The 57,671-nt window shown below is 66.7% G+C and carries 49 protein-coding genes and 4 pseudogenes (1 of these 53 running past the window's edge); 27 read left to right on the top strand and 26 right to left on the bottom strand.

From position 1 onward, the window contains the following. The 15 genes from IU450_RS36875 to fabD form a co-directional block, all read left to right on the top strand. Positions 1 to 1,154: the 3' portion of an acyl-CoA dehydrogenase family protein gene (locus IU450_RS36875; protein ID WP_195154348.1), read on the top strand. 25 nt of this gene lie to the left of the window's left edge; 1,154 of the gene's 1,179 nt are visible here — the last part of the coding sequence; its start codon lies off the left edge, out of view; it ends in the stop codon at positions 1,152 to 1,154. 40 nt (positions 1,155 to 1,194) lie between these two features. After that, complete coding sequence (locus tag IU450_RS36870) at positions 1,195 to 2,961, top strand: acetyl/propionyl/methylcrotonyl-CoA carboxylase subunit alpha (protein ID WP_195154347.1); 1,767 nt, start codon at positions 1,195 to 1,197, stop codon at positions 2,959 to 2,961. Positions 2,962 to 2,981: 20 nt separating this feature from the next. Beyond that, on the top strand, positions 2,982 to 4,436 hold the full coding sequence (locus tag IU450_RS36865) for an FAD-dependent monooxygenase (protein ID WP_195154346.1): 1,455 nt from the start codon (positions 2,982 to 2,984) through the stop codon (positions 4,434 to 4,436). Between the two features lie 23 nt (positions 4,437 to 4,459). After that, positions 4,460 to 4,786 (top strand): TcmI family type II polyketide cyclase, encoded by a 327-nt coding sequence (locus IU450_RS36860; protein ID WP_195154345.1) that lies wholly within the window; start codon positions 4,460 to 4,462, stop codon positions 4,784 to 4,786. Beyond that, the gene (locus IU450_RS36855) at positions 4,783 to 6,060 is read left to right on the top strand and encodes a beta-ketoacyl-[acyl-carrier-protein] synthase family protein (RefSeq protein ID WP_195154344.1); all 1,278 of its coding nucleotides are present in this window, start codon (positions 4,783 to 4,785) and stop codon (positions 6,058 to 6,060) included. Before IU450_RS36860 ends, IU450_RS36855 begins: the two co-directional genes overlap by 4 nt. Then, complete coding sequence (locus IU450_RS36850) at positions 6,057 to 7,283, top strand: ketosynthase chain-length factor (protein WP_195154343.1); 1,227 nt, start codon at positions 6,057 to 6,059, stop codon at positions 7,281 to 7,283. The genes IU450_RS36855 and IU450_RS36850 overlap by 4 nt, the downstream gene beginning before the upstream one ends. An 11-nt stretch (positions 7,284 to 7,294) precedes the next feature. Then, positions 7,295 to 7,558 carry an acyl carrier protein gene (locus IU450_RS36845; RefSeq protein ID WP_324197960.1) on the top strand — a complete coding sequence of 88 codons (264 nt, stop codon included), beginning with the start codon at positions 7,295 to 7,297 and terminating at the stop codon, positions 7,556 to 7,558. A gap of 27 nt (positions 7,559 to 7,585) precedes the next feature. Beyond that, positions 7,586 to 8,368 (top strand): 3-oxoacyl-ACP reductase FabG, encoded by a 783-nt coding sequence (gene fabG / locus IU450_RS36840; RefSeq protein WP_195154341.1) that lies wholly within the window; start codon positions 7,586 to 7,588, stop codon positions 8,366 to 8,368. A gap of 28 nt (positions 8,369 to 8,396) precedes the next feature. After that, positions 8,397 to 9,341, top strand: a complete 945-nt coding sequence (locus tag IU450_RS36835; protein ID WP_195154340.1) for an aromatase/cyclase — start codon at positions 8,397 to 8,399, stop codon at positions 9,339 to 9,341. Next, complete coding sequence (locus IU450_RS36830) at positions 9,322 to 11,277, top strand: SDR family oxidoreductase (RefSeq protein WP_195154339.1); 1,956 nt, start codon at positions 9,322 to 9,324, stop codon at positions 11,275 to 11,277. The genes IU450_RS36835 and IU450_RS36830 overlap by 20 nt, the downstream gene beginning before the upstream one ends. 30 nt (positions 11,278 to 11,307) lie before the next feature. Further along, entirely contained in the window at positions 11,308 to 12,879 is a 1,572-nt protein-coding gene (locus tag IU450_RS36825; RefSeq protein WP_195154338.1) for an acyl-CoA carboxylase subunit beta, read from the top strand. Next, complete coding sequence (locus IU450_RS36820; RefSeq protein ID WP_195154337.1) at positions 12,876 to 13,073, top strand: acyl-CoA carboxylase epsilon subunit; 198 nt, start codon at positions 12,876 to 12,878, stop codon at positions 13,071 to 13,073. The genes IU450_RS36825 and IU450_RS36820 overlap by 4 nt, the downstream gene beginning before the upstream one ends. A gap of 61 nt (positions 13,074 to 13,134) precedes the next feature. Next, a complete protein-coding gene (locus IU450_RS36815; protein ID WP_195154336.1) occupies positions 13,135 to 14,139 on the top strand; it encodes an LLM class flavin-dependent oxidoreductase in 1,005 nt (334 codons plus the stop codon). Beyond that, positions 14,132 to 15,367, top strand: coding sequence for an MFS transporter (locus IU450_RS36810; protein WP_324197959.1), 1,236 nt, complete (start codon positions 14,132 to 14,134; stop codon positions 15,365 to 15,367). The genes IU450_RS36815 and IU450_RS36810 overlap by 8 nt, the downstream gene beginning before the upstream one ends. A 28-nt stretch (positions 15,368 to 15,395) precedes the next feature. Further along, entirely contained in the window at positions 15,396 to 16,340 is a 945-nt protein-coding gene (fabD, locus tag IU450_RS36805) for an ACP S-malonyltransferase (protein ID WP_195154335.1), read from the top strand. 104 nt (positions 16,341 to 16,444) lie between these two features. Here the strand turns inward: fabD and IU450_RS36800 are convergent, their stop codons facing one another. The 7 genes from IU450_RS36800 to IU450_RS36770 form a co-directional block, all read right to left on the bottom strand. Then, positions 16,445 to 16,663, bottom strand: coding sequence for a nuclear transport factor 2 family protein (locus IU450_RS36800; protein WP_195154358.1), 219 nt, complete (start codon positions 16,661 to 16,663; stop codon positions 16,445 to 16,447). Positions 16,664 to 16,677: 14 nt separating this feature from the next. Continuing rightward, positions 16,678 to 17,634: a PDR/VanB family oxidoreductase gene (locus IU450_RS41145; protein WP_195154334.1), complete on the bottom strand. Its 957-nt coding sequence runs from the start codon at positions 17,632 to 17,634 to the stop codon at positions 16,678 to 16,680. 5 nt (positions 17,635 to 17,639) lie between these two features. Then, positions 17,640 to 18,932 (bottom strand): Rieske 2Fe-2S domain-containing protein, encoded by a 1,293-nt coding sequence (locus IU450_RS36790; RefSeq protein WP_195154333.1) that lies wholly within the window; start codon positions 18,930 to 18,932, stop codon positions 17,640 to 17,642. Between the two features lie 15 nt (positions 18,933 to 18,947). Further along, complete coding sequence (locus tag IU450_RS36785; protein ID WP_195154332.1) at positions 18,948 to 19,835, bottom strand: TIGR03621 family F420-dependent LLM class oxidoreductase; 888 nt, start codon at positions 19,833 to 19,835, stop codon at positions 18,948 to 18,950. Between the two features lie 72 nt (positions 19,836 to 19,907). Next, on the bottom strand, positions 19,908 to 20,333 hold the full coding sequence (locus IU450_RS36780) for a MarR family winged helix-turn-helix transcriptional regulator (RefSeq protein WP_195154331.1): 426 nt from the start codon (positions 20,331 to 20,333) through the stop codon (positions 19,908 to 19,910). Positions 20,334 to 20,360: 27 nt separating this feature from the next. Next, positions 20,361 to 20,852 (bottom strand): nuclear transport factor 2 family protein, encoded by a 492-nt coding sequence (locus IU450_RS36775; RefSeq protein WP_195154330.1) that lies wholly within the window; start codon positions 20,850 to 20,852, stop codon positions 20,361 to 20,363. Between the two features lie 598 nt (positions 20,853 to 21,450). Beyond that, positions 21,451 to 21,933 (bottom strand): nuclear transport factor 2 family protein, encoded by a 483-nt coding sequence (locus tag IU450_RS36770; protein WP_195154329.1) that lies wholly within the window; start codon positions 21,931 to 21,933, stop codon positions 21,451 to 21,453. 288 nt (positions 21,934 to 22,221) lie between these two features. On the opposite strand from IU450_RS36770, the gene IU450_RS36765 reads away from it, so the two are divergent. Genes IU450_RS36765 through IU450_RS36750 form a run of 4 tightly spaced genes read left to right on the top strand, consistent with a single transcriptional unit; the run spans position 22,222 to position 27,352 of the window. After that, positions 22,222 to 23,844: an ABC transporter substrate-binding protein gene (locus tag IU450_RS36765; protein WP_195154328.1), complete on the top strand. Its 1,623-nt coding sequence runs from the start codon at positions 22,222 to 22,224 to the stop codon at positions 23,842 to 23,844. Positions 23,845 to 23,850: 6 nt separating this feature from the next. Then, complete coding sequence (locus IU450_RS36760; protein ID WP_195154327.1) at positions 23,851 to 24,804, top strand: ABC transporter permease; 954 nt, start codon at positions 23,851 to 23,853, stop codon at positions 24,802 to 24,804. Further along, positions 24,801 to 25,712 carry an ABC transporter permease gene (locus IU450_RS36755; RefSeq protein WP_195154326.1) on the top strand — a complete coding sequence of 304 codons (912 nt, stop codon included), beginning with the start codon at positions 24,801 to 24,803 and terminating at the stop codon, positions 25,710 to 25,712. The genes IU450_RS36760 and IU450_RS36755 overlap by 4 nt, the downstream gene beginning before the upstream one ends. An 11-nt stretch (positions 25,713 to 25,723) precedes the next feature. Continuing rightward, positions 25,724 to 27,352: a dipeptide ABC transporter ATP-binding protein gene (locus tag IU450_RS36750; RefSeq protein ID WP_228835643.1), complete on the top strand. Its 1,629-nt coding sequence runs from the start codon at positions 25,724 to 25,726 to the stop codon at positions 27,350 to 27,352. Between the two features lie 17 nt (positions 27,353 to 27,369). Here the strand turns inward: IU450_RS36750 and IU450_RS36745 are convergent, their stop codons facing one another. Together IU450_RS36745 and IU450_RS36740 are read right to left on the bottom strand one after the other, a co-directional pair. Beyond that, positions 27,370 to 28,212, bottom strand: a complete 843-nt coding sequence (locus tag IU450_RS36745; RefSeq protein WP_195154324.1) for an LLM class flavin-dependent oxidoreductase — start codon at positions 28,210 to 28,212, stop codon at positions 27,370 to 27,372. Further along, entirely contained in the window at positions 28,209 to 28,865 is a 657-nt protein-coding gene (locus tag IU450_RS36740) for a TetR/AcrR family transcriptional regulator (RefSeq protein WP_324197958.1), read from the bottom strand. The genes IU450_RS36745 and IU450_RS36740 overlap by 4 nt, the downstream gene beginning before the upstream one ends. 140 nt (positions 28,866 to 29,005) lie before the next feature. Here IU450_RS36740 and IU450_RS36735 point away from each other — a divergent pair, with 140 nt between their 5' ends. From IU450_RS36735 to rox, 3 genes are all read left to right on the top strand, one after another. Further along, a complete protein-coding gene (locus tag IU450_RS36735; RefSeq protein ID WP_195154322.1) occupies positions 29,006 to 30,460 on the top strand; it encodes a DHA2 family efflux MFS transporter permease subunit in 1,455 nt (484 codons plus the stop codon). After that, positions 30,457 to 31,137, top strand: a complete 681-nt coding sequence (locus tag IU450_RS36730) for a helix-turn-helix domain-containing protein (RefSeq protein WP_195154321.1) — start codon at positions 30,457 to 30,459, stop codon at positions 31,135 to 31,137. Before IU450_RS36735 ends, IU450_RS36730 begins: the two co-directional genes overlap by 4 nt. A 588-nt stretch (positions 31,138 to 31,725) precedes the next feature. Next, positions 31,726 to 33,153, top strand: a complete 1,428-nt coding sequence (rox, locus tag IU450_RS36725; RefSeq protein ID WP_195154320.1) for a rifampin monooxygenase — start codon at positions 31,726 to 31,728, stop codon at positions 33,151 to 33,153. Between the two features lie 125 nt (positions 33,154 to 33,278). Here the strand turns inward: rox and IU450_RS36720 are convergent, their stop codons facing one another. Both IU450_RS36720 and IU450_RS36715 read right to left on the bottom strand, forming a co-directional pair. Then, entirely contained in the window at positions 33,279 to 34,040 is a 762-nt protein-coding gene (locus IU450_RS36720) for an enoyl-CoA hydratase (protein ID WP_195154319.1), read from the bottom strand. A gap of 49 nt (positions 34,041 to 34,089) precedes the next feature. After that, positions 34,090 to 35,127, bottom strand: coding sequence for an isopenicillin N synthase family dioxygenase (locus IU450_RS36715; protein ID WP_324197957.1), 1,038 nt, complete (start codon positions 35,125 to 35,127; stop codon positions 34,090 to 34,092). Between the two features lie 173 nt (positions 35,128 to 35,300). Here IU450_RS36715 and IU450_RS36710 point away from each other — a divergent pair, with 173 nt between their 5' ends. Beyond that, on the top strand, positions 35,301 to 36,383 hold the full coding sequence (locus IU450_RS36710; RefSeq protein ID WP_228835642.1) for an ABC transporter substrate-binding protein: 1,083 nt from the start codon (positions 35,301 to 35,303) through the stop codon (positions 36,381 to 36,383). A 72-nt stretch (positions 36,384 to 36,455) separates the two neighbouring features. Here IU450_RS36710 and IU450_RS36705 read toward each other — a convergent pair whose 3' ends face one another. From IU450_RS36705 to IU450_RS36685, 5 genes and pseudogenes are all read right to left on the bottom strand, one after another. Continuing rightward, positions 36,456 to 37,685: an MFS transporter gene (locus IU450_RS36705; protein ID WP_195154318.1), complete on the bottom strand. Its 1,230-nt coding sequence runs from the start codon at positions 37,683 to 37,685 to the stop codon at positions 36,456 to 36,458. A 347-nt stretch (positions 37,686 to 38,032) separates the two neighbouring features. Further along, positions 38,033 to 39,019, bottom strand: coding sequence for a glycine betaine ABC transporter substrate-binding protein (locus IU450_RS36700; protein ID WP_195154317.1), 987 nt, complete (start codon positions 39,017 to 39,019; stop codon positions 38,033 to 38,035). Then, on the bottom strand, positions 39,016 to 39,753 hold the full coding sequence (locus IU450_RS36695; protein WP_195154316.1) for an ABC transporter permease: 738 nt from the start codon (positions 39,751 to 39,753) through the stop codon (positions 39,016 to 39,018). The genes IU450_RS36700 and IU450_RS36695 overlap by 4 nt, the downstream gene beginning before the upstream one ends. After that, a pseudogene (locus tag IU450_RS36690) lies at positions 39,750 to 40,142 on the bottom strand (ABC transporter); the annotation flags it as partial. The gene IU450_RS36695 and the pseudogene IU450_RS36690, both read right to left, overlap by 4 nt. A gap of 52 nt (positions 40,143 to 40,194) precedes the next feature. Next, entirely contained in the window at positions 40,195 to 41,277 is a 1,083-nt protein-coding gene (locus IU450_RS36685; protein WP_195154315.1) for a tyrosine-type recombinase/integrase, read from the bottom strand. Between the two features lie 2,423 nt (positions 41,278 to 43,700). Here IU450_RS36685 and IU450_RS36680 point away from each other — a divergent pair. Together IU450_RS36680 and IU450_RS36675 are read left to right on the top strand one after the other, a co-directional pair. Then, entirely contained in the window at positions 43,701 to 44,180 is a 480-nt protein-coding gene (locus IU450_RS36680) for a hypothetical protein (RefSeq protein ID WP_195154314.1), read from the top strand. Positions 44,181 to 44,247: 67 nt separating this feature from the next. Further along, positions 44,248 to 44,775 carry a hypothetical protein gene (locus IU450_RS36675; RefSeq protein ID WP_195154313.1) on the top strand — a complete coding sequence of 176 codons (528 nt, stop codon included), beginning with the start codon at positions 44,248 to 44,250 and terminating at the stop codon, positions 44,773 to 44,775. Between the two features lie 39 nt (positions 44,776 to 44,814). Here IU450_RS36675 and IU450_RS36670 read toward each other — a convergent pair whose 3' ends face one another. After that, positions 44,815 to 47,568 (bottom strand): DEAD/DEAH box helicase, encoded by a 2,754-nt coding sequence (locus IU450_RS36670; RefSeq protein WP_195154312.1) that lies wholly within the window; start codon positions 47,566 to 47,568, stop codon positions 44,815 to 44,817. A 494-nt stretch (positions 47,569 to 48,062) separates the two neighbouring features. Here IU450_RS36670 and IU450_RS40785 point away from each other — a divergent pair, with 494 nt between their 5' ends. Together IU450_RS40785 and IU450_RS36665 are read left to right on the top strand one after the other, a co-directional pair. After that, positions 48,063 to 48,185 (top strand): hypothetical protein, encoded by a 123-nt coding sequence (locus IU450_RS40785; RefSeq protein WP_267470684.1) that lies wholly within the window; start codon positions 48,063 to 48,065, stop codon positions 48,183 to 48,185. A gap of 262 nt (positions 48,186 to 48,447) precedes the next feature. Continuing rightward, a complete protein-coding gene (locus IU450_RS36665; protein ID WP_195154311.1) occupies positions 48,448 to 48,669 on the top strand; it encodes a hypothetical protein in 222 nt (73 codons plus the stop codon). A gap of 288 nt (positions 48,670 to 48,957) precedes the next feature. Here the strand turns inward: IU450_RS36665 and IU450_RS36660 are convergent, their stop codons facing one another. From IU450_RS36660 to IU450_RS36625, 9 genes and pseudogenes are all read right to left on the bottom strand, one after another. After that, complete coding sequence (locus tag IU450_RS36660; protein ID WP_195154310.1) at positions 48,958 to 50,205, bottom strand: glycosyltransferase family 87 protein; 1,248 nt, start codon at positions 50,203 to 50,205, stop codon at positions 48,958 to 48,960. Positions 50,206 to 50,634: 429 nt separating this feature from the next. Further along, positions 50,635 to 51,258, bottom strand: a pseudogene (locus IU450_RS36655) (IS5 family transposase); the annotation flags it as partial. Continuing rightward, positions 51,240 to 51,431 (bottom strand): transposase, encoded by a 192-nt coding sequence (locus IU450_RS41515; protein ID WP_416382939.1) that lies wholly within the window; start codon positions 51,429 to 51,431, stop codon positions 51,240 to 51,242. The gene IU450_RS41515 and the pseudogene IU450_RS36655, both read right to left, overlap by 19 nt. A 578-nt stretch (positions 51,432 to 52,009) precedes the next feature. Next, a complete protein-coding gene (locus IU450_RS36650; RefSeq protein WP_195154309.1) occupies positions 52,010 to 52,237 on the bottom strand; it encodes a ferredoxin in 228 nt (75 codons plus the stop codon). A 3-nt stretch (positions 52,238 to 52,240) separates the two neighbouring features. Beyond that, complete coding sequence (locus IU450_RS36645; RefSeq protein WP_195154308.1) at positions 52,241 to 53,452, bottom strand: cytochrome P450; 1,212 nt, start codon at positions 53,450 to 53,452, stop codon at positions 52,241 to 52,243. Positions 53,453 to 53,947: 495 nt separating this feature from the next. After that, positions 53,948 to 54,157: pseudogene (locus IU450_RS36640) on the bottom strand (IS3 family transposase); the annotation flags it as partial. A 49-nt stretch (positions 54,158 to 54,206) separates the two neighbouring features. Continuing rightward, on the bottom strand, positions 54,207 to 56,132 hold the full coding sequence (locus IU450_RS36635; RefSeq protein WP_195154307.1) for a tyrosine-type recombinase/integrase: 1,926 nt from the start codon (positions 56,130 to 56,132) through the stop codon (positions 54,207 to 54,209). Beyond that, positions 56,098 to 57,189, bottom strand: a complete 1,092-nt coding sequence (locus IU450_RS36630; RefSeq protein WP_195154306.1) for a tyrosine-type recombinase/integrase — start codon at positions 57,187 to 57,189, stop codon at positions 56,098 to 56,100. Before IU450_RS36630 ends, IU450_RS36635 begins: the two co-directional genes overlap by 35 nt. A 107-nt stretch (positions 57,190 to 57,296) precedes the next feature. Further along, positions 57,297 to 57,542: pseudogene (locus IU450_RS36625) on the bottom strand (transposase); the annotation flags it as partial. Positions 57,543 to 57,671 lie beyond the last annotated feature (129 nt).

The raw sequence follows: 57,671 nt of genomic DNA, 5'->3' as shown, positions 1-57,671 counted from the left end.
CGGAACTCGTCGAACACGCGGCGAAATTGGCGCCCCTGTTGCGTTCGCGGGCCCAGTGGATCGATGAGAACCGCCGTCTGCCCGACGACGTCATCGCCGCGATCGAGGAATCCTCGCTGCTGCGTATGCAGGTTCCCGCCCAATACGGCGGATACGAATCGAATGTCCGCGATTTCGTCGAGGTGCTGACGGAGATCGCCCGCGGCAACACCTCGGTCGCGTTCTGCCTCTCGATCTACGCCTCGCTGACCTGGATGACCGCGCTGTGGCCCGACGAGGCACTCGACGAGGTCTTCGCGACGCCGAACGTGCGAATCACCGGCACCACCGCCGCCACGGGCACCGCGGCCAGGGTCGAGGGCGGATGGGTCCTGAACGGCAAGTGGCGCTTCAACAGTGGCGTGCTGCACGCGCACTGGAAGATCACCGTGGCGCTGCCCTCGGACCCCGGCGCCGCGCCGGTGCCGATCTTCGCCCTGGTGCCCCTCGCCGACCTGGAGATCGTCGACGACTGGCACACCTTCGGTCTGGAGGGATCGGGCAGCGTCTCGACGGTCGCCGAGAACGTCTTCGTGCCCGACCACCGGGTCATCACCGGTGAGGACTTCTACCGGAACCGGTCCAAGTCCGTGGTGAACGCGCGCAAGCCGCAGTACGCGGTGCCGGTGCTGGTGACGACCACCGCGATCCAGACCGGTCAGCTGGTCGGCGCGGCCCGCGCGGCGCTGTCGGGATTCCTCGAGCGGCTGCCCGGACGCCCGATCACCTACACCGACTACACCAGTCAGCGCGACGCCCCGGTCACCCACCTGCAGGTCGGGGAAGCGGCGCTGCTGATCGAGGACGCGCAGACGCGGGCGCGCCACTTCGCCGACGTGGTCGACGCGAAGGCCGCGGCGAACGAGCCGTGGACCGAGCGGGAACGGGTGTGGTCGCGGGTGCAGATCGGGTGGGTCGCGCGCCAGGCCAAGCAGGCGGTGGAGATCCTCGCCCAGGCCAGCGGGGGCTCCTCGATCTTCCGGGACGTGCCGATCGCCCGGTTGCAGCGCGACGTCCACGCCACGTCGCTGCACGCCATGATCACCCCGAGCGTGAATATCGAGCTGTACGGCCGCACGCTGGTCGGCCTTCCGCCCAACACCGTCTACCTGTGACCGAGCGCAGCACCGAGACGAGACGGAAGGGAATCGAGTCGTGCACAAGGTACTCATAGCCAATCGGGGCGAGATCGCGGTGCGGGTCGTGCGCGCCTGCCACGACGAAGGCTTGACGAGTGTGGCGGTCTACGCCGAGCCCGATCGGGACGCACCGCACGTGCGGCTGGCGGACGAGGCGTACGCACTCGGCGGGGACACCCCGGCGGCCAGCTATCTCGACGCGGGAAAACTGCTGCGTGCCGCCGCCGAGTCCGGAGCCGACGCCGTTCATCCCGGCTACGGATTCCTCTCCGAGGACGCGGATTTCGCACAGGCGGTCGTCGACGCGGGCTTGACCTGGATCGGGCCGCCGTCCGCGGCGATCCGCGAGCTGGGGGACAAGGTGTCGGCCCGCCGGATCGCCCAGGCGGTCGGCGCCCCACTGGTCGCGGGCACTCCGGAGCCGATCGCGGGCGCGGCCGAGGCGGTCGCGTTCGCGGATCGGTACGGGCTGCCGATCGCGATCAAGGCCGCCTACGGCGGCGGAGGGCGTGGGCTGCGGGTGGCGCGCGACCGCGCGGAGATTCCCGAACTCTTCGACGCGGCGGTGCGTGAGGCCGTGACCGCGTTCGGCCGCGGCGAATGCTTCGTCGAGCGTTACCTCGATCAGCCCCGGCACGTGGAAACGCAATGCCTGGCAGACGCTTTCGGTCATGTCGTGGTGGTGTCGACCCGCGACTGCTCGCTGCAGCGGCGGCACCAGAAGCTGGTCGAGGAGGCGCCCGCGCCGTTCCTGAGCGACGCGCAGCGCGCGGAGCTCTACCGGGCGTCGAAGGCGATCCTCGCGCGCAGCGGCTATGTCGGCGCCGGGACCTGTGAATTCCTGATCGGTCGCGACGGAACCCTGTCGTTCCTCGAGGTGAACACCCGCTTGCAGGTCGAACATCCGGTGAGCGAAGAGGTGACGGGCATCGATCTGGTGCGCGAGATGTTCCGGATCGCGCGCGGTGAACCGCTGGGTTACGACGACCCGCCCTCGCGCGGGCACTCGCTGGAGTTCCGGATCAACGCCGAAGACCCCGGACGCGGATTCCTGCCCGCCCCCGGCACCGTGCGGGCGGTGGCCGCGCCGTCGGGCCCCGGCGTCCGCCTCGACACCGGGGTGGAGCCGGGCACCGTGATCGGTCCCGCCTGGGATTCGTTGCTGGCCAAGCTGATCGTCACCGGGGCCACACGAGAGCAGGCGCTGGCGCGGGCTCGGCGGGCGCTGAGCGAGTTCGCCGTGGAGGGTGTGGCCACGACGCTGCCGTTCCATCGGGCGGTGACCGCGGACCCCTCCTTCATCAACGAGCCGTTCGCGGTGCACACCCGGTGGATCGAGACCGAGTTCGACAACCGCATTCCCCCGCAGGACAGCACGGGCGAGGCGGCGGCGCCGGAATCCGAGCGGGAGACGGTGGTGGTGGAGATCAGCGGCCGCCGGCTCGAGGTGTCGCTGCCCGTGCTGCCCCAGGCCGCCGCAGGGCCCGTCGCGCCGCGCCGGATCGGCCGCGGCGCACGCGGCGGCGGTGCGGCACGCCGCCCCGCGGAGGCCGACGCGCTGGTCGCCCCGATGCAGGGCACTGTCGTGAAAATCGCTGTGGCGGAGGGTGATCGAGTGGAGGCGGGCGATCTGGTCGCCGTGCTCGAGGCCATGAAGATGGAGCAGCCCCTCACCGCGCACCGGGCGGGAGTCGTGCGCGAACTCACCGCCACGGTCGGCGCGACGGTGCACACCGGCGCGACGCTGTGCCGGCTCGACGACTCCGGAAGTTACGCGGCATGAACGGCATTCAGGAGGCAAGCATGGACACAGCGGTCGTCGTGGCAGGCGCGGGACCGACCGGCCTGACGCTGGCCGGGGAACTGCGGCTGGCCGGTGTGGACGTGATCGTCCTGGACCGGCTGCCCGCCCGCACCGGCGAGTCCCGCGGCATCGGTTTGACCCTGCGCACCACCGAGGTGTTCGACCAGCGCGGGCTGCTGCGCCGGTTCGGTGCGCTGGAAACCGGCTCGGCAGGCCATTTCGGCGGCATTCCCCTCGATCTCGGGGTACTGGGCGCGCCGCTGGAAGCCGCGCGCACGGTGCCGCAGTCGACCACCGAGGCCGTCCTGGAGAGCTGGGCGTGGGAGCTGGGCGCCGACATCCGGCGTGGTCACGAGGTCATCGGGCTCGACAGCGACGACGACGGCGTCACCGTGCACCTCGCCGGCCGCGCGCCGCTGCGGGCGCGGTACCTGGTCGGCTGCGACGGCGGCCGCAGTGTCGTGCGCAAGGCAGCGGGATTCGACTTTCCCGGCACCCCGGCCACCACCGAACTGCTGCTCGCCGATCTGCGCGGGGTGGACCTCGCGCCGCGGATGATCGGACAGCAGGTCGCGGGCGGCATGGTGATGAGCGCCCGGCTGCCCGACGGGGCGTACCGGATCATCGTCGGCGAACGGGGCGCCACACCTCAGCGGCGCAGCGGCCCGCCGACTTTCGCGGAGATCGCCGACGTCTGGAAGCGGCTGACCGACGAGGACATCTCGCACGCGGAGCCGATCTGGGTGAGCGCGTTCGGCGACGCGGCGCGGCTGGTCACCGAGTACCGGCGCGGTCGCGTCCTGCTCGCGGGTGACGCCGCGCACGTGCACTTGCCCGCGGGCGGGCAGGGCATGAACACCGGCATCCAGGACGCGGTGAACCTCGGCTGGAAACTGGCGGCGGTGATCCGCGGCACCGCACCCCACACGCTGCTCGACAGTTATCACACCGAACGGCACGAGGTGGGCAGGCGGCTGCTCGACAACACCAGGGCGCAGAGCCTTTTCATTCTCGGCGGCGAGGAGGTCGCGCCGCTGCGCGAGGTGCTGCGCGAACTCGTCGCCTACCCGGAGGTGGAACGCCATCTCGCCGCCCGCGTCACCGGTCTGGACATCCGCTACGAGGTGGGCGGCGGCACGCATCCGCTGCTGGGCGCGCGGCTGCCGCGCCACGCGCTCCTGCGCGGCGGGCGCGCCACGCACACCGCCGAACTACTGCGGTCCGGCAGGGGCGTGCTGCTCGACCTCGGCGACAACCCGGTCCTGCGGCGGCGAGCGGCGCCCTGGACCGACCGCATCGACGTGGTCACCGCGACCGCGACCGAACCGGTCGAGACGTCGGCGCGCACCACCGCGCTGCTGGTGCGTCCGGACGGCCACGTCGCCTGGATCGCGCCGGGCAGCCACCACGACCTGCCGACCGCCCTGGACCGCTGGTTCGGGCCCGCTCGATGAACACCGGAGAGAAAGAGAAGTCAATGTTCAGCACACTGATCGTGGCGCGCATGGACCTCGCGTCCGCAGGCGATGTCGCCGGACTGTTCCAGGAATTCGACACCACCGAGATGCCGCACCGGATGGGCACCCGGCGCCGTCAGCTGTTCCACTACCGGGGTCTCTACTTCCACCTGCAGGACTTCGACACCGACGACGGCGGCGACCGCATCGAGGACGCCAAGACCGATTCCCGGTTCGTCCGGATCAGCGAGGATCTGAAGCCGTTCATCGAGGCCTATGACCCGAAGACCTGGCGGTCCCCGGCGGACGCGATGGCCGAGCGCTTCTACGCCTGGAGCGCGCGATGAGCGCCGGGGAGCGGCGCGTGGTGATCACCGGCGTCGGAGTGACCGCGCCCGGCGGCGTCGGCACCAAGAGTTTCTGGGACCTGATCTCCAACGGCCGCACCGTGACAAGGCGGATCTCCCTGTTCGATCCCGCGCCGTTCCGCTCGCAGGTGGCGGCCGAGATCGACTTCGACCCCGAACTGCACGGCCTGAGCCCCCAGGAGATCCGGCGGATGGACCGCGCCGCGCAACTGGCGGTGGTCAGCGCCAGGGAAGCCGTCGCCGACAGCGGACTGGAGTTCGACGACATCGATCCGTACCGGACGGGTGTCACCATCGGCAGCGCGGTCGGCGCGACGATGGGACTGGACCAGGAGTACCGCACGGTCAGCGACGGCGGCCGGCTGGAATTGGTCGACCACACCTACGCCGTGCCGCACCTCTACAACTATTTCGTCCCGAGTTCGTTCGCGACCGAGGTGGCGTGGGCGGTGGGCGCGCAGGGTCCGTCCACCGTGGTGTCCACCGGGTGCACCTCCGGTCTCGACGCCGTGGGCTACGCGGCCGAGGTGGTGCGCGAGGGCGGCGCCGACGTGATGGTGGCCGGGGCCACCGACGCGCCGATCAGTCCGATCACGGTGGCCTGCTTCGACGCGATCAAGGCCACGACACCGCGCAACGACGATCCCGAGCACGCCTCCCGGCCGTTCGACGCCAGCCGCAACGGGTTCGTCCTGGGGGAGGGCGCCGCGGTGTTCGTGCTGGAGGAATTCGAGAGCGCGCGCAGGCGCGGCGCGACGATCTACGCCGAACTGGCCGGGCACGCCACGCGTTCCAATGCCTTCCACATGACCGGACTGCGTCCGGACGGCAAGGAGATGGCCGAGGCGATCCGGGTCGCGCTCGACCAGGCGCGGATCGACGGCACCGAGATCGACTACATCAACGCGCACGGTTCCGGCACCAAACAGAACGACCGGCACGAGACCGCCGCCTACAAGCGCAGTCTCGGCCAGCACGCCTACCGCACGCCGGTGAGCTCCATCAAGTCGATGGTCGGGCACTCGCTCGGCGCGATCGGGTCGATCGAGATCGCCGCCTCGGTGCTCGCGCTGGTCAACGACGTGGTGCCGCCGACGGCGAATCTGCACAACCCCGATCCCGAATGCGATCTGGACTACGTGCCGCTGACCGCCCGCGACCACAAGGTGGACGTGGTGCTCTCGGTCGGCAGCGGCTTCGGCGGCTTCCAGAGCGCGGTCGTGCTGGCCGATCCGTTCCGGAGCGGGCGATGACCGCGACCGTGGTGACCGGGCTCGGCGTCGCCGCGCCGACCGGTCTCGGCCTGGAGAAGTACTGGAGCACGACGCTGGCCGGGCGTACCGGCATCCGGCGGGTCACCCGCTTCGATCCCGCGTCCTATCCGGCCCAATTGGCGGGGGAGATCACCGGATTCGTGGCGGAGGAGCATCTTCCCGGCAGGCTGTTGCCGCAGACCGACCGGATGACCCGCCTCGCGCTGGTCAGCGCCGACTGGGCGTTCGCCGACGCCGGGGTACGGCCCGCCGATCTTCCCGACTACGCCGCGGGTGTGATCACCGCCAGCAGTTCGGGTGGATTCGAATTCGGCCAGAACGAACTGCGCGCGTTGTGGAGCAAGGGCGGCGAGTACGTCAGCGCCTATCAGTCCTTCGCCTGGTTCTACGCGGTCAACAGCGGGCAGATCTCCATCCGCAACGGCTTGCGCGGACCGAGCAGCGTGGTGGTCAGTGACCAGGCCGGGGGCCTGGACGCGGTCGCTCAGGCACGCAGGCAGATTCGGCGCGGCACCGCACTGGTGGTGACCGGGGCCGTCGACGCCTCCATCTGCCCGTGGGGCTGGGTGGCGCAGCTGGCAGGCGGCGGGCTGAGCACCGTCGCCGACCCGGCACAGGCGTACCTGCCGTTCGACGCCGCCGCCAACGGCTACGTCCCCGGCGAGGGCGGCGCGTTGCTGGTTGTCGAGGACGCCGAGCACGCGGCACGGCGGAACGCGCCGAACATCTACGGCGAGATCGCCGGACACGCCGCCACGGTGGACCCGCGACCCGGCAGCGGCGGCGAGCCCGGGTTGCGCCGGGCAGCGGAACTGGCCCTGCGCGACGCCGGCGTCACACCCGCCGAGATCGATGTCGTCTTCGCCGACGCCGCCGGGATCGCCGACCTCGACCGCATCGAGGCCGAAGCGCTCGTCGCGGTCTTCGGTGCGCGCGGCGTGCCGGTCACCGCGCCGAAAAGCATGACCGGACGGCTGTATTCCGGCGCGGCCCCGCTGGACCTGGCCGCCGCGTTCCTGTCCATCCGCGACGGCGTGATCCCGCCGACCATCGGCACCAGCCTCGCCGTGGAATACCAGCTCGATCTGGTCACCGAGGTGAGGCCCGCGCCGGTGCGCACCGCGCTCGTCCTCGCCCGCGGCGCAGGCGGTTTCAACTCCGCGATGGTCGTGCGCGGCCCCGAACGAATCCGTAACCGATGAAAGGCAAACCCGTGTCGACACAGTTCACCCTCGATGACCTACGCCGCATCCTGCGTGAAGGATCCGGCGACAGCCCCGGGCTCGACGGCGACTTCGCCGAGATCAGTTTCGAAGACCTCGGCTACGAGTCGCTGGCCCTGCTCGAGACCACCGGGCGCATCCGCCGGGAGTTCGGCGTCACCCTCGACGACGACGCCGTCATCGCGGTGACCACCCCCGCCGAACTGGTGGACCTGGTCAACGAACACCTGCTCGACGCGCCGCAGCCCAGCTGACGCGCCTTCGCCACGAGGAGAAACAGCATGTCCGCAGACGACAGGGTGGCGCTGGTCACCGGCGCCACCAGTGGAATCGGCCTCGCCTCGGCGCGGCAGCTGGCCGGGCAGGGACATCGGGTGTTCCTGTGCGCCCGCAGCAAGGACGCCGTCGCCGACACCGTCGCGCAACTGCGCGGGGAGGGTTTCGACGTCGACGGCACTTCCGCCGATGTGCGCGCGGCCGAGGACATCTCGGCCTTCGTGCGCGCCGCGGTCGACCGGTACGGCACGGTCGACGTGCTGGTCAACAACGCAGGGCGCTCGGGCGGCGGAGTCACCGCCGACCTGACCGAGGAACTGTGGACCGACGTGATCGCGACCAACCTCAACAGCGTGTTCCTGGTGACGCGGGAGGTGCTCACCACCGGCGGCATGCGGGACAAGAAACGCGGTCGCATCATCAACATCGCCTCCACCGCGGGCAAGCAGGGCGTGGTGCTGGGCGCGCCGTACTCGGCGTCCAAGCACGGCGTGGTGGGTTTCACCAAGGCGCTGGGCAACGAGCTCGCCCCCACCGGGATCACGGTCAACGCGGTGTGCCCCGGCTACGTGGAAACCCCGATGGCGCAACGGGTCCGCTCCGGATACGCCGCGGCGTACGACACCACCGAGGACGCGATCCTCACAAAGTTCCAGGCCAAGATCCCGCTCGGCCGCTACTCCACGCCCGAGGAGGTGGCGGGCCTGGTCGGGTACCTGGCTTCCGACCTCGCCGCCTCCATCACCGCGCAGGCGCTCAACGTCTGCGGCGGACTGGGCAACTTCTGAATCCGGCCGACGAGCACCAGGAGAAGACATGACGACACGGACCACGCGCGAAGTCGAGCACGCCATCACCGTGGCGGCCCCGCCCACCGAGGTGTACCGCCTGCTGGCCGAGGTGGAGAACTGGCCACGGCTGTTCCCGCCGTCGGTGTACGTCACCCGGCTCGAACAGGAGGGCAACGAGGAGCGCATCCAGATCTGGGCCACCGCCAACGGGGAGGCGAAGAACTGGATCTCGCGACGTGTCCTCGATCCGGAGGCGCTGCGGATCACCTTCTGGCAGGAGGTCTCGGCGCCGCCGGTGGCGCACATGAGCGGGACCTGGATCATCGAGTCGCGCGGTGACCACACCCACCTGCGGCTGCTGCACTCCTACAGCGCCATCGACGACGATCCCGAAGGTCTGGCCTGGATCGAGAAGGCGGTCGACGACAACAGCAAGGCCGAACTTCCCGGTCTCAAGGCCGCGGTGGAATCGGCGGTGCGGACCAGCGACCTGACGCTGTCGTTCGTCGACTCGGTCGAGATCGCCGGCGCCGCAGGGGATGTCTACGACTTCGTCAACGAGGCGAACCTGTGGACCGAGCGGCTGCCGCACGTGGCGTCGGTCCAATTGACCGAATCCACTCCCGGTGTGCAGGTGCTGCGGATGGACACGCTGACCAAGGACGGGTCGCGCCACACCACCGAGTCGGTGCGTGTGTGCTTTCCCCGGCATCGCATCGCCTACAAGCAGACCACGTTGCCCGCGCTGATGGATCTGCACACGGGCTACTGGGAGTTCGAGGAGAACGCCGACGGCACGACCACCGCGTCGTCACAGCACACGGTGATCATCAAGGCGGAGCGGATCACCGAGATCCTCGGTCCGGACGCCGGGGTGCCCGAGGCCCGGACCTTCCTGCGCGATGCGCTCGGGGCCAACAGCCGTGCCACGCTCACCCACGCCAAGAACTATGCCGAAGCGCGACGGTGACACCGATGTGCTGATCGTCGGCGCGGGACCGGTCGGGCTGCTGCTGGCGGGTGATCTCGCCGCCGCCGGGATCGGCGTGACCGTGCTGGAGCAGCTCACCGAACCGACCACCGAATCGCGGGCGTCGACCTTGCACGCCCGCACGATGGAGGTGCTCGCCGAACGGGATGTCCTCGACCGGCTCGGCCCGTTGCCCGACGGCGGACCGGGACACTTCGGCGGGCTGCGCCTGGACCTCACCGAGGCCGACCCCGACCATCGGTTCGCCGGCCAATGGAAGTGCCCGCAGACGAAATTGGCGGCCGTGCTGCAGGACCGGGCGGTCGAGGCGGGCGCTGTGCTCCGACGAGGTCACCGGGTCACGGCGCTGTCCGCCACCGGCGACGAAGTGCGGGCCGAGACCGTCGCGGGGGACGGGCGTCGCCACCGGCACGGTTGCGCCTACCTCGTCGGCTGTGACGGTGAGAGCAGCACGGTACGCGAGCTGGCGGGATTCGAGTTCGCCGGTGCGACGGCAAGCAGGGAGATGCTGCGGGCCGATGTGGCGGGGATCGACATCCCGGCCCGCCGGTTCGAACGGCATCCGCACGGCCTGGCGGTGTCGTCCCGCTGGCCCGACGGCAGCACGCGAGTGATGGTGCACGAGTACGGCGCCGCGCCGCGCGGCACGGCCGACGCACCGGGCTTCGCCGAGATCGCCACCGCATGGGAGCGGGTGACCGGGGAGTCGATCGGTCACGGAACACCTCTGTGGCGCAACGCGTTCGACGACACCAGTCGCCAGGTCACCCGGTACCGGCGGGGCCGGGTGCTGCTCGCGGGCGACGCGGCGCATCGGCAGATGCCCGTCGGTGGTCAGGCCCTCAACCTCGGCCTGCAGGACGCCGCCGACCTGTCCGGCCGCCTGATCGCCCACCTCGCCGGAACCGCCGGGGACGCGCACCTCGATGGTTACCACCGCGCGCGGCACGCCATCGGCGCGCGCACCCTGACCAACATTCGCGCGCAAACCTTGCTGCTGCTCGGCGGACCCGAGGTCGAACCCGCACGGCAGCTGTTCGGCGAACTGCTGCGCTTCGACGACGTCCGCGCCCACCTCGCCCGCATGATCAGCGGCCTGCCCCGCCCCGGCGCCCCGGCCGCCCATCCAACCCTCACGAAGGAAAGACCCATGAGCCTGACGAACAAGACCGCACTGGTCACCGGTTCCAGCCGCGGCATCGGCCGCGCGATCGCCCAGCAGCTCGCCGCCAAGGGGGCCCTCATCGCCGTGCACTACGCGGGCAACGAGGACGCCGCCCAGGAGACGGTCGAACTGATCGAGAACGACGGCGGACGAGCCTTCCGGGTCCGCGCCGAGCTCGGCACGCCGGGCGGGGTGCACGAGCTGTTCCTCGGCCTAGAGCAGGGACTCAAGGAGCGGACCGGGGAGACGAGACTCGACATCCTGGTCAACAACGCGGGAGCAACGACCCCGGCAGGCGTCTCGCCCGAAGAGGTGACGCCCGAGGAATTCGACCGGCTGTTCGCGGTCAACGCCAAGGCCCCGTTCTTCATCGTGCAGCGCGCGCTCGGCCTGCTGCCCGAAGGCGGGCGCATCGTCAACATCTCCTCCGGGCTCACTCGCTTCGCCAACCCCGAGCAGGTGGCGTACTCGATGACCAAGGGCGCGATCGAACAGATCACCCTGCACTTCGCCCGCTACCTCGCCCCGCGCGGCATCACCGTCAACAGCGTCGCGCCCGGCATCACCGACAACGGCAGCGCCGTGTTCGACATCCCGGAGGCGGTCGAACAGATGGCCCGGCTGTCGGCGTTCAAGCGAGTCGGCAAGGCGGTGGACGTCGCCGACGTCGTCACCTTCCTCGCCACCGACGAGGCTCGCTGGATCACCGGCGCGTTCATCGACGCGACCGGCGGGACGCTACTGGGCTGACCGCTCGGACGACGACTCCAGGAGATCCCGATGACCACAGTGCACGAACCCGCCGGCTACACCGAACGGCTCGACGAGCTGGACGCGATCAAACGAGCCGCCCGGCTCGGCCCCGACCCGGCGGCCACCGAACGACAGCACGGCAAGGGCAAACTCACCGCCCGGGAACGCATCGACCTGCTGCTCGACCCCGGCTCCTTCGTCGAGGTGGAGCCGCTGCGCAGGCACCGCGCCACCGGCTTCGGCCTGGAGGCGCGCAGGCCCTACACCGACGGCGTGATCACCGGATGGGGCACCGTCGACGCGCGGACGGTCTTCGTCTACGCCAGCGACTTCCGGATCTTCGGCGGCGCACTGGGCGAGGCGCACGCCCAGAAAATCCACAAGATCATGGACATGGCGATCGGGGCGGGCGCGCCGCTGGTCTCGCTCAACGACGGCGCGGGAGCGCGCATCCAGGAGGGGGTTTCGGCGCTGGCCGGTTACGGCGGGATCTTCCGCCGCAACACCAAGGCTTCCGGCGTCATCCCGCAGATCAGCGTGATGCTCGGGCCGTGCGCGGGCGGCGCGGCCTACTCTCCGGCGCTGACCGACTTCGTGTTCGTCGTGCGCGACATCGCGCAGATGTTCATCACCGGCCCCGACGTGGTGCGCACCGTGACCGGCGAGGAGGTGACCCACGACCAGCTCGGCGGCGCCGACGTGCACGCCTCGGTGTCGGGCGTGGCCCATTTCGTCTACGACGACGAGGCCTCCTGCCTGTCGGACGTGCGGGTGCTGCTGTCGATGCTGCCCGCGAACAACCGTGAGCTGCCGCCGGTCGCCTGCACCGCCGATCCGCCCGACCGGCAGACCGACACCCTGACCGAGCTGGTTCCCCTGGACGGCAACCGTCCCTACGACATTCGCGACGTGCTCGCCGAGATCGTCGACGACGGCGACTATCTCGAGGTGCAGGCCACCTGGGCCACCAACCTGGTGTGCGCGCTGACCCGGCTGAACGGGCAGGTGGTAGGCGTCGTGGCCAGCCAGCCGATGAGCCTGGCCGGGGTGCTCGACATCGACGCCAGTGAGAAGGGCGCACGGTTCGTCCAGTTCTGCGACGCCTTCAACATCCCGCTGCTGACCCTCGTCGACGTCCCCGGCTTCCTGCCCGGCGTCGGTCAGGAACACGCGGGCATCATCCGCCGCGGCGCGAAGCTCCTCTACGCCTACTGCAACGCCACCGTGCCGCGCATCTCGTTGGTGCTGCGCAAGTCCTACGGCGGCGCCTACATCGTGATGGACTCGCTGTCGATCGGCACCGATCTGGCACTGGCCTGGCCGACCAACGAGATCGCGGTGATGGGCGCCGAAGCCGCGGCCGACGTGGTGTTCCGGCGCGAGATCGCCGCCGCCGACGATCGCAAGGCCACCAGGGACCGCAAGATCGCCGAGTACCGCAGCGAACTCGTGCACCCCTACTACGCGGCCGAACGCGGACTCATCGACGACGTGATCGACCCGCGCGACACCCGCAGCGTCCTGATCCGCGCCTTCGCCATGCTGGCGGGCAAGGACACCGATCTGCCGCGCCGCAAGCACGGGAACCCACCGCAATGAGCGCCGAGCCCGCCCCCTTCCTGCGCGTCGAGAAGGGCAGCGCCGACCCGGACGAGCTCGGCGCGCTCACCGTCCTGCTCTACGTTCGCCTCCGCGCACTCGCCGCACCCGCCAGGGCCGCCGCCCGCTGGCGCCGCCTCGAGCGCCGACCCGCCTTCACCGACCCTCGGGCGTGGACCAGTACCACCCGGTGAACCACCTCCCGGCGGCGAACCTCCCGCTGACGAACCTCCCGCTGACGAACGGAGCCCCACCATGGATGTCGGACTACTCTTCGACCTGCGCAACCCGGTCCAGTGGCAGCGGCCGTGGGCCGACCACTATGCCCGCACCCTCGAATTCTGTGAGGAGGCCGAGCACCGCGGCGCCGGCGGGGTCTGGTTCACCGAACATCATCTCTTCGAGGACGGCTATCTTCCGCAACCGCTCACCTTCGCCGCGGCCGCCGCGGCCAGGACCCGGCGGGTGCGCATCGGCACCGCGGTGGTGCTGCCCGCGCTGCGCAAGCCCGCGCAGCTGGCGGAGGAAGCGGCGCTGGTCGACCTGATCAGCGGTGGCCGGCTCGAGCTCGGGCTCGGCGCGGGCTACCGGGTCCCCGAATATCGGCTCTTCGACGCCGAATTCGGCCGCCGCTTCGCCCGCACCGGCGAGACGATCGCCGAGATCCAGCGGTTGTGGGCGACCGGCGGCATCACACCGGGCCCGATCCAGGACCCACTGCCGCTGTGGGGCGGGTTCTACGGGCCGCGTGGCGCGCGGCTCACCGGACGGCTCGGCCTGGGATTCCTGCACATCTCGCGCACCTTGTTCGAGCACTACCGCGCGGGCCTGATCGAGGGCGGACACGATCCGGAGTCGGCCAGGGTCTCCGATCTGCTGCCGATCCTGCTGGCCGACGACCCCGAGGCCGCCTGGGAGCGGGTGGCACCGCATCTGGCGCATCAGATGAACACCTATCGCCGGCTGTCGGTGGAGGAGACCGACGCGCCGGTGCCGCCAGTGCTGGAACTCGATCAGCTGCGGCAGCGTCCGGCGGACGGGTCGTGGGGGCTGCTCGAGATCCTCACCCCCGAGCAGGCGGCCGAACGCATTCACGAACACGCGGCCGGGCTGCCGGTGCGGCATCTGATCTTCTGGGCCAGCATCGCAGGCATGCCCGACGATCTGGTGCTGCGCCACATCGAACTGGTCGGTGAACAGCTTCCGCCGCTGTTGGACAAGCAATTCCAGCTCGGCGCACCGGAGGACGGCCGTGACTGAGCCGCATCCCGCGACGCCGCGCTGGGACCGGCGCCGGTGGGTGCTGCTGCTCGTGTTGTCGGGCAACATGATCCTGGACGCGATCGAAGGCTCGATCCTGGTGCCCGCGCTCGGCGTGCTGACCACCGATCTGCACCGTTCGGTGTGGGAGACCCAATGGCTGCTGACCGGTTTCGCCGCCGGTTTCGCCGCGCTGCTGCTGTCCGGCCCCGCACTGGCGGCCCGATTCGGCCGCAGGCGGGTCTATCTCGCCGCGATGACGGTCTTCGCGCTCGCGTCTGTGATCGGCGGTCTCACCGATAGCGTGGCGGTGCTCGTCGCGACCCGGGTGGTGAAGGGCGCCGCCGCGGCGCTCACCGCGCCCGCCGGTCTCGCGGTGATCGCCGCGCAGTTCCCGGCCGGTGCGCAACAGCGGCGCGCGATTTCGGTGTACGCCGCGTTCGGTGCCGCCGGATTCACCACGGGTCTGTTGCTGTCGGGTGCGCTCGCCGCCTTGGATCGGCATCTGCTGTTCGCGTTCCCCGCCCCGGTGGCGCTCGCGCTGCTGATCGCCGCGTGGCGGGTGGTCCCGGACGCTGCGGTCACCGCGCCGCCGCGGCTGTCGATAGCGTTGCTGCGCAACGGTTCCCTGGTGCGTTCCGCCCTCGGCGCCGCGGCGTTGAACGGCGGCTATCTCGCCCTGCTCGTGGTGCTCGCCGTGTCGTTGCACCGACTGCTCGGCTGGTCACCGTGGCAGACGGCCCTCGGCCTGTTGCCCGCGAGTCTTCCGCTGGCGTTGTCGGTGCCTTTCGCGGGACGGCTGGTCGATCGGTTCGGCACCGCTCGGCTGATCCTCGCCGGGGCGGTGGCGACCCTCGCCGGTCACCTGCTGCTGTTGACCCGCCCCGAGATCCGGCACTATCCGACCGACGTGCTGCCGGTGCTGATCCTGATCGAAGCCGGGTTCGTGCTGTCGTTCGCGGCACTGAACATGCAGTCGACCGCGACCGTGCCTGCGCAACTGCGCACGGTGGCCGTCCCGCTCTATCAGACGGGAGTCCAGCTCGGCGCCGCGCTCGTGCTGCCGATCGCCGTCGCCGCCGGCTCCGACACCTCTCGGCCTGCCGCGGCGGTGATCACCGGGGCCGGGCTGATCGCGGTCGTCGCCGCAGGCGTCGAGCTGCGCTCCTCAGCTCGATCTCGGCCCGGTCCGGCAACGAGACCCGGCCCCGTGAAAGCCGTGCCATGAGATCCACCTACCTCCGGAGGTCGCAACCATGACCGTTGACGTTTCCATCCGACAGCAGCCCGGGATCCACCCAGCGGACGGCCCACGGACATTGGGGCTGTTCCCCGGGCAAGGGTCTCAGCGTCCGGGCATGGCCGCATGGATCAAGGGATATCCGGTGGCGCAGAGAGTTTTTCGGCGGGCCGACGACATTCTCGGCATGCCGCTGACGAAACTGTGCGTCGAGGGCACCGCCGAAGAACTGCGGGCCACCGACGTCACCCAGCCCGCCGTTCTCGCGACCAGCCTCGCGCTGGTCGCGGTCCGCAGGTGGCAGGGACTGGCGCCTGCGGCCGTGGCCGGCCACAGCCTGGGCGAGTTCACCGCTCTCGCCGTCGCCGGGGTGCTGGACGAGGAATCCGCGCTGCGGCTGGTGCGCCGGCGCGGTGAACTCATGGCCGAGGTCTCGCATCGCTACGACGGGGCGATGAGCGCGATCATCGGCCTGCCCTCGGAGCGGATCGACGAACTGTGCGAGGGTGTCGGGACAGGCGTGGTCAAGGTGGCCAATTACAACCAGCCCGGGCAAACTGTGGTGTCCGGCGACACCGCCGCGGTGATCGAGCTCGAGGAATCGGCCAGGGCCGCGGGCGCCGTGAAAGTCGTGCGATTGAAGGTGGCCGGCGCTTTCCACTCTCCGCTGATGACCGAGATCACCGACGAATTCGGCGCCGAACTCGACCGGTGCGCCCTGCGCCCTCCACAGATCCCCGTGCTGAGCGCCGTGACGGCCGACTACCTCGAGGATCCCGCCGAGATCCGGGCACTCCTGCGCAGGCAACTCCTGGCGCCCGTGCGCTGGGTGGACACCATCCGGCGGGCGGTGACCGACGGCTACGACGAGCTGATCGAGCTCGGCCCGGGCCAGGTGCTGACCGGATTCTCCCGTCGCATCGCCCCCGAGGTCAGCTCCTCCACCATCTCCGCTCCGTAGTCGCAGCAGTCGCTCACGACAGCGTCGTCTTCGGTCGCGGGCCGTGCATCCCACTGCCCGCGACCGAATCGCCTCCGCCAGGTATCGGACCTGTCCTACGGAGATCAATCCTTGCGCAGCAAGGCGAGCATGACCCGCGCCTCGCGGAGTCGCCAGCCCGCCGGTGTCCGAATTGCGGTGCAGGCCAGTCGCAGGCCGCTCGTCTGGTGGGGCGGTCGGCCGTCGCGGTAGAAGTACACGAGCGAGTTCACCGAAGCCGGGGCCTGGTCGCCGTCGACGTTCACCAGCAGATCAGTGGTCGTGTGGTAGCACCAGCTATACAGTCAGGGGCCTTCGATCACAGATCCAGTTCGAGGCCCGGTGAGTGGGCCCGAGAGGAGCACGTGGTGAACAGGCCTTCGGCGTGCTCGTCGTCGGTGAGCACGTCGTCGCGGTGGTCGGGGTCGCCTGCCAGTACCCGCACGACGCACTCGCCGCAGATGCCCTGCTGACACGAATAGGGCGCGTCGACGCCGTTGTCCAACAGCACGTCGAGCACGCTGCGGCCGTCGGGGACGAAGTATTCGGCGCCCGTGGACGCCAGGCGGACGGCGAATCCGCCCGACTCGGACGCCACTGGTTGCGACTCGGCGCGGTCACTGCCGAACCGTTCGGTGTGCAGGGCTTGTCGCGGCCAGCCGAGCGCTTCGGCCTTGCCCAGGACATAGTCCATGAAGCCGTCCGGGCCGCAGACGTAGACGGCCGTGTCCAGGCGAGGGTCGCCCAGATCGCGGGCGATATCGAGTAGCTGGCCGGAGCCCTCATCATCGAAATGGAAAGTGACTCGAGGGTTTCCGGCCAGTTCGTCGAAGAAGGCGGCGCGGGCACGTGCGCGGGTGCAGTAGTGCAGCACGTAGTCACCGCCTTCGCGCTCGAGGTGCCGCACCATCGCCAGCAGGGGAGTGATCCCTATTCCCCCGGCGAACAAGAGATGACGTTGTGCCGCGACGAGAGGAAAGCGGTTGCGCGGGGGCGAGATTCGTATCCGGTGGCCCACCTCGAGCGCGTGCATCGCCCGTGATCCGCCACGGGAGGAAGGCGCGTTCAGCACGGCCAACCGGTACCGGCCCCGTTCGGGCGGCCCACACAGCGAGTACTGGCGGACCAGTCCCGAATTGATCAGCACATCGATATGCGCTCCGGCGGTGTAGGAAGGGAATTCGTGGTCCGCGACCGGAGCGAGGTCGATCACCGCGATGTCCGGAGTGGCGGGGGAGTGGGCGACCACCACCGCCTCCATCCACGTCACGTCCACGGCCCTCAGACTCCGGCCGTGGACGCTGCCGTCGTGTTCTCGTCCGATGTAGCGGTGGACAAAGTGAACATGCCACCCTGGGTGCGGCGTGGCGGCACGTCGACCAGGCTCACGCCCTGCGGGTCGCGGCCTGCCTCCACGTCGTCGATCATGGTCCGCAACAACCTGCGTAGCAGCACCACGCCGCGGTCGGTGGTCGCCAAGGTCTCCTCGGAATGCAGCGCGACGGGGCCTTGCGACGTCATCACCTCACCGTCGCCGGGGAAGCGCTGACGTTCCTCCTCGGACAATTCCCACGGGTTCTTGCCGTTCTGTGTGATGCCGAGAAAGAACCGGTGCACGCGCTCGGGATCGCTGGACCGAATGGAGAAGAAGGCGCGGTGGCTGGTGTCGTCGACCGGCACGGCCCAGATCACCATGTCGGCCCGCGCATCCGGGACCAGCCGCACCCAGTCCGGCAACGCGGTGGCGTTCGGCAGATGCAGTTCCGCGCCCCACACGCGCTCGGGCCGCACGCCGTTCTCCTCCTTGTCGAGGAAGCGGATGCCGTACTTCGCCCCGTACTCGGTCCGCTCGTAGGTGACTCGGCCGGGCAAAGTGTAGGGATCGAAGAAATCCTCGGGGAAGCCCGTGGTGCCCGTGCCGAGGAATTGGTAGCCGCTGTGCTGGGAGTGCAGCCAATTGATGTGCACCGGGTCGATGGTGTTCTCGTAGATCAGCAGCCAGCTGAAGTCCTGCACCGGGCCGGTCACGTTCATTCCGGGGATCGGCCACTCGGCGTAGTACTGCTCGCCTTCGGCCAGGTCTTCCAGGCAGTCGTAACGGGGAAGGACGGGCTTGCGCTCGGGCGGGCCCATATAGACGAACACGAGCCCGTATCGCTCCTCGACCGGATACCACGGCTGGCGTGCGGCATCGCGACGGCGTCCCCGATCCGGCTCGCACGCCTGCTCCAGGCATCGACCTCGCACGTCGAACTTCCAGCCGTGATAGCCACACCGGAGGCCGTCGTCCTCGATACGGCCGTAGAACAGGCTCGCGCCCCGATGCGCGCAGCGTTCGAACACCACGCCCGCACGACCCTGCCCGTCGCGGAAGACGACGAGATCTTCGCCCAGAATGCGCGTGCGGTGCGGCAGGTCGGAGGTGAGCGCCGCCGATGTGGCGATCGGGTGCCAGTACCGTCGCAGCGCCTCGCCCATGGGCGTGCCAGGGCCGACCTCGGTCAACCGCGCGTCGTACGTCGGTGCCTTGCGGCCGTATCCGGTGCCGGTGTCCACAGTGGATTGTTCGGTCATGTCGATCTCCTCTGCTCAGCGGAGCGCTTCGATGATCGGGGCGAAGGCCTCCATCTCGGGTTCGAGCACGGTGTAGTAGGTCAGGCCGAGCGTCTTGCGCCGTTCGCGCAGCGTGTCCGCGCACTCTTCGGGAGTGCCGAACAACAGCGACGGCAGCTCGGCGAGTTCGTCGGCGCCGTACTCGAGGGGGTTCTGCCAGACATCGGTGACGCCGTCGGTCGTCCCCTTCGGCAGCACCCGGTGGATGGGGATGTTCAGCTCCACCTCCTCGATCCGGTCACCGAGCAGCCTGCGTGCCAGCTCGATCCGGCCGGTGACCTCGGCGATGCCACCGAGTTTCAGCCCGTCGCCGTCGCGCACCCTGGTGGTGCCGGTGAAGGCGATGATGTCGGCCTGCTCGGCGGCCAGCCGCAGCACGCGCTCCCCGCGGCCCGCGATCAGGATCGGTGGCCCGGACGGCTGCTCGAATCGGGCGAACTGATCCAGGTGCGCCCGCGGTCTGCGGAACTCCGCGACGGTTCGCTCCAGCAGCGAAACTCGCTCGCCCGCGCCGAGCCAGGGCAACCCCGCAGCGTCGAATTGGGCTCGGTCATACCCCGCGCCGAGGCCGAGTTCCACCCGGCCGCCGGAATACCGGTCGACGGTGGCGATGTCCCGCGCCAGCACCGTCGGGTTGTAGAACGAGGTGTTGAACACGAGCGTGCCGATCCGGATGCGCTCGGTCGCCTCGGCGGCCAGCAGTAGCGTCGGGATCGGCGCGGGCATGCCGAGATGGTCCGACACCGAGACGACGTCGTAGCCGAGTTCCTCGGCCGCTCGGACTTTGGCCACCCACTCCGCTCGGGTGGACGGGGTGAAGACGCACAGGCCGAAACGGAACGGCCGGTCGTGGACGGAAGGCATGATGCACTCCTCGGGAAAGGGTTCAGCGTCGACCCGGTCGGCGCTGCCGCGACGAGCGGCGAGAAAACCGGATCACTCGTGGCCGAGGTTGGTGGCGATCTTGTGCAGGACGGCGTTCGCGGCGAGGAATTCGGGCTCGGTGATGCCCCGCAACGATTCGGCCGCGTGCGCGTTCACCAGGACTTCGGCGCGTTCGTGTGCCGCGCGGCCCGCCTCGGCGAGACGCACCGTGCCGCCGGAGACCTCCACCCAGCCACGGGCGGCGAACTCGTCGACGATCGGCTGGTAGGACTGATCGCGATCGACCAGCAGGAACGGCGCGAACGCCTGGTCGAGTTCCGCGACGGTACTCAGGCCGATCTGGAGGGCGTGCAGGATCTGCCACTGTCGGCGAGTGAGCTTCTCCTCGCGCAGGATCTCCCCGGTGGCGGCGTCGAACCGATGATGCAGGTCCAGCAGCCAGTAGCCGAGGCGCTGGGTCGTGTTCTTCTGAAGCATGGCGAGCCTTTCTGCCGGGACGCGGAGCTACTGCTGCCAGCCGCGCGCGTACGGGATGACCCAGTACAGGTCGAGCGTGATTCGCGAGAACAGCCAGCGGCCCTGCTCGCGCACGTAGCTGTCGGTGAACTTGCCTGCGACGATGGAGCTTTCGGTGTCGAACACCACCTTCTCCTCGAAGAAGGACACCCCGGTCGCCCGGTCACCCAGGATCTCCACGTCGTGCCCGTGCAGGAACTGCTTGACCAGCACCTGCGCGGCCGGGCTGTTGTCCTCGATCAGTTGCGGCAGGCCGGCGAAGTACCGCTCGATGGCCGCGCGCCCCTCCGCTCGGCCGAGATGGCCGTAGTCGAGAAACGCTGTCTCGCTGAACAACTCGCCGACGCTGTCCCATCTGCCGTCGTTGATGTAGCGGGGAAGGTTGTGCCGCAGGGTGTTCAGCTCGCGAACGTTCTCCAGCGTCTCGATACGTTCGGTGAGCCGCTTCACCTGCTCGGCCAGCCCCAGGTCTTCCGACATCGCAGCGATACCTTTCGTTCCGTTCACGACAACTGGAGCGGACTGTTCCCGCAATACGACATGGATTGATCGGGGAGCCCCAGGAAGCCGCGGCCGCACCGTCGTGCACCGGGCTGGATAACCTTGGCACGGGTAGTTCGCGGGTCACAAGATACGGTGGCAAAACCTACGGTTCGTCCGTAGGTTTCTCATTCCGCGACCGCAGTATTGTGGCGTGATCGATGACGCTGTGCTTCGGAAAAGTTCACCCCCGCCGTGCCCGCTTCGGAAAAGTTGAGGCAACTGTTGTCGGAACATCGGTGACACGCTGGGGGCGAACCTCGCATTTCAGCTGCGAACGAGCTGACGTATTCTCTTTCTCCGGCCGTTCAGCGATCGTCCGAACACTCGGAAATGTCACCCAGGTGGCCGGAACATTGTGTTACCGATGTCCACGATCATTACGGGACATAATTTCTACCCCGCCGCACGTTCGATGCTCGGGAAACAGCCTCTCCATCGAAATTACGCGACGCTCGGCGGCCGTCCGAAAACCCGCACAACGGCGAACGGGCTGGACTCGTGTGCGAGCCCAGCCCGTGCGCAGAAGGGGGTGTGTTCAGACCGGGCCGCGCCCGGCGGCGACCCGTCCCGCCACCGGCCGCACATCGCGGTGGGAGATCAGCCACTCGCCGTCGTACTTCTCGAACTTGTCCTGCACCAGGCCGATGGTGGTCCAGTCCGCAGGCCGGTTCGAGTCGGCGAAATCCCTGGTGGTGAACCAATGCCAGACCGTGGCGTAGGCGGTGAGCAGGGGGCCGTCATCGGTCCACTCGATGGTGGCCTGCCCGGCGACGTGGGCCACCATGGCGCGCTGCGACTTCGGTACGCGACTCATGTACGAGGTGAACTCGTCGCGCCCGTGGAAGCGCACGACCGGGCCGGGCATGATGCGGTACTCGATCAGCGCGTCGGGTGTGAAGCATTCGTTGAAGCGTTCACTCTCACCGGTGTCCGCGATTCGGAAGAAGTGGTAGAACGTTCGGTAGATTGCCCGCTCGGCTTCGATGGTCGCGAGCAGATCTTCGGGTGAGGTGGTCACGTCTGTCCTTTCTCCCCCGGCGACAAGGTATCGCGCGGCGAATCGTACGGTATCAAATCCGTCGCGGGGAAGAACCTCGGTCTTTCCGATACCGATCGGCGGTCGACGAATACGGCACGGCGTTCCGGCGAAAACGTCATTTGCGAACGTGCTGATTCGAATCATTGACCTGGCAATTCGCGGTGTGAAAACGTTCCGTGTGCCGTCGCCCGATCCGGTTTCCGTGAAGTACTCGGTGGCTACCGCTGTCGTGCGGCATGAATCCTGGCAGAAGATGAGGAAAACCCAGTGAGCAGTGCATTTCGTTCGAAGTCGGCCCGCTGTGCGTCGGCACTGATAGCGGGGGCGGCCCTGCTGTCGAGTGCCTGCGACTCGAGTACCGACGGTCAGTCCGGCGGGGACGCCGGACCGCCGAAACCCGGTGGCACGCTGACGTTCGCGGTCGCCTCGGACGCGGGCTGCGTCGATCCGCAGCAGGTCGGCAGCAGCGACACGCTCTACTCGCTGCGCGAGACCGTCGATTCGCTGACCGACCAGGATCCGGCGACGGGCAAGACAGTGCCGTGGCTGGCGCAGAGCTGGGAGGTCGACGAGCACGCGAAATCCTTCACCTTCCACCTGCGACCCGGCGCGACCTTCAGCGACGGCAGCGCGGTGAACGCCCAGGTGGTGAAGGACAATTTCGACGCGATCCCGAAGCTCGGCGCGCTCGCCATCCTGTCCAAGGGCTATATCAGCGGCTACGTCGGCACCGAGGTGATCGACGACCACACGGCCAGGATCACGTTCGAGCAGCCCAATGCCCAGTTCCTCCAGGCGACTTCGACGGCCGCGCTCGGCCTGGTCTCCGCGGCCAGCGCCGCGAAGACGCCGCAGCAGCGGTGCAGCGACGGAGTGGTCGGTTCAGGACCGTTCGTGCTGTCGAAGTACGTGCCCAACCAGTCGATCACGCTCACCAAGCGCGCCGGTTACAACTGGGGGTCGCCGCTGTGGACCAAGCCGGGCGAGGCTTACCTCGACAAACTCGAGTTCACCGTGATTCCCGAATCCGGTGTCCGGGCCGGTAGCGTGCAGTCCGGCCAAGTGGATGTCGTCGCAGGCACCGGCCGCGCCGACGAGCCCGGGCTGAAAGCCGCAGGCGTCACGTTGCTGACGCGCTCGCATCCGGGCGCGGTGTTCAACCTCGGCCTGAACAACTCGCGGCCGATCCTGCGAGAGGTGCAGGTGCGCAAGGCTATTCAGGCGGCCGTGGACCGGCGCCAGGTCGTGGAAGCGGTATTCCAGAGCGGCACGGCCCCGGCGACCGGCATCCTCTCGCGCACGACCCCCGGCTACATCGATCTCTCCGCGGACCTGACCGTCGACGTGGCGCAGGCGAAGTCGCTGCTGGACTCGGCGGGCTGGACGACGGGCGGTGACGGCATCCGGCAGAAGGACGGCGCCAGGCTGAGCCTGACGGTGGTCTGGTTCAACAATTCACAGAACACGCGGCCTGCGCTGGAGCTGATCCAGCAGCAGCTCAAGGCGATCGGGGTGGAGTTGCAACTCAAAGAGTTGCAGGTCACCCAATTCCCGCAGCTTCTGCAGACCGGGGACTTCGACGGGCTGTGGGGCGGGGACCTGAGCCGAGCGGACCCGGACTGCCTGCGCACCCTGTATTCCACGCAGCTGGTCAACGCCTACCGGCTGGCGCCGAGCCCACTGGACGGACTGCTCACCGGCCAGGCCGCGGCGGTGGACCCGGCCGCACGGCAGCCGCTGGTCGAGCAGGCGCAGCGGCTGATCGTGCGCAACGCCTACGTGATCCCGGTCGTGGAACTGGAGACCGTGCTCGCGGTGTCCGGGCGCGTGCACGGCCTGACGTTCGAGGCGTCGAGCCGAACCCGGCTGCACGACACCTGGCGGAGCTGACAAGTCATGCGGCGGTATATATTACGTCGGCTCGCGCAGGCGGTCGTGGTGCTGTGGGCGGCCTACACGGTGTCGTTTCTGGTGCTGGACTACCTTCCCGGTGATCCGGTGTCCGCGATGGCGGGCGGGGGCCTGAACTCCTCGCCGGTCGACCCGGCGGAGCTGGCCGCTCTCCGCGCGGAGTACGGATTCGACAAGCCCATCCTGGTGCAGTACTTCGACTACCTGGGCAAGGCGCTGCGCGGCGACTTCGGTGACTCCGTGGCCACCGGCCGGTCGGTGACGGACACGATCGTGACCGCGCTGCCGCCGACGTTGCAGCTGACCGGTGCGGCCGTGCTACTGGCTGTGCTGTTCGGCGGCGGCTTGGCCCTGAGCGCGACCTATACCACGCGGCGATGGCTGCGCCAGGTGCTGCTGTCGCTGCCGCCCCTGGCGATCTCGATCCCGTCCTTCTGGGCGGGGCTGATGCTGGTGCAGCTGCTGTCCTTTCGAGTGCGCCTGTTTCCGGCGTTCGGCAACGGCGGCTTGCCCGGGCTGGTGCTGCCCGCCGTCACGCTGGCGATTCCGACCGGTGCGCTGATCGCGCAGGTGCTGGCGAAGAGCCTGTTGTCCACGTTGGACGCGCCCTTCGTGCAGACCGCCCGCGCCAAGGGCGCCGGCCGCGTGCGCGTCCACCTGCGGCATGCCCTGCGCAGCGCGTCGCTGCCCGCGCTCACCATTGTCGGGTTGCTCGTCGGCCAGCTGCTGGCCAGCTCGGTGGTCATCGAGACGGTGTTCTCCCGCAACGGCCTGGGACGGGTCATGGCCGGTGCCGTGAGCGTGCAGGACATTCCGCTCGTCCAGGGTGTCGTGGTGTTCGGCGCGTTCGTGTTCGTCGTGGTCAACCTGGTCGTCGACCTGATCTATCCGTTGCTGGACCCACGGATCGTGGTAGCAGGCCGAAGGAGTTTCGCATGACCGACACCCTGCTGACCGAACTCGCCGTCGACCGGACCGCGGTCGATGGTGGCGCCGAGCCCGAACCCCACACCCGGTTCGACAGAGGGCGATTGCTGCGGTTCTGGTTGTACCGGCCGGGTCTGGTGCTGTCGGTTGTCGTCGTCGCGCTGGTGGTGCCGGCCGCGTTCCGGCCCACGCTGTTCACCGCGCGTGACCCGCTGCTGGGCGTACCCTCGGAGATATTCTCGCCACCGAGCGGGCAGCACTGGTTCGGCACGGACGAGCTCGGCCGCGATCTGTTCGCCCGCGTCGTGCACGGCACCGCGCTGTCGTTGCAGGCGACCGTGATCGCCGTCGCGGTGGCATTCGTGGCCGGTGGTGCGATCGGGCTCGTCGCCGGATTCGTCGGCCGGTGGGTCGATGACGTGCTGATGAGGTTCGCGGATGTGCTGCTGTCCATTCCGGCGCTGTTCCTGTCGCTGGCGCTGGTGACGGCTCTGGGCTACGGCACGGTCAAGGTCGCGATCGCCGTCGGAGTCGCAGGCGTGGCGGGCTTCGCGCGGGTGATGCGCGCGGAAGTGCTGCGCCTGCGCCGGGCGGTGTTCGTCGAAGCCGCCTGGTCTTCGGGCGCTCGCTGGTACACGGTGCTCGGCCGTCACGTCCTGCCGAACTCGATCGGGCCGGTGATCGTGCTGGCCACTCTGGACCTCGGCACCGCGGTCCTCGCGGTGTCGTCGCTGAGTTTCCTCGGCTACGGCGCGGTGCCACCGGCACCGGAGTGGGGCACGCTTATTTCCAGCGGCCGCAGCTATCTCGCCAACGCCTGGTGGATCTCGACCCTCTCGGGACTGATGGTGGCGGCCTTGGTGCTGGCGACCAATCGGATCGCGCGGGCGCTGGACGGGGAATGGGCGCGGCAACGATGACCGGAAAAAGGATGACCGGAAATTTGCTGGAACTGCGTGGTTTGACCGTCTCCTACCGCACCCGGACAGGACCGGCGCACGCGGTGCGATCGGTCGATCTGGATATCGCGCCGGGCGAGATCGTCGCGCTGGTCGGGGAATCCGGCTCGGGCAAGAGCACCACGGCGCACGCGATCACCCGGCTGCTGCCCGCCGCGGGCCGGATCGATGCCGGCCGCATCCAGTTCGGCGGCCACGACCTGGCCACGTTGCCGGAGAAACACCTGCGGGCCGTGCGTGGCGCGCAGATCGGCCTGATCCCACAGGATCCCGGTGTCGCACTGAACCCGGTGCAGCGGATCGGGACGCAGGTTGCCGAGGTTTTGGTGATCCACGGCTCGGCGACGCGCCGCTCGGCGGCTGCGCACGCCGTCGAACTTCTCGATCGGGCCGGAATGCCCGATCCGGAGATTCGGGCGCGACAGTACCCGCACGAATTGTCCGGCGGCATGCGGCAGCGCGCGCTCATCGCCATCGCGATCGCCGCGCAGCCGAAGCTCATCATCGCCGACGAGCCGACCAGCGCTCTGGATGTGACGGTGCAGCGGCGCATCCTCGACCACATACAGCACCTGACCGAGGAGTTCGGCACCGCGGTCCTGCTCGTCACCCATGACCTCGGTGTCGCCGCGGACCGGGCCCAGCGCATCGCGGTAATGTCGCAGGGCCGGATCATCGAGAGTGGGCCTGCGCGCGCGATTCTCGCCGACCCGCAGGAGCCGTACACGCGTGAGTTGCTGCGCAGCGCGCCGAGTCTCGGCGCCACCCGGCCGCGCGTGCTTCGGCCCGCGGCGGAGGCCGAGCCGCTCGTCGCTGTCGAGAACTTGGTCAAAGAGTTTCCGCTACCCCGCGCCGACGGAGCGGCGCGCGTCGTTCGTGCGGTCGACGGCGTGGGATTCTCGCTGCGGCGCGGGGAAACGCTGGCTCTGGTGGGGGAGTCGGGGTCGGGCAAGTCCACCACTGCCAGGCTCGTCCTGCGCCTCGCGCAGCCCACGTCGGGCCGGATCGCATTCGGCGGCGAGGATGTGACGACCAGCAAGGGCGCGCGACTGCGGGAACTACGGCGACGGGCGCAGTTGATCTACCAGAACCCGTACGAGTCGCTGGATCCACGGTTCTCGATCCAGGAGGTGATCACCGAGCCGCTGCGCGTGTTCGGTGTCGGTAACCGTGCTTCTCGTGCGGCGCGTGCCCGCGAGCTCCTCGACCGGGTCGCCCTACCCGCCGCGGTGCTGCACCGCAGGCCCGCGGAGCTCTCCGGCGGCCAGCGGCAGCGCGTCGCGATCGCCCGCGCATTGGCACTGGCGCCCGAGCTGGTGGTCTGCGACGAGCCCGTGTCGGCACTGGACGTGTCGGTGCAGGCTCAGATTCTCGACTTGTTCGCGGAGCTGCAGGCCGACACCGGCGTGGCGTACCTGTTCATCTCGCACGATCTGGCTGTCGTACGCCAGATCGCCCACCGCGTAGCGGTCATGCGGCGGGGCCGCATCATCGAGATCGGAGCGACGGACGACCTGTTCGGCAATCCCGTTCAGGACTACACCCGAGAGTTGCTGGCCGCTATCCCCGGGTCCCGCATCGCCGATGAGCTGGGTCGGTGATCGCGTAGAGCTGACGGTCAGGCGCCTGCCAACCGACTCACCACCGGAGCGAGGTCACGAGCGGCGATCTCGTCCAGCACGACGTAGGAGATGCCGAACCGGTCGCGCAGTCGGCGGAGTTGATCGGCGACGTCGTCCGGTGCACCGGCGAGGAGGTTGGGCGCTCCGTCCGGCATCGGCGGTCCGATGGTGCTCGATGGAGTACTGAAGCGCAGAGCCAGTTCGAGTTGCGGGAACCGTTCGCCCGCCGCGTTCTCCAGCCATTCGAGCTGACGGGCGAGCTGCTCCCGGGAGAAGGTGCTGAACGCGACGGTATCCGCTTCGGCCGCGGCGAGTTCGGTCGCGCGCCTGCCGCCCGCGGCGATCAGCAGCGGCACTTTGCGCGGTGGCGCAGGCAGCAGCTCGGCCCCGGCGCTCGTGTAATGGGTGCCGGTGAGGTGGACCCGCTCGCCACGGAACAGCGCGTTGACGATACGGACCGATTCGGCGAGCCGTTCGATCCGGATCGCGCCGGATTCGACGGTGACTCCGAGGTCGCCGTAGCCGTTGGCGGGCTGGCCCGCGCCGAGCCCGAGCCGGAAACGGCCGCCGGAGAGCAGATCCAGCGTGGCGGCCTCCCGCGCGACGACGACGGGGTTGCGGAAATCGTTGGCCAGCACCCAGGTACCGACCTCCAACCTCGTGGTCGCCGCCGCGGCGATCGCGAGCGCGGTCAGCGGCGCGGGTACCGGGGGCGGCAGGTCGGGCACGAGCAGGGCCGAGAAGCCGGCGTCTTCCGCCCACTGGGCGGTCGCCGTCCATTCCTTCCCGCCGGCGGCGGAGACGGCGACGACGCCGAAACGAAACGAGTGCGGGCTCATCGGTTTTCGGGCGCTTCGTAGGCGCGCAGGAAAGTATCGACCGCCGCCGCGGCGACCGCGTGCATCTCGGCGGTGGAGACCTTCCGGGTGCCGAGCCGCGAGCGGCCCTCCATCGGCCCGGTGATCAACACGAGGAACTGTTCCGCGGCGGCGGCCGGGTCGCACGCGCGCAGGCGGCCGGACAGCGACAGGCGCGCGAGCCGATCGGCCAGCGCTTCGGCCAGTTGGTCCGACGTGCGGCTCACGACGATGTCGATCAGGTCGGGGAACTGGGCGACCTGGCCGTAGGTCAGCCACCGCAGCGATCGTGATCGCTCGGAGCAGCAGACCCGGATCAGCCGGTACGCCAGGTCTTCCAGTGCGGCGCGCAAGTCGGGGCCGGGGTTGCGCAACCGCTCCACAACCGACAGGTTCTCGGCCAGCACCGCGTCGCTGACGGCCGTCACTGCGTGCCGGAACAGCGTTTCCTTGTCGTTGAGGTGGTTGTAGATGGTCGGCTTGGCGACGCCGGCTTCCTCCGCGATCTCCTGGACACACGCCTGCGCGTAACCCCGGCGCGCGAACACGACGAACGCCGCGTCGAGGATCGCCTGCCGTTTGTCGATCCGCCCGCGCGAGGGCGTCTGCCCGGCCGGCGATGTCACTGCTGCCACTTCCGCAGTGTAGCGCACCTCCGGCGCGATCTTTCCTCGTCGGTTCATTTTCGTGAACCGTCTTGATATGTACAGCCACGGACATTAGATTGAACCAGCGAGTTAAACCCACGCATGCATTTCCAGTCCGGGAGACACCTATGACGCAACCCCTGGAAGACCGGCTCGATCCAGCCTTGCGGCGGATGATCGGCGTGATCCTGCTCGGCGGGATCATGGGCATCCTCGACGGCTCGATGGCCGCGGTCGCGGTGGACACCCTGGCCGCGAGGTTCGACACCTCCCTCGCCACCGTCGGCTGGGTGTCCACCGGCTACCTGCTGGCGCTGACGCTCACCATTCCGGTCGGCGCGTGGGCCGTCGACCGCTTCGGCGGCCGCAAACTCTGGCTCACCGGGCTCGTGGTGTTCCTGGTCGGCTCGATCGGCTCCGGACTGGCCTGGTCCATAGGCAGCCTGATCGTGTTCCGCGTGATCCAGGGCATCGGAGCGGGCATCCTCGACCCGCTGATGCTCACGTTGCTGGCGCGCGCCGCGGGCCCGAATCGGATGGGCCGAGTGATGGGAGTGATGGGCATCGTCGGTTCGACCGGCCCGATCCTCGGCCCGATCGTCGGCGGTCTCATCCTGAGCAGCTTCGACTGGCGCTGGATGTTCCTGATCAACGTGCCGATCGCGATCGTCTCGTTCGTGCTGGCGCGGCGGGTCCTGCCCGTCGACCCGCCCCAGGACACCCGCACCCGGCTCGACGTGATCGGCGTCGCGTTGATCGGCCCGGGAGTCGCCGTGGGCGTGCTCGCGTTGTCGGAGGTCGGCCAGCGGGGTGTCTTCACGACCTGGCACGTGCTGCTTCCGCTGGCCGTCGCGATCGTGCTGCTGGCCGCCTACACCGCGCACGCGCTGCGCAAGCGGGCGACGCCGCCGCTGATCGATGTGCGATTGTTCACCCGCGGCAGCTTCAGCGCCAGCGTGGTCGCGGCGGCCCTGCTCGGCTTGCTCAGTTTCGCCAGCATTTTCGCGATTCCGCTGTACTACCAACAGGTTCGGGGTTTCGACGCATGGGAGGCCGGTCTGCTGCTCGCGCCCTTCGGCCTCGGATCGGCGATCGCGATGCCGTTGGCGGGCCGGCTCTCCGACCAGCTCGGCTCCCGTCGTCTCGCACTGACCGGCGCGGTCGTGGCGCTACTGAGCGCCCTCTGGTTCACCCAGTTCGACGCGAATACCAACCTGTGGTGGACGGCGCTGGCCGCGTTCACCTTCGGGATCGGCACGGGATCGGGGGGCGCGCCGACGATCGGATCGGTCTACCGGACGCTGCCACCCGAACTGGTCCCGCAGGGCAGTTCCGTGCTGTACATGCTCAACCAGCTCGGCGCCTCGATCGGCATCGCGATGGTCGCGCTGATCATCGAAACGACCGTCGGCGCGCAGCTGGGATTCCAGCACGCGTATTGGTGGATCGCGGGAGCCGCGGTGATCCTGATCGTCGCGTCGTCGTTCATCCCCGGCAAGCCCGCTCCCGTACCCGCCGAGGAATTCGCCGAAGCGGAGGCGGCCGCGCCGGTCGTCGACCGAGCCGACGCGATCCGCCCATGAGTACTCGGCCCGAGCTGTGGCTCGAGATCCTGCAGGCGCCCGAACGTCATCGGCTCACCGTGACCGAGGTTTGCCGCCGGTACCGAATCTCCCGCAAGACCTACTACAGCTACCTCGCGCGTTACCGGGCGCAGGGCGTGGCGGGGCTGGTGCCGCGCTCGCGCCGTCCGAATCGTTTCCCGGGCCGATCGCCGGCCGCGGTGGAGGCCGCCGTGGTGCGAATTCGGCTGAATCGGCCGCAGTGGGGCGCCCGCAGGATCCGCGCGGAACTGATGCGGGGCAGTACGAGCCAGGTACCCGCGATATCGACGGTGCACGCGATCTTGCGCCGCAACGGCCTGGTCGGTGCGCGACCGGAATACGCGATGTCCGATGGGGTTCGGCAACTCCTGCCCGGTGGGCCGCTGGAGATCCCAGCGGTCGCCGACATGGACGACGCGGCGCGGTCGCGCGCGCTGCGCGTCAACTCCCACGGCGCGATCAGCTACCGCAAGCGCAAGATCCAGGTCGGCGCCCAGCTCGTCGGGGAGACCGTGCACACCTCCGAGCACAACGGAATCGTCCGCGTGTACCACGGCCACGAACTGCTCCGCGAACTGCAGCTCGGCCCGAAGGGCACCTACCACGGCAACGGCAAGAAATCGCCTGGGCGACCACTCCGGAACAAGATCGCCTGATTCGCGGCGCCCGCATTACTCGATCACTTCTGCGGTAACCGCGGAGGCTCGAGTTGCGCACCGGTTCAGCCACTTCCACACTGTGGCCGACCGATGCTCCAGGTGTGCACCGCCGTTCGGTCCTGCGTCGCTTCGAGCGCTGGGTAGGTGACCGTCGCCGGTAGGCGGCCGGACCGAGCAGCCGGTGTCGTCGCCGGAGTGCTCGGTTACGTGGCTGCGTTCGGCAAATTCCGCGCCGCGCTCATGCGGCTTCGCGAGGAGGAGGTTGTCCGTTCGGCGCGGACAACACAAAGGCAGGGACAACACAAAGGCAAGGACAACACAAAGGCAAGGAGGGCTATCCGCTCCTTGCCACTTTCAACATATAGCGCACCCGGGGCCTTGCGGCAAGGCCCCGGTGATGCTGCACAATCTCCAGCCGAGCCAGAACCTGCGGAAATCGAGGACGCGCGAAGCGCGGGTGCTTCGGCGGCGCATGGGTCTGGCGGGACGTCGAACCGCCGGTGGCAGTCGCGATGCGGCGCGCACGGGCGGGTGTGCGCGCCACCGGACGCACGCCGAGCAGCCGGCCGATGCGTAAGGAGTTTCATGATTGATGTGATCATCGCCGGCGGCGGACCGACCGGCTTGATGCTGGCCGGTGAGTTACGGCTGCACGGCGTGCGCACGCTGGTACTGGAGAAGCTGACCGCGCCGACCGAGGAGTCCCGCGGACAAGGTCTGCACGCGCGCAGTGTCGAGATGATGGACCAGCGCGGCCTGCTGGACCGGTTCCTCGCGGTGAGTGAGAAGTTCCGGGTGGGTGGTCTCTTCGGCGGCATCGTCAAGCCGTGGCCGGACCGGATGGACACGGCACACCCGTACGGTCTCGCCACTCCGCAGCCGGTCACCGAGCGGCTGCTCAACGAGCATGCCCTGGAACTCGGTACCGAGATCCGGCGCGGCTGCGAACTGGTCGGGCTGATCCAGGACGACGACGGGGTGACCGTCGAGACGGCGGACGGCACGCGCCTGCGCTCGCGCTACCTCGTCGGGTGCGACGGCGGTCGCAGTACGGTGCGCAGACTGCTCGGCGTCGGCTTCCCCGGTGAACCCGCCACGGTCGAGACGCTGCTGGGCGTCATGGAGCTGACCGAGGACGAGGCGAAAGTCGCCGCGATCGTCGCGGAGGTCTACCAGACCCAGAAGCGTTTCGGCGCCCAGCCCCTCGGGGACGGGCTGTACCGCGTCGTCGTGCCCGCCGATGGGGTGGCCGAGGACCGTGCGACCGCACCGACCCTCGAGGAGTTCAAGCAGCAGCTGCGGGCGGTCGCCGGCACCGACTTCGGGGCGCATTCACCGCACTGGCTGTCCCGTTTCGGCGACGCCACCCGGCAGGCGGAGCGCTACCGGGTCGGCCGGGTGCTGCTGGCAGGCGACGCGGCACACATCCACCCTCCGACCGGTGGGCAGGGGCTCAACCTCGGCATCCAGGACGCGTTCAACCTCGGCTGGAAACTGGCCGCCGAGGTCGACGGCTGGGCGCCGGAGGGGCTTCTGGACAGCTACCACGCCGAAAGGCACCCGGTGGGCGCCCGCGTACTGGAGAACACCCGCGCGCAGATCACGCTGATGGGAACCGATTCCGGTGCGACAGCGCTGCGCGAGCTGTTCTCGAGGCTGATGGACTTCGAGGAGGTGAACCGGTACGTCACCGGGCTCATCACCGCGATCGAGGTCCACTACGACTTCGGCGAGGGGCACGAACTGCTCGGCCGTCGGATGCGGGACGTGCGGCTGAAGCGCGGGCGCCTCTACGAGCTGATGCACGGCGGCCGCGGGTTGCTGCTCGACCGGACCGGCTTGCTGTCGGTGGAGGGCTGGGCAGACCGAGTCGACCACGTCATCGACGTCGGCGAGGAACTGGATGTGCCCGCGCTGTTGCTGCGACCGGACGGCCACGTGGCGTGGGTCGGCGAAGACCAGCAGGATCTGCTCACCAGCCTGCCGAAGTGGTTCGGCGCTGCCATCAGCTGAGCAGCTACCCAGACCCGGTGCCTCATCCACCCGTTCCGGTCACCCGTAGCTGGAACTTTCTGAAGTCGGAGCCGGTGCCGCTCAGGCGGCGGAGGCCGTGACGTCGGATGGCGGTGCGCTCGCGGTCAGCTGGAGCGGGTGATCTCGGCTTTCTTCGCCGCCAGGCGCGCGGCGAATTCCGGGGATTCGAGGGAGGCCACCTGCGGGACGATCTCGGCGTCGACGGCGTCGGCGTGGGCGTCGAGGTTCGCGGTGTGGCGCATGGTGCGCTTCGTGGTGATCAGCAGATCGCGCGGCGCTTCGGCGGCGCCTGCGGCGAAGTCGAGCGCGGCGGCGAGCAGTGCGTCGTGATCACCGTCGACCACCCGGTGCGCCAATCCGGCGTCGAGGGCGGCGTCGGCGTCGAGGATCTCGCCGAACAGCGTCATCGCTGCGGCTCGTTGCGGCCCGACGGCGCGCCGCAACATCCAGGTCATCCCGCCGCCGGGATGGATACCGAGCCGCAGGAACCGCGCGTCGAACCGGGCGCGGGCCCCGGCGATCCGGACATCGGCGGCCAGCGCCAGATTGAGTCCCGCGCCGACGGCGGCGCCGCCGACCGCGGCGATGGTCGGCAGTGCGCATCGCGCGACCGCGAGGAATCCGTCGTAGATCACCCGCAGGCCCTGCTCACGTGCCTCGCCGAGTGCGCTGAGATCGGCGCCCGCGCAGAACGCGGGCGGGGTTCCGGTGACGATCACCGCGTGCACGCCGGTATCGGCCTCGGCCTCGGCCACCGCGGCGGCCAATTGTTCGGACAGCGCCGGTGTCAACGCGTTCCGCCGATCCGGGTCGTGCACGGTGATCACCGCGACCTTGTCCCGCCGCTCACTGCTGATCTCCGCCATGACCGGATCGTAGGCGCAGCGAACGACCGGTGACACACGGGGATCGTGGTCACGCCCGCGGCTGCGGAACCGCACCGTCACTCGGGGTCCGCAAGACGTCACTCCACCAGCGTTCGGCGACCGCGGGATGCGAACGCAGCCAGCCGATCAACGCGTTCTCCCCGAACCGCGCCAGCAGCGGATTGCCGGCCTCGGCGCTCACACCGCGCGCTTTCGCGGCCAGCTCCGGCGGCAGCGTCAGCGGCTCGACCACCGCATCGAGCCGTGGCCCGAGGAAGAACGGCACCGAGTATCGATCCACCCCGGCGGGCGGGCTGACCACGCGATGCTTCGTCGCGGTCAGGTACCCCTGCGTCGCGATCTCCAGCATCTCGCCGATATTGAACACGAAGCTGCCCGGCACCGGCACCGCATCGATCCAGCCCTGCGGTCCCTGCACCTGCAGCCCGCCGACCTCGTCCTGTTGCAGCAGGGCGAGATACCCGTAATCCTTGTGCGCCCCGACCCCTTGATCGGAGCGTCCCACATCGCGCCCCGGATAATGGATGATCTTCACGTGCGCCGAGGCCTCGTCGTCGAACCAGGTATCGAAATACCCCTCGTCCTGCCCCAACGCAACAGCCAACGCCCGCAGTACTTCCCGGCTCACCCGCAGCGCTTCCGCCTGCCACGCCAGGGTCGCCTCCCGCAGCTGTGGCAGCGCCGTCGGCCACTGATTCGGCCCGATCAACCGCCGCCACGCCGGTTCGCCCGCCCTCACCGGCACCGCCTCCCGCTCCGGGCCGATATCGATCTGCTCCCGTCGATCCGGCGAACCCGCCGTGTACTCGTGCCCTGTGCCCGTATACCCACGGAACTGCGGCGAACGGATGTTCTCGATCTCCAGCCGCTGCTCCAGCGGTAACGCGAAGAACTGTCGCGCCACCTCGAAGATTCCGTCGGTCAGACGCTGTGGCACCCCGTGTCCGACGACGTAGAAGAACCCCACCTCGTGCGCGGCATACCGCAACTCGGTGAGAAACGCTTCCCGCTCCCGCGCGGACTTCCGAAAACGCGAGATATCGACGATCGGCAAACGGGCATGCACGAAGGGTAATTATATACGGGAAGCGCCGCCGCGTTGACCATTTGATTCCCACTGAATCAAAGGCTTCATATCTGCGCGGTATGGCGCAGTCATGCTGCTGGATGCCGGGTTTTCGGGGTGCCCGCCGCCGTCTTCGAATCTGGATGAAGACAACCATGGACGCGAAATAGCGCATGCTCAACGATCGCTGCACTGCGATGCGATGGTGCATTGCTGGTATGACGAGGGAGAGTATGAGCGTGAGAGCGCACAGCAGGTTTCTGATCGGCGCGATTGTCGCGGCAACGGTGGCGATGCTCCTGACCGCATGTGGGGGAGGGGAAGTTCGTACATCGGGCGGAGTGCCGGTCCTGCGTTATCAAGGCTGGGCCTCTCAAGTCGTCATTCCCGAGCTTGCGGAGGAACTCGGCTTCTTCGAAGGCAAACTGAAACTCGAGTGGCAGGGCAATACCATCAGCGGCCCCCAGGACATCCAATCGGCGGCGACGGGGCAGGTCGACTTCGGCGGTGCTTTCGGGGGCGCGGTGGCCAAACTCGCGCAGGGCGGAGCGCCGATCACGGCGGTGGTGAACTACTACGGCTCCGACGAGAAGACGTTCACCGGGTTCTACGTTCCCGAGAACAGCACGATCAAGACGCCGAAAGACCTGCTGGACAAGAAGATCGGGATGAATACGCTGGGCGGTCAGTCCGAGGCGGATATCCACACCGCGCTGAAGAAGAGTGGTTTCACCGATCAGCAGATCAAGTCGGTTCAGCTGGTGGTATTGCCCCCGCCGAACACCGAGGACGCCCTGCGGCGCGGGCAGATCGACGTCGCCGCCCTGAGCGGACAGTTCCAGCAGCGTGCGATCGCGAACGGCGGGCTCCGTGCGGTGTTCACCGATTACGAGCAGTTCGGTCCGTTCAACGGCGGTCAATACGTCTTCCGGAACGACTTCATCGCCAAGAACCCCGATAGCGTCTGGGCATTCGTCGACGGGGTTGCCAAGGCGATCGAATGGCAGAAGACGACTCCCCGTGAGCAGGTCATCGCGAAGTTCACCGAGATCATCGAGAAGCGGAAGCGTTCAGGTGAGGACGCTTTGTCGGTGAAGTACTGGCTGTCGGTCGGGGTGCCCGCCACCAACGGCGCGATCGTCGACGCCGATTTCCTGCGCTGGGAGGATTGGTTGCGCGACACCGGCGCGATCACCGGCGCGTTCGAACCGTCGAAGTTCTACACCAATAAATACAACACGCAGGCTTCGAAATAGTGCGTGCCCCGGATCGGGTGCCGCTCTACCGCGGCGCCCGATCCGTTCGGATCGGGCGCAGGCTCGGCTTGGTCAGCTTTCTCCGACGCGGTCGATCCGCTTCGGCCAAGGGATGTACACGGGGATGTATCGAGCCATCACCGCGGCGCCGAGCGCCGACACCCCTCCGATGGTGAGGACCGCGACGGCCAGCGGACCGATAGCCGCCAGTCCGCTGATCGCCAGCGGTCCGACGAAGAAGCCGCCGTCGTGGGTGAGCCGCCACGCGGCGAGGAACTCGGCGCGGCTGGTGACGGGCGCGATGTCGGCGCCGATGGTCATGATGACGCCGTTGCCGATTCCGTTGCCGATCCCCATGACGATCGCCGCGACACTGAGCGTGAGTACCGAATCGGTCAGTGGCACAGCGAGATACGCGACGGCCAGGATGACCAGCGACGGCACCGCGATGAATCGCCTGCCGTAGCGGTCCATCAGATGGCCGGCGGGGTAGGCGCACAGCACATCCAGGCCCGCCCCGATTCCGAAGATCAGACTGGCGGTCGCGGCGTCGACGCCGAGGTGATCGGCCCACAGCGGCAGCACGGCCTCGCGTGACGAACGCGCGGCGCCCATCAGCAATGACCCGGTGCCCAGCGTCAGCAACAGGGTGTGATGGGCTCGTGCCACTCCGATCAGGGATAGGGGTGGTTGCGGTACCGCCGACGCCGAGGTCTGCGGATCCGGCAGCCGAGCCATCAATGTTCCGGCGATCATGATGGCGATCAACTGAACGACGAATCCGCCGCGTGTGCCGAGACCGGTGATCACGGCTGCCCCGAGAAACGGGCCGACGAAGAATCCCAGCCGCATGGCCCCGCCGAACAGCGACATCGCCCGCGCTCTGCGCTCGAAAGGTATGACCTCGGACAGATAACTCATCCGGGCCAGTCCCCACACCGCATTGGACAATCCGACGATTATCAGTCCCATGCCCAATAGCGGAACTGTCGGGGTGAACAAACACAACAGCACCCCGATCGTCCCTGCGGTGCTGGCGCCGATGATGGATATTCGCTCACCGAACCGGGATACGATCTGCCCTGCCGGAATATCGCCCAGTATCTGTCCGAGCCCGACCAAAGCGACGGTCAGGCCTGCGACGGCCGACGACGCGCCCAGGTCGAGGGCGGTGAGCGCCATTACGGGTGCCGCGGCTCCCATGCCGATTCCGTACGCTGCCGCTGGTAGGTAGACAGTGAACAACAGCGGTCGCAGCGAAGTGATTTCGGCGGATATTTCGTCTTGCCGGTAAGCGGTCATGCGATTGTCCGGGTATTCACGGGAGAAACCGTGTCACGCAGTGGACTATGCGGTGAATTCATCGGACCGGAACCGGGAAGTGGGCGTCAGCAAAAATTTCACAGCCTCGTGGATCGGATGATGGGACCATTTCGCATCACTGTACGGATCCGCCGATCGTTTACGTACCGTGCAGATCGCGGTGATTCGAATTCGGTGGCCCGCACCGGCGCTGTCGTGCAACGCTTCTCGCTGAATCGGCTGCGAGAACCACGGTCACCCGGGTAATCCGTCCTCTGGTGCGGATCGGCGGCGATCGAGCGACGGAACCGGATAGGTTCCGGAGTGGAGGGACTGCTCGTCACCGCCTACTCGATGAGCTTTTCGCTCTTCAGCCATTCGTAGGCGACATCGGCGGGATCCTCTCCGTCGATGTCGACACGACCGTTCAGTTCCTGCATCAGCTCGTCGGTGAGGTGCTCGGAGATCGTCCCGAGCAGGGTCCGCAACTGCGGGTAGCGGTCGATGACGGCGCCACGGACTACCGCCGTGCCGCTGTAGGGGAGGAAGAACTTCTGGTCATCGTCGAGGACGACCAGATTCAGGTTCTTGACCCGTCCGTCGGTGGTGTAGATCATGCCGAAGTTGCACGGGGTGCCCTTGGCCGTCGCCGTGTAGACGACGCCCGCGTCCATCCGCGTGACGTTGCCGGACGGAACGCCGTTCGGAGCGTTGTAGGGGATCCCGTACTTCTGCAGCATCGGAATGAAACCGTCCGAGCGACTGAAGAATTCGTCGTCGACGCAGAACGTCCGGTCGGGGACCGGCAGCGCGGCCACGTCGGAGAGGGATCGCACCTTCAGTCGCTCGGCGTTCGGCGTCGATGCGCCGAACGCGTACGTGTCGTTGAAGTTGGCCGGCGGAAGCCACTCCAGGTCGTGGTCACGCTTCTCGATGTCGTGGACACGCTGCCAGAGCTGCTGCGGGTCCGAGATCGTCTCGGTCTGGTTGTGGTAGTTCACCCAACCGGTGCCGGTGTACTCCCAGAGCACGTCGGCGTCACCGTTGAGCTGGGCCTGGCGAGACGACGCGGAACCCGGCGCCCCGGTCAGGTCGGTGACGGCGGCGCCCGCCGCGGCCAGGTAGGTGGCGGTGATCTTGCCCAGCAGCACGCCCTCGGTGAAGCTCTTCGAGGTGACGACCAGCTTCGCACCGTCCAGCGGACGCGCACCGTCCGGCAGACGCGCGTCGTGGAACGTTCCGGACGAGCTCACCAGTCCGCACCCCGCGAGCATCGACACAGTCGCGGCGAGCGCGGAAATCAGGAGGAGCAGCCGGGCTCGTGGCGATCTCATGCGATACCTCGTGGGGTCGCGGCCAGTTCGACGAGTCGGCCGAGCCAGTCGATGATCAGCGCCAGGAGCCCGACCAGGACGGCGCCGGAGATGAGCAGCTTCGGCAGGAAGAGGGTGACGCCGGTCGTGATCAGCGTGCCGAGGCTGGTCGCGCCGATGAACGTGCTCAGCGTCGCGGTACCGACCAGGATGACCAGCGCGGTACGCACACCGTTGAGGATCACCGGCACCGCGAGCGGTAGCTCGACCTGAAGCAGCGTCCGCGCGCCCGAATAACCGATGCCCCGCGACGCCTCGATCGTGCGCTGATCGACCTGCCGAAGCCCGATGATCGTGTTCTGCAGGATCGGCAGGATCGCGTACACGACGAGACCGACGATCGCCGTGCGGAATCCGGTGCCCAACCAGAAGGTGAACAGGACGAGCAGGCCGACCGCGGGCGCGGCCTGGCCGATATTGGCGATATTGACGGCGATCGGCTCGAGCCGCTGCAACGCCGGGCGGGTCAACGCGATGCCCAGCGGAATCGCGACGACCACCACGATCACCGTGGCCACCACCGTCAGCTGGATGTGCGCGAGAATCGTGGTCTGCAAGTTGTCCCAGCCGAGGGACGCCTTCTCGGTCGGGGTGAACGTGGTCGACCGATACCAGATGACGTATCCGATCCCGATGACGAGGATGATGATCGGCTCGAACCAGACATCGATCGGGATCCGGCGCAGACGACTCATGACTGCCCGGCCGATCCGGGTTCGTCATCGGCGGCGACCACCGGCGTGGGCGCCGGATCGGTTCCGTCGATGTACGTCTCGTACGACAGGTCTTCGTCGGCGCGGCCCTCGGCGAGTTTGGCCCGGATCACCTCGGTGACCGAACCGATGCCGAGCGAGCCGATAACCGCCCCCCGCCCGTCGGTGACCAGTGCGGCACCCTGGCTGGTGGCGAGCATGGCGTCGAGCGCGTCGTTGAGGGTCGAGGAGCTCGCGACGACCGGCAACCGCCGATCGAGATAGTCGGAGACTTCCGGTTTGGTCGCCAATTCCGCGAGGGAGGGCCACGACCGCGGCCGCCCGGCCTCGTCGACTACGACGACCCAGGTGTGTCCGGCAGCCTTCGCGCGTTAGAACACCCATTCCGCAGCGAATTCGCCACAAAAGTGGGTTCATAGCGCGTTACCCTACCGTGTCGATCTCGTCGGGGTTGTGCCAACCGTTAGACGGCAGGGGGTGTCGCGCGCCGATGGGGAGTAGTGGGTGGGCCTCGCCGGTCAAGGCCACGAGCGCCTCGACGACGTCAAGCAGGCTGGCTTTGGTGTAGGTGAGGGTGGTCGGGCCCGACCCGGGCCTGTCTTGGTGGCCGGCGTAGGCGCTGGACACCGCCATTCCGAACTCTCGTTCGACGAAGGTCAGCGTCGTGTGGCGGACCCAATGCGCGGAAACCCCAACCGACGCTGCCCAAGGAAGGAATTTCCTGATGCGTTCGAAGAGATTGTTCAGGCGCGCTACTCCGACTGGTCTTCCGTCCCGGTACCGAAGAACCTGCGGTGTGGCCTCCGTGCCGCCGCGGGCTTCGATGTGCTCGAGGATCTTTTCCATCAATGTTGGCGAGACAGGTTGCCATCTGACGGTTCCCCCCTTCTCTCGAAGGCGCACAAGGCAGTCGTGGGAGTTGAGGTCACCGATGGTCAAGCTGAGCAGTCCGCCGCGGCGACAAGCGGTTTCGATCAGGATGCGGACGATCAGTGCGTCCAGTGGTCGATCGTTGCCCGTAGTCGCGGCCACACGGCCGATGTCGCGGATATGTTCGAGAGAGAGTGCGTGTCTGGGGCTTCTGGGCTGGCGCGCTTTTCTGACTTTCGCGGCCGGGTTGTCGAGTGGGTGAATCAACCTGTCGAGTTCGGCGTGGCGGTAAAGCTTGCGGATTGCTGATACCAAGCTCGCCGCGGCGCCGACGCCGCCCCGGGAATTCGATCGTCCGGCAGCACCCGCGCGTACCCGGTGCTCGCTGACGAGTTGTTCGATCTCGGTGTACGTCGGCTCGGTGATGGGTCTATCACCCCACCTCTGCACGAGGATCTTCCAATAGGATCCGTAGTTCTTGAGAGTCTTCTCCGATGCCGAGGCCGACACCTGTGCAATGTACTCCTCGAAAGTCGGTACAGAACCTTGCCGCGTCGACTCATCGAGCAGGTCTTCGAGCTTCAACCCCAGTCTGGAGATCAAATGCAGCGCCGTACTGACGTCTTCAGAAGTCACTGAGGCTCCCATGCATTGGGTCGGAACTGTGAGATAGCCGCAGCCACCAGCGGCGTGGTGTACACGACGAGCCGCTGTAGAGTAAGGGACGCTAGAAGTAAGAGCCGGTCACCAGGCTGCATGCCACAGGCGTGACGGATGTTCGCCGGAATGTGGATGTAGCCAGTTGGGCCGACTGCCCAGCGACCGTCGTCGGCAGGGTGCACGACTGCGAGTTGGTCTTGGTGCTGGATTGTTACTGGCTGGCCTGGATGCCAGTCGAGCTTCCTGATGGCCGATCTATCGCTGACGCGGCCGCGTTGATCGATGGTTGCTGTTGCACAGTGTGCCACCCCGACCAGTGTCTCGATGATCGTGGTGGGGTAGTGAAAGGGGATGCCAGCAAACTGTACGACTCGCGGACGCGCACCGTAGAGGTCATCGAATCCCATGACCGATTCATCCTGAGGTCGCAGCGTCGGTCGATGATGCCTGACCGAATTCAATGCTGCTTTCTCGCAATGCGGTGCCCGGGCGGTAGAGGGGGCAGGTGTGGGATACTCTGGCTGCGCCTGGCTCATTGATCATCACTCACTGGCAAGCTCAACGACGTGCCGAATCGGAGCGACTGGGGGGATTGGCCGCCGCCGCGCGTCCGGGGCGTATGAGAGCAGTTCGCCATCGGATGACACGGAGAAGAGACAAAGATGGCTGGCAGGTGCCGGAAGGGCAGATCCGGCCGTGGACGCGGTCTGCCCCTCTAGTAGTGTGCCGGTTTTCCTGCACCGCGGCACCATAAGGTGCGCCCGCGATGACTGCATTCGCTTGTGCAAGTTTCGACTACCTCGGTGTCAATCGGGCAGCGCTGTGTCCGTTCAACATGACATGCGTCAGGCTGCTTGGCGATGTTTGCCGGCAACAACGTTCCTCTGTGCTGGTGTTGGGGTGTGTTGTCGGCACCGGCTGATTGCTTCCCAAGCATCCATTCGTGGCCGGTGGTAGTCAAGGGTTTTAGCAGGTACACCGTGGGTGACCTTTTCGGTAATCCACCCAGCATGGGTGCCTTTTTCGGAGCGTCACGCCAGTTCGGTGCGTGACAGCCCGACAGCGACTAGGCGAGTGGGCACCGGGTCTCGTGGTGGGTAACTGGGCTATGTGGTAATCAACCGAGATCCTCAGGCACTGGGCCGTTCGGCTGATGACTGAGCGAGGGAGTCGCGGGGGCAGCTGAAAATTGTCTGGCCAGCGAGTGGGCCGTGAGCTGGCTGGGCGGGAAGCGGGCGTAGGTGTGTCCGGATCGTAGGTGTCGTATTGGACGGATTCGGATTTTTAGATTCTGACGGTTGTATCGTCGATGGTCTCCGGTAGATCGTTTTCCCTAGTCTTGCAAAGCGTGGTTATTTGGCGTAATCTCCGCAGACTTCAGCGAATCTGGTGGTGCTGGCGGAATGGCGGAGAATGCATCCGCCGAAGAGTGGAACCTGTATGCGCTTGAATCGCACCCATAGCCTGCGCAGCTTGACGATGGCGCACGGCAAATCCGTGGAGGACCGCTGCGAGGTGATTTGAGCGGTAGGCTTCACAGGTTGCCGCAGAGCAAATTGAACGTCTGACGTACTCCTACTGCGAGGTCATATTTAGTATCCTCCGAGGAGCGGCCGGAGTTAATTGTCTACAACATCTCCTACCGCGAGAACGATAAGGTTCAGAGTGTTTCCAAGGACTGCTCTAAGACATCGCGCCTGGTGGGGCGAACCAGCAAGAGTGGAAGTGTTCCCCATACTGCAGTCGGTACCCAAGAAATCCACACGCACAATGAGTATTATCGTTCTGATGCTCAATCAGCCCGACTCCCAAAGATTCGGAAAGCCATCGATGACCTGTCCGGCGCCGACCTGCGCTCCACCTCATGGGTTCAGCACCTCCTGCCGGGCTCCCCCTGCGGCCACGCTTGGCGAGTTCATAGTGCACCGTCGATGTGGTGATGTGGACGGGCGGATGTCGACGAGCCAGGACGGCAGATTGACCTTTCGTAGACGCGAGCGCCGCACTCCTTGCCACTCACACGCTGGATGGCCCTCCGCCGCTAAGGCTGTTTCCCGATCCTGCCCGTGATTGGGGGCTATCGGCGCTGCGGCTCCTTAACCACGAGGAGGGAAACTGCACCGCGATCAGCACGAAGCGTCTGGGATAGATTGATCACGACAGGCCGACTCTGGGGTCGGGAGCGCATTCGTGCGCACCCCGCCCGGCGGTGCGCCAGGCGGCATCGCGATGTTGGACCGGATGCAACGATGTCAGGGGTAGCCGGTATCTTAGGCGGCACATTGGATTTCCAGCTCCGAAGGAACGTTAGGAACACCCTGGACATGAGTAGGTACTCCGTAGTGATCGAGCCATGCGGGCCGCATCGTGACGGCGCTGACCGGGGCCATAGTGTGACGATGTATGTGGAAGTCGGTCGGCCGGGGCCTCGTGTTACCGCCTTATCTGTCTCGTCGAGTGATCCGAACGGTTTGACATCGGCAAACTTTCCTGACATCGATCTTGCGGCCGTTGTCGAGGCGTTGGCATCGCGTTTCTTGGTGCAAAAAGGGCGACAACAATTAAAATTGTCTGACAACAGATCGGAATCGTCGCCTGCCGGTTATCATGAAGTGGATTCTGTAGAACTCGTCAAGGCGGTCGATGATTACGAAGAAAGTAGAAGTGCCGGAAGTCGGAGGGCTGAGCTGGTTGATTCCGCAGAGCCTGCTGCGGGAAGAGCGTATAGGAAGATGCCCGATGCCGACGAATTACGCGAGAACTTTCACAAGATCGGCACTGTGACAGGTTTGGCCAGACACTACAACGTGCCACGTCACACGGCTCAGGGTTGGGTCGGGCGGCTGAGGAAACTCACGACCGCACCGGAGAACGTGTGACCGTGGTTGGTGTTGGGGGTAAGTATTGTTGCGACGAGCTGAATCGAGAGACGTGGGAAACTCGTACGTGATAAGTATCACGGGTACGGATACCGGCGACGTCCTGGCGACGGCCACCGTAGAAGTGGACGAGAAAGGCGCTCGGATCACCAGTGTGTACGCTGAGGTCGGCAATAGTGCCGTAGTTCCACCGCAGCTGGGGGCGATCGACTTTTCGCTCCTGGTGCGTACGGCCTCGATGCTATCGGCGGGGACGGATGCGGGCTCGCCGCCTGATACCAGTACGAACCTTTCGCCCGATAACCAACAGGAGCAGGCGCCGACAGTCGTTTTAGAGCCGACAGCTGTTGACCAAGGGGATGCGCGGCAACAGGCCGTCGCACCTGCTCACGTCGTTAGAGACGGCCATGCTCGGAAGTCCGATATGCCTTCGGATTTCGGCGTCACCTATTGGCGATTGGGTAGCGTCGCCAAGGTTGCCAAGCATTACGATGTTCCACATCATATTGCGCATGACTGGATCAAACAATTGCAGCAAGACGGAAGACTTGCGAATCCGTGGCCGAAGAAGCGGGTGCGATCCTTTCGCGGATAATGGGACGCTGGCATCTGTATGTGAGCGGTTATGCGCTTGCTAAACCAGTGATGGTGCAGGATCCGCTATACTCCGAAATTGGCTGTACTCACTGAGCCAGCCGGTAGCATGGTAGTCTCCGCGTCTAGTGAACACAGCTGATCCCTGTTTATGTGACCCGTCTTTCGGAGTAGTTGCTTTTGCTCGACCGTTCGATACGGCCACGGCGGTGTAACTGGTTCCGGACCAGGTGGTAAGTGTAGCGGATGTGGTACAGGTCAGAGATGCCTGATCGCCGTCGCTTATGAGAGTCGAACTGGTGGCTCGGTCGCGCAGTAGCGTGGCGTAGTCGGATTGGTTGAGGCGACAGGCGTGTGGTCGTCCGGTCTCGGCCCAGTCCGGGTTGGTGATGCCCCGATCGGTGGCCGCATTCCACAGGGTAGGCACGACGTCTTCCGCGTGGATGGGGGTGGCCATCTGTTCGCACATCCAGAGCAGTCGTCCGGCGCCGCGGGGCGGGTTGCAGCGTCGCCACCGGATACGTTTGCTCAAGTCGGCGGCGACAATAGCGATCCAGGGATGTATCGTTCCGAGGAACCCCTGGCAGCTAAGCCAGTGTAGATAGCGGGGTGCTTCTTCGAGGACGGGATACATCGTAGAGTAAGGGATTCCGGCGATCGTGCGAGCGGTGCGACGAAACGCCAAGGGAGAGTTAGCGACCGCCAGTATGGCGGCACACGCCAGATCTCCGTGGGTGTAAGCGGTCGGCGAGCCCGTTTCTGATCGGTATGCCGGGCGGGCGGGGAGGTCTTCGGCGATTCCTCGTGCCAGTTTCAGAGCGACCGCGCGGGGCTTGAGGTCCTCACTGATGGCCGCTCGTGCAAGGTTCGGCACGACGGTGGCGAGATTCTCGATCAGTATGGTTTCGGCTTCGTCGGCGGATTCGGGTACGTCGACGCCGCTCAGCGTGATGCGGAGTTGATGGCAGACTTCGGGGGACACCATCAATCGGGCTGTGAGCAGACCGAGTTCGGTGGGACGGAGCCTGATTTTGCCCTCGGCATCGTGGATTCGGTCGACGAACGCCCAGTCGGCGAGCTGGCCGATTGCCTGGCGGACGGACGTCGCATTGTGATTGCCCTGGTGATGAGCCAGCGTCTGCGCATACCATCGTTCGGCATCGTGCATGGAGCAGACGCTCTCCTGGATGGTCTCGGCGAGCACGTGCTCGGCTAGGTTCGTATGGATTTGAGAGTTCACCCGGAAGCCAGCCAGGAGTTTGCGCTGCCAGATCGCGCGCTCGGTCTCGTCGACGAGGAGAAATGCCCAGCCGTGTCTCTCGCCAGCGCCGACGCGGCCGGCGCGGCCGAACATCTGCTGGACGGTGGCCACGTCGATGCCCTTGAGACCGACCTCGGTGTCCTGCACTACAACTGCGCGGGCAGGCATGTTCACGCCGGCGGCGACCGTCGATGTCGCTACGAGGACGTCCAGCTCGCGTGCGCGGAAAGCAGTCTCGGCTTCGCGTTTGTGCTCCCAGCCCTTGTAATGCAGGCCAACCCGTGCGTCCCGGCAGACACGGTACACCATGTCGACGTCGTCTGGGTTGACACCAAAGACGTTCGCGCCGCGGGAGGCTGCGATGATCAAGGCAGTGCGGCGCACGTTACGTTTACTTCCGCAGAACACCAGCACACTGCCGTTGTCGGCGGTGACCATGCTGACGATTGTCCCGGTCAGTCGGGCTTTGGCGGCCTCGACCAGGCTCCAGTCGGCATGGTTGGCGACCGTGGGCAGTTGCCAGGTGAGCTGGGTGGGCCGCCATGCCACGCGGACGGTGCGGGCGTGCAACCAGGTCGCGAGCTGATCGGCGTTGGCGACCGTGGCGGACAGTCCGACGATGCGGATCGGTGAGTTGCCGCCGCGGACGCGGGCGAGAATCGCTTCGAGGATCGAGCCGCGGCTCGGATCGCCAAGTAGGTGGATTTCATCGACGATCAGGCAACCGACTTCGTTGAGCGCTTCGCGCAAGGTCGACGTCCGGCTGATGGCCTCGAATTTTTCGGTGGTTGTTACCCATAGGTCGGCGGCGCGGATACGTTGGGCGTCGACCTTGTACTCGCCGGACAGCCGCTCGACACACAGGCCGCGGCTACGCCAGTTGTCCAGTTCGCGGTTCAGCTCCTCGGTCAGTGACCGCTGGGGCACCAGCCAAGCGGCTTTACGGCCCTGTTCTAGCACGGTCCGCAGGACTGCGACCATGCCGATCACGGTCTTGCCGGCACCAGTGGGTGCGACGATAATCAGGTGGTCGTCGCCGCCGATGACGTGCGGGATCGCTTCAGCTTGGGCCGGGTTCATGACCGAGTGCGGGAGAAACCGGAACCATTGCGGTGGGACGAGTTGCTCAACCGGAACGGGCTGGATGCAGCCGCCCTCGGCAGGGGTGTGGTTGTGCCACATGAGTTCGAACCCATCACGTGCGGCTTCGGCGCCAGCTCCCTCCAACGGGCGCCATGGCCTGGATGCCGGGGAAGCCAGCCCGTGCTGGCCAACGAAAACAACCAGTCGTCCTTGGAAATTCACATTGCTGATGGTTTCCTGCTCCAGCAGGTAGCCGACTTCGCGAAACGGGATCTGATCGGCACGAAGCCTCTCCTTCAAGCCGCTGAACCGCTCAGCGGTCGGAAGTAGCACCCGCACATCGGTGCCTGGAGGATACGCAGGAATCGATGTGTCGGGGTCAGAAACCTTCAACCAGAGAATAAGAGGCCGTGGTGCGGCAGCGTCCGACACGTCACTAGTGATCTGCATGGGCCCGATCGTGACCTCCTACGCCGGGTCACACCGGGCACCACTGAGGAGCCAGGCATGACGATTTTGGTCGACCCGGCCACCCTATCCGACGGCTGTGACAACGTTCCGGTCAGCTTGAACTCCCAACTGCACCAACGGCGTTCGCGCGACGACTAGTACTTAGGCCCTTGGAGCTACTGGCCACTGCGACAACTCAAGGAAAGTGTCACTCTCACCGCCCTTCGATTAGATGGTATGAGGTCCTCTGGTGGCAGGTGTGTTCTATCGGGCGGAACCGCGGCGGGGCGCGCGGGCGTATCTGACAGGGTTGCTGGCGCCCGTGAAACGGAAGAACCCCTGGCAGTTGGCCGAAGCTGCCGATGTCGTGAGTCTGTATGGGTGTCAGGACCTGTCGAATCGTGCTCGTTGGGACGTCCGGTGACCTGGGTGATCTTTCGCGTTCGTAAGCGCCGAGGCGCTGGCCTGCCCTGGTCATCGAGGAGACCGGATTCGTGAAGAAGAACCTGAAACCGGCCGGGCTGCAGGGCCTCAACTACTCCGGCACGGCGGGCACGTGGAGCAGAGTCAACCAGAGCGTTGCTTGCCTGGAAATCATTGCTGCCAGAGACTTCTAACGAAACCGTGCCTGGCGGAGGCGATTATCGGCCGCAGCCTCGATGCCGGTGTAGTCGCTGGTTGGTGACCTCACATGCCGCCTACGGCCGAGACAGCAAATTCGGGCCTTGTGCGGAGGTCGCCGCCTCTCCTACGTACTTGAGGTCCCGGTCCGGGCGGCCCGTCGCCGACCTCCACGGCCGCTGCCGTGTCGATTTCCCTTTCGGCCCTGCACCCGTCAGGTCCGGCCGTGCAGCCGTCAACGCATGGCACACGATATCGGTGGGAACTGGCGAACGCGAATACGACTGGGCCTGGGGCCATTCGTCGCCGTTCGGTGATCTGCCGGGCCGGTTCGTGCGCTGGCACGACGCAATCTCGACAACCTACCGATATCGCGAACTATCTGCGTTTCACTCCAGCGCCGTGGATCACGAGCAGGTTGTGGCCATCGCGGACGCCAGGTGGTCGGTCGAGGAATGCCTCCAGGTCAACAAGGGCTAGTGCGGACTTGACCACTATCAGGTCCGCAAATGGCACCCGTAGTACCAGCACATCCCTGGCCATGCTCGCCCATCCCCCTCGCCGTCACCGCAGCCACCAACCGACCCAAAAGCGTATGCGGGCAGGGCCGAACCACCGTCGCAGATATCTACCGTGTCCTGGCGATTATGCTTCAACCCTGACCTCGCCCACCCCTCGCCTGCCGCTGGAGACGACAGCGCCGGGCCCGCCTCCAGCATCTTCGCCATCAGCGCAATGATTATGGCACAACGAAATGCAACTATCGCGCTAGGTGCCAACTTGTTGTGTCTCGGCGCGTGACGAGCTCTCCACAGACTCGATAGGGATTCCGGAATGTAGCTGACCCTTCCGGCGCGCATTTAGGTAACGGTCGCCGAGTACGCAGAAAGTTACGATTAGAAGCAGACTCCACCCGAGGGGAACCCGTAGATACTCCAGGTCGCGCCCCAGGCTCGGCCAACGATCCAGCAGCCACTTTTCGTACGACATGAATCCGTAAATCGCCAACCAGGCAGGCCAATTTCGCAATACTGAATTGCGTAGAACGACGGTCATTAGAAAGGGCAGAAGAAACATCGAATAGTACATCTGGCCGAGTGAGCCGATCAGCCACGAAGCGGCAAGTAATACGCCGGAACTCGTGCAGACGAAGAACAAGTCATCGTTTAGATAGTGTCGATAGAGTATCCACAGAGTGATGGCGACTAATGTCGCCATTGCGATCTGCAATAGCAAAGTGAGCCAGTCTGCCACTCCATAGTATAAGGCGGTTCCGCCGATAGAGCTGTTGAAGTAGTCGCGGGGCTTTGATAGATATCGCAGCGTATTAGTGATGAATGCTTCTGGGTCTGCTGATAGCGGCCAAGCCACGCATGTAAGCAAAACAGGAACGCCGAGCGCCGTTACTGACACTTTCCACTGCCTGCGGGCCAGTGGTATTAGTAGCAGAACGCCCGGAGTGATCTTCACGGCGATCATGAGCCCCAGGGCTGTGCCGGCACGAAGGTCTCGGCCCTGCAATAGCCACCGTATGAACAAGACCTCGGCCAGCAGCAAGCAGCCGTTGATATTGGTAAACACCAGCGTGTTGGTTACCGACTCCGACAGAAACATTGCTCCCAGTAGGACCGGCGCAGCTATAGAAGAAAGGGAAAAGTCGAAAAGCGCCAACAACAGATGCCACGCAGTGATGATCGCGGCAGCATTTAATATGATGAATAGCCATCGCGACTCTGGTAAGTCGATTATTGCTAATGGTGCAATGAGTAGTGTCCCGCTTGGCGGATAGAGGTAGTGTGGATCAACGAAATTGAGATCTTCCCCGTAGACTGGCAGATGGTTAAGGAATGCCTTCGATGCTTCGTATACTGGTTGAAAGTCATCTGTAACGTATCCAATAGCAGCTTTGATGAAGACACGATCCGCTACAGTCAAGACTGCGAAGGGCCACAGGATGACCCTTATTACCTGGGCAGCGGTAGGCGCTGTTCGGCGCTCGAACTGGCGAAAGGACACCAGGGTACGTTACACGATCCGTCGTAGGGGGTCATGGAAGGACCGTCGGGCCTGCCAGACGTCGGGACGCAGCCGATGTGGTCGTGGCCTGCCCGCGAGAATGAGACCGCTCGGTATATGAGACCGGTGGCCTTGGGAGGGCTGAGGGGCCCTGGGGGATCACGGCTGGACGGAAACGGCAGCCCGCGGAGGAGACCGTGCGGGAATCTACGCTGTGCGGACGAGTTTGCTGCGGCGGACAGGTCTGGCAGGAAATCGCCGCCGAGTTAAAAGTGTCGGCGTCTACGTTCTGCAACTGCCGCCGGTACGGCGGGATCGACACCGACGCGGCGAAAGAGCGCAAGGAGCTTGTGGGAGCCGTACGCCCGGCGCAAGCGGCTGCTGGCGGAGGCGGGAGACTTCGAACGGGGCTAGGACCTGTCCTGTAATTCATCGCAACCAGAGCACGATCGCAGCGATGGTGAGTTCTGCCTGGTAGTAGCCGGCGCGTTTGGCGTAACGGGTGGCCAGGCCACGGAACTGTTTGAGCCGGTTGAAGCAGCGTTCGACCACGTTGCGTTGCTTGTAGACCTCGGGGTCGAACGTCGGTGGCCGACCACCGGCCGAGCCCCGCGCGGTGCGGCGAGCGATTTGATCATCGCGTTCGGGACCGACGAACCGCACCCGCCGTCGCCGCAGCGCGGCCCGTGTCGAGGGGTGGGAGTAGCCCTTGTCCGCGATCACCACATCCGGCCGCATGCGTGGCCGGCCGAGCCCGGCACGTGCCACGCTGATCCCGTCCAGCAGCGGCAGGATCTGCGGGTTGTCCCCGGCTTGACCGCCGGTGATCAGCACCCGCATCGGCAGGCCACGGCCATCGACAGCGAGGTGAATCTTGGTACTCAGCCCACCTCGGGACCGTCCGAGTGCTTCTCCGGCGACGCCGACGGTGCCCCCTTTTTCCGGGCGCCGGCAGCATGCTGATGGGGCCCGCACCACGCTCGAATCGACCGAGACGATCCATTCGACCTCGCCGATCGAGTCGTCTTTGACGATTACTTCGTCGAGGATCTTCTGCCAGGTCCCATCAGCGGTCCAGGTCCGTAGCCGCTCGTGCGCGGTTTTCCAGGGCCGTAGCGTTCGGGCAGGTCACGCCATGGTGCGCCGGTGCGTAGTTTCCACAGGATCGCGTTGATCACCTGACGGTGATCACGCCACCGCCGTCCACGTCCCGAGACCGGCAGCATGGGCTCGATCCGAGCCCATGCCTTATCGGTCAATTCACCACGACCAACCACACCTGACAGCTAACACCAACCACCACAACGAATTACAGGACAGGCCCTAGTTAGCGATCGATGGCTTGCTCAGCGCGGCACCGCATCCCTGTGGAAGATTAATGCAGGAACGTATCGTAGAGCCGAGTGCCCCGAGATCACAGCGAGAATGTGTCGCGACCGATACATTCTTCCGTGTCGGACGCGGACACCCCCCATCCAGTTCTGTGAGCCCCGGCTGACGGTCGAGCAGGTTCCAGCGCGTCGCGCAGCTTGACCGCGACGCCCGGTAACCGGCTGAGCCGTCGCTGTTGATCCAGGAATCCTGCTGACCGTATACGCCTATAATTGCGGCGCGGCAGAGCTGGCCGAACGCCTGGCCGACCTGGACGCGAGTTGCAGGAACCGGTACCAGCCCCTCGTCGCGCGCAGAGTACTCGCGCAGCACCTTATTCGACCGACGCTCCCCGACGCGGACATTTGCATCCAGCTCTGTGAGATCGATGGCACCAGGCCGACCGCGCACTCGACGATTAGGCCGACCGTCACTATTCCGGGGCGACGATGACTCCGGTGCCCGCCGTGCGCACCAGAATTGCCTCCACGGCGCAAGATTCAGCGGCAGCCAAGACGGTGTCATCCGGGGCGACGAGCTTCGAACGCGGGCTGGAACGGTCGTCTACCATCGTGAAGTACGCCCCGGCCGTAGCTATACACACGCCTGAGCCCATACACCTTGCCCGGTCGACCTCGATACGCCACTGCTGATCGGCCATTGGTTACCAGCTTACCGGCAGTGCCTGCGGCCCGCGCATCATTAACCCAGTCTTCCAGGGAATTTCCGTCATTGGCACGGCCAGCCGCAATCGCGGGAACCGACGCAGCAACGCCCCCAGCGCGACCTGCAGCTCCAGCCGGGCCAGCGGCGCTCCGATGCAGTAATGAGCACCATGGCTGAAGGCCATATGTGGGTTGTCCTTACGGGTAAGGTCCAGCGCCTCCGGCGTGGTAAACACAGCCTCGTCCCGGTTGCCGGACTGAGGATGAACCAGCACCGCTTCGCCCGCCCGCACGGTAATGCCGCCCAGCTGAACGTCCTCAGTGGCTACCCTGGCGAACGAGACGCCGGAGAAGAGCTGTACGTAGCGCAGCAGTTCCTCCACCGCTCCGGGTAGCAGTTCGGGTCGGCTGCAGAGCAATTCCCACTGCCCAGGTTCGGTGAGCAGCACATAGGTGAAGTTGGCGATCTGGTTCGCAGTAGTTTCGTGACCAGCAATGAGCAGGCCGATACCGAGGTTCACCAGCTCGTCCTCGCTGAGCTGGTCCTCGTTGTCGCGCGCGGCGACCAACGCGCCGAGCAGATCGTCCGCCGGGCGTTCCCGGCGCTCCGCCACCTTTTCGGCGAGGTATGTCTCAAGCGCGACGCGCCCGGCGTCGATCTCGGCAGGCGAGTGTGCGGTGGTGGATAGTACGGTTTCGGAGAAATCCCGGAAGCGGTGTTGATCCCGCTCGGGGACGCCGAGCAGCTCGCAGATTATGGTGACAGGCAGAGGTAACGCGAGCTGCTGCACCAGATCGGCCGGCGGTCCGGTCCGCACCATCTCGGCGAGCCGCTGATCGACGATGTGTTGCGCACGCGGACGCAGCTGCTCGACGCGGCGGCCGGTGAACGCCTTGGTGACCAGTCGGCGCACCCGGGTGTGCTCCGGTGGGTCCATGCTTACCAAGCCCAGCAGCCCATCCGAGCGCGGCGGAGACGGCAACATACGCGGAATGTCTTCGCGATCGACCGTCGCAGCCCGGCTGAAGCGGGGATCGGACAGCACCTGCTTGATGTCGGCGTAGCGAGTAGCCAGCCAGCCCTCGCCCCCGTAGGGCAGTTGGACACGGACGATCGGCTCCTCCTGACGCAGCGTCGCATAGAGGGGGTCGATCTCAAGGCGGACTGGTGTGCCGAAGGGGAATCTGCGTACCTCAGTGCGCGCGGTCATGCAATCTCCCCTCGACGAGCGCATCAGCGTTCTAAGCAATGCGTACGAGGTTCGATCCTAGCCACCTCGCACTGCTGTGGTCAACGACGAATTGTTCTGGGGCCGTGCAACGTTCACACCGCTTGGCTAACACTCCCGGGCTGCCGCCAGCACCGCGAGGGTGAGCGAGCCGATCAGTTTTGGGCACGCTACGCGCCAATGCCACTTAGCGTGTGTCACTGATCCGTCGACTTATCTAGTGGCAGCGGTTTCGGGGTCGGGGTCAGCTGCCCCGTAGCGTGCCGCAGGAGACCGAGCGGGTTGACTCGTGAACCGTCTGTCGCCCTTGCGGTTGACTTGCCCGTGATGGGTCCACCCACCCGGTCTCCGTTCACGGTCTGACTCGACAGAGGTGTGACGACAAGCTGCTGTGAGTGGTTCTTGAAGTCGACATGTCGGCCGTGGATTCCCCACCCGGGACTGCCCCGAGTTCGGTTGACTCGCGGGTGTGGTGTTTCAGGCCGCAAGCGCGGGCTGGTTTATTGTCTCGCACTCGATCGGCGTCAGGCGGCCGAGTGTGCGTTGCCGCCGTTTTCGGTGGTAGGTCTTCTCGATCCAGACCACGATCGCCAACCGCAGTTCGGCCCGGGTTGCCCAGCGCTGCCGGTCGAGAACATTCTTCTGTAGGAGCGCGAAGAACGACTCCATCGCTGCGTTGTCACCACATTATCCGGCTAATCAGGGCTGATCTTGTTCCGCTGGCGGTGTTTCGCGGTTATCCGGCTGATTTCTGGATGTCGGTGATGGCGGCGTCGAGTCGGGCGATGAGTTTGTGGTGGCGGTCGGCTTCGGTGATCCAGCCGCGGCGTTGGGCGTCGTCGGCGAGTTTCTGGGCGTCGGTGCGTTGGGCGGCGAGGATGGGCAGGTAGGTGGGGTCGGTGCGGAAGTTCGGGCAGTGTTCGCAGATGTTGGCGTAGGGGCAGGCGCCCTGGGCGGGTGCGCGCAGGCAGAATCCGCCTGCCAGACGGGATTTCAGTGCCGGGGTGTCGGTCCAGTCCTTGCCGCCGGTGATGTCGGCCAGGGGCAGGGCTTTGGTGCCGGCGGGTGTGGTGGGCAGGGCGGCGAGGTGGTCTTTGGCGAGGGTGAGGGCGCGTTCGTATTCGGTGCGGACGGTGGTGTCGAACAGTTTTCCGTAGCGCAGGCTCATCTGGGCGGACACGTGTCCGAGCAACGCCATCAGCGATTGCAGGGAGACACCGGCGTTGACCAGGGCGGTGGCATAGGTGTGGCGCAGCTGGTGCGGAGTGACGTGGCCGATCCTGGCGACCGTGGCGGCGCGGTCGAGCTCGTTGCGGACGGCTTGTTGAGACAGCCGGCCGCCGTGGCGGGTGAACAGGAACTGGGCTGGCTTCCCGGTCCGTGGGTGCGGTAATGGTCGTCCAGGACTGCGGATTTCGATGATCCGGTCGATCAGTTCGATGGTTTCGTTGTCGAGGGGGACCATGCGTTCGGTGTCGAGTTTGCCGAGCGGGACTTTCAGCCAGGCTCCCTCTGCGGGAATCTCGTGGAGGCAGTCGAGTTCGAGGTCGAGCAGTTCCCCGATCCGCAGTCCGCAGGCGCGTGCGAGCAGCAACGCGGAGGCGGCGAGTTCGTGGTCGCTGGCCTGCAGGGCGTCGGTGAGGCGGCGGTCGGCATCGAGGGGTATGTAGCGTGGCAGCGGGCGCGGCAGACGGGGGATGTCGTTGCGGAACAACAGTTTCCGCTTCGGTGCGTCGTTCCATCCCCATTCGGTGATCTCGGTGAGGAAGGTGTTGACCGCGACGACGCGGCGGGCGTGGTCGGCGACGCCGATAGGTTCGCCGGTCTTGGTGCTGACCGCGTCGACCAGGCTGGCCAGCCAGGGTTCGATGTGGCGGCGGCGGTCCAGTTGCGACAGCCGAGCCAGGGTGGGATCGAGATCGGTGAGGAACCGCCCGAACCCGGTCAGGCGGGTGGCCATGCTGGAGACGGTGTGGCGGGTGCAGGTGCCGCGTTTGGCGTTGAGGTAGTCGATCATCGCCTCGGCGATCGCCGGGGTGATGCCGTCGAGACGGACCGCGAAGTCCCAGGGACCGCCGCGGCGAGGCGGTTCGGGCAGGATGCCGAGGTGGAACAGCACCAAATGTGTGTTGGCCAGTGCGGCCTTGTAGTGGTGCCAGCCTTTGCCGGTGCGGTCTTGGCGGTCGCGGCAGGCGTCGGCGAACTCGTTGAGATCGCCGGTGGTGAGTTGGTGCAGGCGGCGGCCGGTCTGGATCAGCAGCCGCGCCGGCGCCTGCGAGCCGGTGGCCGTGCGGACCCGTTGACTGAATCCGAGTTCTCTTGCGGCGGTGAGGTATCGAGCGAGATCGCCTCCGATCGGGGAGGCGTCGATCTCGCGCCAGAGGCTGGAGATCTTGCGTTCCAACAGATAGTCGTAGCCGGGCCGCAACCAGCCGTGAAGCATCAAAAACGTGATGAACGGTCGCGTCGAGGAATTCGCCGAGCACCGCAGCTCGAGCGGCTCATCGGCCCAGTCTTGCGGGTCGGGCCAGCGTTGCAGGAATGTGCGGGCCGAGCTGTAGTAGGGCGAGCTGCCGCGGCCGGTGCGCGCCAGTTCGGCCAGGTAGGTGTGGTAGATGTCGTCGGCGTCAGACCTGGCGGCGAAGACGTGCGCGTGCGGCATCGAATTCCTCCTTCACCCGCTTCGGTGCCAGATGGATGTAGCGGGCGGTGGTGTCGACATGGGTGTGCCCGAGCAGTGCTTGCATGACCGACAGATCGACCCCGGCCTCGGCCAGCGCGGTGCCGAACGAATGCCGCAACGCGTGTGGATGTCCGGCGGTGACACCGGACAGTTGCCGGTGATAGCGGAAGATCGTCCGCAACCCGGCCGGGGTGAGCGGCTGCCCTCGGTGCGGGCCCTTCGCGACCAGGAACAAACGCGCCGAGCCTGATTCGGGTCGCTCGGCCAGCAGATAGCCCTGGATCACGCGGGCCAGGTCGCTGTCGAGCGGGACGGCGCGTTCCTTGGCGCCCTTGCCCCAGACCCGGATCCAGCCGCGACCGATGTCGACATCTGCGACGTCGAGGGCCAGCACCTCGCACGACCGCAACCCGCAATACAGCATCAGCCCGGCGATCGCGCGGTCGCGCCAGGTCCGCAGACTCGCCAGCAACCGTGCCGCCTCCGACACCGCCAACGGCCTCGGCAGCCGTCGCGGTTCCCGCAGTCGCAGTGCCGATCGCGGTCGCGGCTTACGCACCAGATGCGCCAGCAGTCCGGTCTTCTCACCTGGCACAAACCGTTGCGCTTCACGGCCTTTCGGCACCGGACTCGTCAGTGCCGGGTCGCGCATCGCGCGGAACGCGAACAACCCCGACACCGCCACCAGCCGCCGGTTCACCGTCGCCGCCGCATATCCGTCCAGCCGCCGGCCCGCCAGGTCCACCACGTTCGGACCCGGCCGCCCCGGTAAACGCGCCGCCCGGCACACGGCCAAAAACCGCAGCAGCACCGACGTGGTCACATCGTCGACCCCGAATCCTTCACCGAGCAGCCACCGGCCGAACATCACCAGATCGAATCCATAGGCCCGCACTGTTTTCGGTGAATAGTTGCGATCAGCCAGATAACCCAGATACTCGTCGATCACCCGCAGCCCGTCGGCACCCGGTCCGGCCAGATACCACCGGCCACCATCCTGTTCCAGGCGCAGTCGATCACGGTTGTCCGTGCTCATGCCCGACAGGTCTACTCCGGGTTAGCCGACACGCGAACACACGAATCGCCGAAGGCCTCCGAACCCCCCTTGACCAGGGAAATAGGTGGATATTAGCCGGATAAGGGGCACGCGCCGACTCGGCCCATTGACCCTCGTAACCCGTTGACCGACAACGCATTGACGAATTTCCGAGAGCGGAACTGACTGCCCCTGTCCGAATGCACGATCGTCGCGGTCGGCGAGCGGAACGCGACCGCGTGACGCAGCGCCGAGGTCGCCAGCGACGCTTTCATCCGGGAATCGATCGAATAGCCGACGATCCGGTTGGAGAACACGTCCTTGATCGCACATAGATAGAGCTTGCCCTCGCTGGCTTGGATTCCAGTAGTCGTTGCAACGCTGCTGGAAGGTGGTGGCGTTGGCTGGTCGGAAGTATTCGAAGGAGCAGCGGGAGTTGTTCTTCGATCTGCTGGATCGTGGAGGCAGTGTCAGGGCCGCGG

Origin of the sequence: Nocardia abscessus (assembly GCF_015477775.1) — a bacterium.
GTDB lineage: Bacteria > Actinomycetota > Actinomycetes > Mycobacteriales > Mycobacteriaceae > Nocardia > Nocardia abscessus_A.
The sequence above is the reverse complement of the archived record's forward strand: the minus strand, read 5'-3'. Positions and strand labels throughout refer to the sequence as shown.

Excerpts from the sequence above, each read along its gene's own strand:
- IU450_RS36865 (WP_195154346.1), top strand. The coding sequence starts at position 2,982 with ATGGACACAGCGGTCGTCGTGGCAGGCGCGGGACCGACCGGCCTGACG.
- IU450_RS36860 (WP_195154345.1), top strand. The coding sequence starts at position 4,460 with ATGTTCAGCACACTGATCGTGGCGCGCATGGACCTCGCGTCCGCAGGC.
- IU450_RS36855 (WP_195154344.1), top strand. The coding sequence starts at position 4,783 with ATGAGCGCCGGGGAGCGGCGCGTGGTGATCACCGGCGTCGGAGTGACC.
- IU450_RS36850 (WP_195154343.1), top strand. The coding sequence starts at position 6,057 with ATGACCGCGACCGTGGTGACCGGGCTCGGCGTCGCCGCGCCGACCGGT.
- fabG (WP_195154341.1), top strand. The coding sequence starts at position 7,586 with ATGTCCGCAGACGACAGGGTGGCGCTGGTCACCGGCGCCACCAGTGGA.
- IU450_RS36835 (WP_195154340.1), top strand. The coding sequence starts at position 8,397 with ATGACGACACGGACCACGCGCGAAGTCGAGCACGCCATCACCGTGGCG.
- IU450_RS36830 (WP_195154339.1), top strand. The coding sequence starts at position 9,322 with ATGCCGAAGCGCGACGGTGACACCGATGTGCTGATCGTCGGCGCGGGA.
- IU450_RS36825 (WP_195154338.1), top strand. The coding sequence starts at position 11,308 with ATGACCACAGTGCACGAACCCGCCGGCTACACCGAACGGCTCGACGAG.
- IU450_RS36820 (WP_195154337.1), top strand. The coding sequence starts at position 12,876 with ATGAGCGCCGAGCCCGCCCCCTTCCTGCGCGTCGAGAAGGGCAGCGCC.
- IU450_RS36815 (WP_195154336.1), top strand. The coding sequence starts at position 13,135 with ATGGATGTCGGACTACTCTTCGACCTGCGCAACCCGGTCCAGTGGCAG.
- fabD (WP_195154335.1), top strand. The coding sequence starts at position 15,396 with ATGACCGTTGACGTTTCCATCCGACAGCAGCCCGGGATCCACCCAGCG.
- IU450_RS36790 (WP_195154333.1), bottom strand. The coding sequence starts at position 18,932 with ATGACCGAACAATCCACTGTGGACACCGGCACCGGATACGGCCGCAAG.
- IU450_RS36785 (WP_195154332.1), bottom strand. The coding sequence starts at position 19,835 with ATGCCTTCCGTCCACGACCGGCCGTTCCGTTTCGGCCTGTGCGTCTTC.
- IU450_RS36780 (WP_195154331.1), bottom strand. The coding sequence starts at position 20,333 with ATGCTTCAGAAGAACACGACCCAGCGCCTCGGCTACTGGCTGCTGGAC.
- IU450_RS36775 (WP_195154330.1), bottom strand. The coding sequence starts at position 20,852 with ATGTCGGAAGACCTGGGGCTGGCCGAGCAGGTGAAGCGGCTCACCGAA.
- IU450_RS36760 (WP_195154327.1), top strand. The coding sequence starts at position 23,851 with ATGCGGCGGTATATATTACGTCGGCTCGCGCAGGCGGTCGTGGTGCTG.
- IU450_RS36755 (WP_195154326.1), top strand. The coding sequence starts at position 24,801 with ATGACCGACACCCTGCTGACCGAACTCGCCGTCGACCGGACCGCGGTC.
- IU450_RS36750 (WP_228835643.1), top strand. The coding sequence starts at position 25,724 with ATGACCGGAAATTTGCTGGAACTGCGTGGTTTGACCGTCTCCTACCGC.
- IU450_RS36745 (WP_195154324.1), bottom strand. The coding sequence starts at position 28,212 with ATGAGCCCGCACTCGTTTCGTTTCGGCGTCGTCGCCGTCTCCGCCGCC.
- IU450_RS36735 (WP_195154322.1), top strand. The coding sequence starts at position 29,006 with ATGACGCAACCCCTGGAAGACCGGCTCGATCCAGCCTTGCGGCGGATG.
- IU450_RS36730 (WP_195154321.1), top strand. The coding sequence starts at position 30,457 with ATGAGTACTCGGCCCGAGCTGTGGCTCGAGATCCTGCAGGCGCCCGAA.
- rox (WP_195154320.1), top strand. The coding sequence starts at position 31,726 with ATGATTGATGTGATCATCGCCGGCGGCGGACCGACCGGCTTGATGCTG.
- IU450_RS36720 (WP_195154319.1), bottom strand. The coding sequence starts at position 34,040 with ATGGCGGAGATCAGCAGTGAGCGGCGGGACAAGGTCGCGGTGATCACC.
- IU450_RS36710 (WP_228835642.1), top strand. The coding sequence starts at position 35,301 with ATGCTCAACGATCGCTGCACTGCGATGCGATGGTGCATTGCTGGTATG.
- IU450_RS36705 (WP_195154318.1), bottom strand. The coding sequence starts at position 37,685 with ATGACCGCTTACCGGCAAGACGAAATATCCGCCGAAATCACTTCGCTG.
- IU450_RS36700 (WP_195154317.1), bottom strand. The coding sequence starts at position 39,019 with ATGAGATCGCCACGAGCCCGGCTGCTCCTCCTGATTTCCGCGCTCGCC.
- IU450_RS36695 (WP_195154316.1), bottom strand. The coding sequence starts at position 39,753 with ATGAGTCGTCTGCGCCGGATCCCGATCGATGTCTGGTTCGAGCCGATC.
- IU450_RS36680 (WP_195154314.1), top strand. The coding sequence starts at position 43,701 with ATGTATGTGGAAGTCGGTCGGCCGGGGCCTCGTGTTACCGCCTTATCT.
- IU450_RS36670 (WP_195154312.1), bottom strand. The coding sequence starts at position 47,568 with ATGCAGATCACTAGTGACGTGTCGGACGCTGCCGCACCACGGCCTCTT.
- IU450_RS41515 (WP_416382939.1), bottom strand. The coding sequence starts at position 51,431 with ATGCTGCCGGTCTCGGGACGTGGACGGCGGTGGCGTGATCACCGTCAG.
- IU450_RS36650 (WP_195154309.1), bottom strand. The coding sequence starts at position 52,237 with ATGGCCGATCAGCAGTGGCGTATCGAGGTCGACCGGGCAAGGTGTATG.
- IU450_RS36645 (WP_195154308.1), bottom strand. The coding sequence starts at position 53,452 with ATGACCGCGCGCACTGAGGTACGCAGATTCCCCTTCGGCACACCAGTC.
- IU450_RS36635 (WP_195154307.1), bottom strand. The coding sequence starts at position 56,132 with ATGCCGCACGCGCACGTCTTCGCCGCCAGGTCTGACGCCGACGACATC.
- IU450_RS36630 (WP_195154306.1), bottom strand. The coding sequence starts at position 57,189 with ATGAGCACGGACAACCGTGATCGACTGCGCCTGGAACAGGATGGTGGC.